We start from the raw sequence: 54847 nt of genomic DNA, 5'->3' as shown, positions 1-54847 counted from the left end.
AATCCAGAGCCGCCAACAGCGCAGATCCCGGCTCGACCTGCGATTCTGGGTTCCGGGCTCCGCTGCGCGGCCCCGGAATGACTGGGTGGTGACGGAACCGCCGCCCGCAGGAACCTGGCGGCGCCGGGTCGCGGCACGCGCTGGGTCGAACACTTGGAAGGGTTCGGGGCGGAGCCTGCTGCCCGGATTCACCCGCCGGACGCATCCGAGCTCCGTCCTGATCACCCGCCGCAGGGCAAGCCCGCGGAAACCCGGCCCCTCAGGGCCGCAGCGCCATCTCGGTGTCGGAGAGGGCGAGGCGGATCAGCTCGGTCATCGTCGCGCGGGCGGCGGCCGGGTCGCCCGACACGATCGCCTCGTAGAGGGCCCGGTGATCGGGCATCGGATCTCGCGGTAGGACCTGGCGCCGATACTTGAAGATCGTCGTCCAGGTGACCGCGGCCGCGATGGAGCTCGACAGGGCCATCAGGGGGCCATTGCGGGCGGCCTCCAGGATCAGGTCGTGAAAGGCTTGGTCGGCGGCCCGCCCGGCTTCGGTGGCGAGGCCGTGGCGACCCATCTCCTCGAGGGCGTGGCCCATCCGGGCGACGTCGAGGCTCGAGCGCCGCTCAGCCGCCAGCGCGGCCGCGGCCGGCTCGACGATCATCCGCAGCTCGAACAGGTCGCGGATGAAAGTCTCGCTCGGCTCCGCCTCAAAGGCCCAGGCCAGGATATCCGGGTCGAGCAGGTTCCACCGGCTCCGCTGGCTGACCCGCGTCCCGGTGCGCGGTCGGCTCTCGACAAGACCTTTGGCGCTCAGGATGCGAATCGCCTCGCGATACGCGGTGCGCGACACGTTCAGCTGTTCCGAGAACTCGATCTCGCCCGGCAGCACGTCGCCGGGCGCGTAGCGGCCGCCCAGGATCGCGACGCCCAGATCCCGGGCGACCGATCCGTGGATGCGACGCGAGCCTGAGGCAAGCGGAAGCTTGATATCCTCCAGACCGCGACCCTGCCTCACCACGTCACCTCCGGTCCGAGCCACCGGTCCGGGGCAGGATCGCCGCGATCGTACTTGGAAGTTGTAGGAGCGCAAGCGGCGACACCCCCTGGGCGGGCAGGTCGTGGCGCTTGCGGCGCAGAGCAAACTGACCTAGTTTAATTGTATGAGTAAACAAGCTGCAGAGACCGGAGCGATCCGGGGCAGCGCCCTGATCGGCGCCGCGGAGGTGACGACCGAGGAGACCTTCCAGGCGTTCGATCCGGCGACCGGGGCGGCACTGGAACCGCGATTCGCGGTGGCCGGAACACGGGAGGTCGAGGCGGCCTGCGCCCTCGCCGACGCGGCGTTCCCCAGCTTCTCGGAGACCGATCCCGAGACGCGCGCACAGGTCCTGGAAGCGGCGGCGGCGGGCATCGCCGATCTCGGCCCGTTCCTCATCGAACGGGCGATGGCCGAGACTGGGCTGCCCCGCGCGCGCCTGGAGGGCGAGCGGGCCCGCACGGTCGGCCAGCTCCGCCTGTTTGCGGATCTCGTCCGGTCGGGCGCATGGGTGCGGGCGACGATCGATCCGGCACTGCCGGTGCGACAGCCGCTGCCGCGGCCGGACCTGCGCCGGCGCCATGTCGCGATCGGGCCGGTGGCGGTGTTCGGAGCGAGCAACTTCCCGCTCGCCTTCTCGGTGGCGGGCGGCGACACCGCCTCGGCCCTGGCGGCCGGCTGCCCGGTCGTGGTGAAGGGTCACCCCGCCCATCCCGGAACCGGGGAGCTGGTGGCGCGGGCCCTGCGCGCGGCTTTGGCCGCCGCGGGCCTGCATGCGGGCGTGTTCTCTTACCTGCCGGGACCATCGGATGCCCTCGGCGCCGCGCTGGTCGCCGACCCCCGGATCAAGGCCGTGGGCTTCACCGGGTCGCGCGGGGGCGGGCTCGCGCTGATGCGGGTGGCGGCCGGCCGTCCCGAGCCGATCCCGGTCTATGCCGAGATGAGCGCGGTCAATCCCGTCCTGCTCCTGCCCGGCGCCCTGCGGGACCGAGGGACCGCCCTCGCGACCGGCTTCGTCCAGTCGCTGACGCTCGGCGCCGGCCAGTTCTGCACCAATCCGGGCCTGCTGATCGGGATCGCGGGTCCCGAACTCGACGCCTTCGCGGAGGCGGCCGGAGCGGCGATCCGGGCGAGCGTGCCGCACACGATGCTGACCGCCGACATCCGCGACCGCTTCCAGCACGCGGTCGCCGCGATGGCGGCCCGCCCGGGCGTGACCGTTGCGGCGCGCGGAGGCTCGGCCGGGCCGGGCGGCGCCCCCGCCGCCCTGCTGCGCACGGACGCGCGCACCTTCCTCGCGGACCCCGCGCTCGCCGACGAGATGTTCGGACCCGCGGCGATCTTGGTCGCGGCCGCCGACATGGCGGAGCTCATCCGGGTCATCGAGGCTCTCGGGGGGCAGCTCACCGCGACGCTGCACCTCGACCGCGCGGACGAGCATCTCGCCGCCGGGCTGGTGCCGCTGCTGGCGCGCAAGGCCGGCCGCATCCTCGCCAATGGCTGGCCCACCGGCGTGGAGGTCGCCCCCGCGATGGTGCATGGCGGCCCGTTCCCGGCGACGTCGGACAGCCGCAGCACCTCGGTCGGCACCCTGGCGATCGAGCGGTTCCTGCGCCCGGTCTGCTACCAGGACCTGCCCGACGCGCTCCTGCCGGCGCCCCTCCGCCCGGATAATACCTGGCGCCTCGCCCGCCGGATCGACGGCGTCGTCAACCCGCCGCCTGGAAGCTGACCAAGCCATCGCGCCCGCAGAAGGCGCGTCTTCGGAGCCGCCCATTGCGGCCGCTCCCGGGAGGAACGCAACATGGGACGATCACTCCTACAATTCCGTCGCGCTGACGGGACGCGGGGCGTCGCGCTGCTGGCCGACGGTCGGGTCCGGCAGGTTCTGGGCGTCGACAGCGTCCTCGCGCTGGCGCGAAAGGCCCTGGCGGCCGGGAATGATCTGGCCGCGACGGCGGTCCGGGCCGGGCTGGGCGAGGCCGTCGATCTCGACGCCGTGCACCTGCTCCCGCCGATCGACCACGCGGATCCCGCGCACCTGCTGCTCAGCGGCACCGGCCTGACGCATCTCGGCTCCGCGGAGGGCCGGGACAAGATGCACCGCGCCGCGGCGGCCGATCCGGCGCCGACCGACTCGATGCGCATGTTCCGGATGGGCGTCGAGGGCGGCAAGCCGGCGCCGGGAGAGACGGGCGTCCAGCCCGAATGGTTCTACAAGGGCGACGGCTCCTGCCTGGTCGCCTCCGGCGAGCCGCTGGTCTCGCCGGCCTTCGCCCTCGACGGCGGCGAGGAGCCGGAGATCGCCGGGATCTACCTGATCGCCGCCGACGGCACGCCGGTGCGCCTCGGCTTCGCCCTCGCCAACGAGTTCTCCGACCACGTCACGGAGCGCGGCAACTACCTGTGGCTCGCGCATTCGAAGCTCCGCCCGGCCGCGCTCGGCCCGGAGCTGTGGCTCGGCGCTCTGCCGCCGGACGTGCGCGGCGTGAGCCGCATCCTGCGCGGCGGCACCGTGCTCTGGGAGAAGCCGTTCCTCTCGGGGGAGGCGAACATGTCCCACACGATCGCGAATTTGGAGCGGCACCACTTTAAATACGCACCGTTCCGCCGGCCCGGCGACGTGCATGTCCACTTCTTCGGGACCGCCACCCTGTCGTTCAGCGACGGCGTCACCGCCCGGCCCGGCGACGTGTTCGAGATCGAAGCCGCCCCGTTCGCGCTGCCCCTGCGCAATGCGCTGGCGGTCGCCCCGGCGGCCGATCCAGCCGTGACGGTGCTGTGAGATGGCGAACCCGATCCGCATCGGGCTGGTGGGCGTCGGCAAGATCGCCCGCGACCAGCACCTGCCGGTGATCGGCGCCTCGCCGGACTACACCCTGGCGGCGGTGGCGAGCCGCCAGGGCACGTATGACGGGGTGCCGAACTACCGGACCCTGCCCGAGATGCTCGCGGGCCGGCACGGTCTCGAGGCGGTGGCCCTGTGCCAGCCGCCGCAGGCGCGGTTCGAGGCCGGCCTGGCGGCGATCGAGGCGGGGCTCCACGTCTTCCTGGAGAAGCCCCCGGGGGCGAGCCTGGCCGAGATCGGGCTTCTCGCGGCGGCGGCGCGGGCGCGGGGCGTGAGCCTCTTCGCGAGCTGGCACTCCCGGTACGCGTCCGGCGTCGAGCCCGCGCGGCGCTGGCTGGCGGGGCGCCGGATCCGCGCGGTGTCGATCGCCTGGATGGAGGATGTCCGCCACTGGCACCCGGGCCAGGACTGGATCTGGGAAACCGGCGGGATGGGCGTGTTCGATCCGGGGATCAACGCCCTGTCGATCGCGACCCACATCCTGCCGCCCTTCTTCCTGACCGGCGCGACGCTGTCGGTGCCGGAGAACCGGCAGGCGCCGATCGCCGCCGACCTGCGCTTCACGGACGCCGCCGGCACCCCGATCCGGGCGGTGTTCGATTGGCGCCAGACCGGCCCGCAGACCTGGGACATCCGGGTCGAGACCGAAGACGGCGTCCTGGTGCTGTCGCGGGGCGGCGCGGTCCTCACGATCGACGGCCGGGACCAGCCGCTGCCGCCCGAGGCCGAGTACCGCGGCCTCTACGACCGTTTCGCCGCCCTGGTCCGCTCCGGCGCCAGCGAGGTCGACCTGAATCCGCTCACCCATGTCGCCGACGCCTTCCTGCGCGGCGAGCGCCGGCTCGTGGAGGCCTTCACGGACTGACCGGCACGGGTCCGAGCGGAACACGAACGCGACAGAGCCGATCAGGGCCGCGCGTCACTGGGGGAGTCAATCATGAGGAAGACCACGCGATGGGCGGCGCTCGCCTTGTGCGCCGCCACGGTCTCGGCGGGCATAGGGCCGGCCGAGGCACAACAGGCGGATCCCGCCCTCGACGGGGCACCGGCTCTGGTGCGGCCGGGCCCGAAGGCGAGCCGCGCGCAGAAGGCCCAGTACCGCGCGAACCGCGCCCGGCGCCGGACCATCCGTGAGGCCCGGAGCTTCGCGGGTGCCAGCAGCGCGGCGGCCTCGAGCATCGCGCAGGGCAGCACCGCGGCCCCGCCCAGCCTGCCGCCCGGCACGCTCGACCTGGGCAACGGGATCACCATGGTCCTGAACTACACGGGCGAGTTCGCCGCCAACCCGAAGGGTGGGATCCGCCAGGGCTCGGATTATGCCGGCCAAGTGTTCTTCGGCCTCGACGCCGATCTCGGCCGCCTCGCCGGGATCGACGGCGGCGCGGTCCACGCCATCGTGACGGAGCGCCACGGGCGCAGCCTGTCGAACGACTTCATCGGCAACACCACCAGCGTGCAGGAGATCTACGGCGGCGGCCAGACCGCGCATCTCTCGTCGCTGTCCTACGAGCAGAAGCTGTTCGACAACCGCCTCGACGTCGAGGTCGGCCGCCTCCTGGCCAACCCGAACTTCCTGGCCTCGCCGTTCTACTGCAACTTCCAGAACAACGGCATCTGCGGCGCTCCGAAGGGGGTGTTCAAGATGACGAACCTGACATGGTGGCCGATCGCCACTTGGGGCGCTCACGGCAAGGCCTGGGTCACCGACAGTGTATTCGTGCATGCCGGCGTCTACGAGGTGAATCCGCGCGATCAGCAGGATGACCAGAACGGCATCGACTGGTCGACCCGGGGCGCCACCGGCGTCGTGGTGCCGGTGGAGGTCGGCTACTCGACCAATTTCGGCAACGACCCGCTGCCGCGCAACTACGGCATCGGCGCCATCATCGACCAGTCGGACTACAAGGATCCGGTGCAGGACGTCCGCCGCGGCTCTTACCTGCTCAGCGGTCTCGACCCGCTGACCCGGTTCGGCCGGTCGGCGATCTACGCCCGGTTCGACCAGATGGTCTGGCGACCGGATTCGACCGCCGTCCAGGGCCTGACCCTGTTCGGCGCGTTCCTCGCCGGAACGGGCGGCCGCCAGTATGAGGATTACTTCCTGAACGGCGGCGCCGTCCTCACCGGCACCTTCCCGGGCCGTCCCTACGACACTCTGGGCGTCGGCTTCGCGCTGGAGCATTTCTCCCCGCTCGGCCTCGCCAATTACCGGGCCGCGCGCGCGTCGCTCGGCCTCGACAACCGCGGCATCGCCGCCACGCAGACCATCCTGGAGCTGAGCTACGGCATCCAGCTCACCCCGGCGGTGCGCCTGATGCCGAACCTGCAATACGTCATCAACCCGCAGCCGCAGGAGAAATTCGCCTTCCGGCCGCGGGCGATCCCAGATGCCGTCGTGGTCGGCGCGAAGCTGTCGGTGGACCTGTTCACCCTGGCAGGCCTCGCAAAGGGGCCGGGCAGCAACTGACGCCGGCTCCCGGCCATCGCGGGCCGGCCCGCGACGCAGAGAGCCGATCGAGACCGGCCGCGCGGATCCTCCGCGCGGCCGCACCGTTTTCAGGGCCACCTTTACGCCCGGATGAGCCGGCGCCGTTGGGCGCCCGGCCGGGGAGGGGCCGATACCCGGGATGGTGCGCCATCCGCCGGAACCTCCGGACCGGCTCCGCATTGACTCCCAGATTATAGTTGTTCTAATTCGCAAGAGAGAACGGCACGACGCCGATCCGATCAGGAGACCCGCGACATGGCCAACGCGCATTGCGAGAGCTGCAAGTTCTTCGACGAGCACAAGGGCAATGGCGCCGCCGCCCTGGGCGATGCCGGCCTGTGCCGGTTCAACCCGCCGGTCAGCCAGCCGGAGCCGGAATCCAAGGGCCTGTGGCCGGTGGTCTCGTCGAGCGACTGGTGCGGCCACTTCACGGCCGAGATGACCGCGGCCGAGTAAGTTCGTCGCCGCGGCGAATGATCGGGGCCAGCCATCGCGGCTGGCCCTTTTTCGTGCGCGACGCCGCGCCGGGCGCGCTCAGCCGGCCCGGCGGCCAAGTCGATCGCGTAGAGATGCGCCTTGGACGTGATGAACAGGCGCGCCTCGCCCGGACCGAAGCAGCAATTCGAGCAGACCTGCGGGGTCGGGATCAGCCCGAGCCGGTGGCCGTCCGCCGAGAGGACCTGAATGCCGGCCTCGGAACTCGTCCAGATCCAGCCGCGGTGGTCGACGCACAGCCCGTCCGGAACGCCCGGCTCGACCTCGGCGACGACGCGCCGCTCGCCCAGCGTCTGATCGGCCGCCACCGGGTAGGCGTAGATCGTGTGCCCGTCGCCCCCCGCCGTGCGGGACGTGTCGGTGACGTAGAGCGTGCGCCCGTCGGGCGCGAAGGCGAGGCCGTTGGGCTGTCCGAGCTCGGCCACGCGCGTCAGGGCGGCGCTGGCCGGATCGAAGCGGTAGACGCTGTGATGGCCGAGATCGGACTCGGCGAGGCGGCCCTGCCGCGGCGTGGTGAGCCCGTAGGCCGGGTCGCTGAACCACAGGGCCCCATCCGCGGCGCAGACCACGTCGTTGGGGGAGTTGAAGCGGTCGCCTCGGTAGGTCTCCACCAGCACCTCGTAGTGCCCGTCCGGTCGCGTGCGGGAGAGGCGGCGGTTGCCGTGCTCGCAATGGACGAGATGGCCGTCGCGGTCGACCGTGTTGCCGTTGATGAACGGCGTCGCGTCGATCACCACCTCGACCCGCCCATCCGGATGCCAGCCGAGAACCCGCCGCCCCTCGATATCCGACCAGGCCAGGATCCCGCGGGCCGGCCACCAGACCGGCCCCTCGCAGAACACCGCCTGATCGTAGAGCGCGACGAGCCGGGCCGCAGGCGGCATCACGGCGGCGAAGCGGGGATCCTGCGCTTGCGGCGGATCGACATGCGGAACCGGATCGGACGGTCCGGCAGGACGCAGCAGGTCTGGCATGGCGGGATCAGGTTCCTTCCCGGGATGGTCCCGCGCCGGGTCGACACCCGGTCGGCACCGTCCTCCGGTTCCGGGCGGCGCCACGGGCGGCATGAGAGCGGGGCCCGGACGGGGCCTTGAGACCGCTCAGCCCGGACAACCGTGCCGGGCAGCCCGGGTTCTCGGCCCTGAGGCAGCCCGTTCGACTCGGCACCGGATGCGCGCGCCGGACCGCACTGCACAAATCATCGCGGATCAGCAGAATGTCCCATCGATGAGCTGCCCGAGAGTGATTTATCCCAGATATGGCTCGCTCAAGAGACTAAAACATCGTCTACGGCTGATTTCAGACAAGCGGGCACGATCGACCGCGCGCAATCCGCGAATCCTGCGGGATAAAACAAGGCTCGAAAACCGGGATCGTGAGGAGAATGTTTTTCTCTCAGGGACGAATTCGGAAAGCCGTTTCATTGACGTCGGTCGCGCCGGCCATCAATTCTGGTGGCTAGTTTGGATGTCCGATCGCGCAGCCTCCGCTCCTCCCGACGGGAGCGATTCGCCATCCCGCTCCACCGCAAGGCATCGAGAATGACACGACCGAGACTCGTCGGGCTGAGCGCGAACCTGCAGCGCCCGTCCAAGACACGCACCCTGGTGGACGCGGTGCTGCGCGAGGCGAGCGCCCAAGCCGCCCTCGACGCCCGCATCCTCGACTTCGCCGATGCCGGTCCGGGTCTCGGTGCCGCCTGGAGCCGCGACCAGCTCGCGCCGGCCGCCCGCAGCGTGCTCGCGGCGATCGAGGAGGCGGACGGGCTCGTGGTCGGCTCGCCGGTTTACAAGGGCGCCTATACCGGCCTGTTCAAGCACCTGTTCGACCTCGCCGATCCGGCAGCGCTGGCCGGCAAGCCCGTGGCCATCGTGGCCACCGGCGGTGGCCCGCGCCACGCCCTCGTGGTCGAGCACGCCTTCCGGCCGCTCTTCGGATTCTTCGGCGCGCTCCAGATCCCGACGGCGGTCTACGCCTCCGATTCCGATTTCAGCGACGGCGTGCTCACCGAGGGCGGCGTGCGCGCCCGCGCCACCGAGGCGGGCGGGCAGCTCGCCGCGCTGCTCCTCCATCGTGCCGCCCCGCTCGCGCTTGCCGCAGCGGAGTAGGGCGGCCGATGCTCGACCGACGCGCCCTGCTGGCCGCCCTCGCGGCCCTTCCCCTTGCACCGGCTCCGGCCCGGCGCGCCGTCGCGGCCGAGTCCGGCTTGGTGCGCATCGGTTACCAGAAGAACGGCATCCTGGTCGTCGCCAAGCAGCAGGGAATCATTGAGAGGCGCCTGGAGCCCCTCGGGCAGTCGGTGCGCTGGGTCGAGTTCTCCTTCGGGCCACCGCTGCTGGAAGCCCTGTCGCTGGATGGCATCGATCTCGGCCAGACCGGCGATGCGCCGCCGATCTTCGCGCAGGCCGCCCGCTCGAACCTCGTTTACGCGGCCGCTCAGGAGGCCGGCGGGTCCGGTGCCGGGATCCTGCTGCCGAAGGATTCCACGATCCGCAGCCTCGCCGCGCTGAAGGGCAAGCGCGTCGCCTTCGCCAAGGCGTCGAGCTCCCACAACCTGACCATCGCGGCGCTGGAGAAGGCCGGCCTGAGCTACGCCGACATTGAGCCGGTGACGCTGGCGCCCGCGGATGCGGCGGCCGCCTTTGCCCGGGGCAGCATCGACGCCTGGACAATCTGGGACCCGTATTTCGCTATCGCCGAGCAGGGGGAGGGGGTGCGCGTGCTGGCCCGCGCCACCGACATCACCCCGCAGAACACCTTCTTCCTGGCGAGCCGGCCCTTCGCGGAGAGCCGCGCCCCGGTGCTCACCGCGGTGATCGACGCGCTCGGCGAGGTGGCGGCCTGGTGCACGCAGCACCGCGGTGCGGTGGCGGAACTCCTGTCACAGGGCACGGGCGTGCCGCTGGCCGCGACGCGGCGGGCGGTGGACCGGACCGACTACGTGATCGGCCCGATGACCGACCGCGTCGCCGCCGAGCAGCAGCGGGTCGCCGATCGCTTCCACGCCCTCAAACTGATCCCGAAGCCGATCCGCATCGCCGACGCGGTCTGGACATCCCCCGCCCGCAACGGCTGACGCCTCTCGAGATCCATGACCGACCGATCGCTCCGCCCCCTGTCCCTGCTGCCCGCCGGACTCGCTCCGAACCGCCGGCTGCTTCTGTCCGCCGGACTCGGCCTCGCGGCGGCCGCGATGCTGCGCCCCGCCCGCGCGGCCGGGAGCATCCGGATCGGCTACCAGAAATACGGCTCCCTCGTGCTGCTGAAGGGTCGCGGCACCCTGGAGAAGGCGCTCCAGCCGTTGGGCACGACGGTGGCCTGGTCGGAATTCCCGTCCGGGCCGCCGCTGCTGGAGGCGCTGAATGCCGGGGCGATCGATTTCGGCTCGGCGGGCGAAGCGCCGCCGATCTTCGCCCAGGCCGCGAGCCCGGAGCTGCGCTACGTCGCCACCGAGCCGCCGGCGCCACGGGGCGAGGCGATCCTCGTGCCCAAGGACAGCCCGATCCGCAGCGTCGCCGAGCTGCGCGGCAAGACCATCGCGCTCAACAAGGGCTCGAACGTCCATTACCTGCTGGTGCGCGCCCTGGAGCAGGCCGGCGTGCCCTACGACGCCGTGAAGCTCGCCTTCCTGGCGCCGGCCGACGCCAACGCCGCCTTCGTGCGCGGCTCCGTCGACGCCTGGGTGATCTGGGATCCGTTCCAGGCCGCCGCCGAGCGCGCCACCGGGGCCCGGGTCCTGGTCGACGGGCAGGGGGTCGACGGGCGAGGGGTCAACGGTCAGGCGCTCGCCCCCAACCGGCAGTTCTACCTGTCCCGGCGCGGCTTCACGGATGCGAGCCCCGAGATCGTCTCGGCCGTGCTCAAGGCGATCGGGGAGGTCGATGCCTGGGCCGAGGGCCATGCCGAGGCGGTGGCGGCGGAACTCGCCCCCTCGGTGGGCATTCCCGCGCCGGTCCTCAGCGTCGCGCTGGGGCGGTTGTCCTACGGCGTCGCTCCCCTCGACGCGACGGCGATCGCCGACCAGCAGAAGGTGGCCGACGCCTTCCACGGTCTCGGCCTCCTGCCAAAACCGATCCGGGTCGCCGACGCCGTGTGGACGCCGCCCGGGCCCACGAACGACATCAAGTCCGAGAAGCGGACGGAGAACCGCTGATGCGCCCCTCCAAGCTCGAGCGTCTGCGCGACACGGCCCTACCCTGGCTGGTGCCAGCGGTGATCCTGCTGGGCTGGCAGGCCGCGGTCTCGGCCGGCCTGGTCTCCAACCGGTTCATGCCGGCGCCCCTCGACGTGGTCCGGGCCGGCTGGGAGGCCGGGCGGACCGGGGAGCTCTGGACCAATCTCGGGGTCAGCACCCTGCGGGCGCTGGCGGGCTTCGTGGTCGGCGGCGGCATCGGCTTCGCGCTCGGCCTCGCCAACGGCCTGTCGCGCCTGTCGGAGCGGCTGACCGACACCTCGGTGCAGATGGTGCGCAACGTGCCCCACCTGTCGCTGATCCCGCTGGTGATCCTGTGGTTCGGCATCGGCGAGGAGGCCAAGCTGTTCCTGGTCGCGCTCGGCGTGTTCTTCCCGATCTACGCCAACACCCTGCACGGCATCCGCTCGGTGGATCCGGGCCTCGTGGAGATGGGCCGGGTCTACGGCATGTCCCGCACGGAGCTGTTCACCCGGGTGGTGCTGCCCGGCGCCCTGCCGTCGATCTTCGTCGGCCTGCGCTACGCACTCGGCATCATGTGGCTGACGCTGATCGTCGCCGAGACGATCTCGGCCTCCTCGGGGCTCGGCTACATGGCCATGCAGGCCCGCGAGTTCATGCTCGCCGACGTCGTCGTGCTGGCGATCCTGATCTACGCCGCCCTCGGCAAGCTCGCCGACGCCCTGACCCGCCAGCTCGAGCGCGCCTGCCTCGCCTGGAACCCCGCCTACAGGAGCGCCTGATGCTGCTCGACGCCGTCCGCCGCGAGGCCCTTCCCGACCTCGGCACCGATCCCCGGCCGGCCGCCGCCGCGCCGGCGCGCACCCTCGCGGAGCCTGCCGGCCGCGGGATCGCCGTCACCGTCCGCGACCTGCACAAGAGCTTCGACGGCAACGCCGTCATCGAGGGCCTGAACCTGTTCCTGCCGGCCGGGGGGTTCACCGCGGTGGTCGGACGCTCCGGCTGCGGCAAGAGCACCCTGCTGCGCCTGATCCTCGGCCTCGAGACGCCGACCGGCGGCCGCATCGACCTCGAGAAGCCGGACAGCAGCAGCCCGCGCCGGTCCGAGCCGCCGAAGCGGATCATGTTCCAGGAGCCGCGCCTGCTGCCCTGGGCGCGGGTCGCCGACAACGTCGCGGTCGGCCTGTCCGGCCACGGCTCCCGGGCCGAGCGCCGGGAGCGGGCGCTCGCCGCGCTGGCCGAGGTCGGCCTCTCCGACAAGGCCGGGCAGTGGCCCGCCACCCTGTCGGGCGGCCAGCGGCAGCGCGTGGCGCTGGCCCGGGCGCTGGTGAGCCGGCCGGGCCTGCTCGCCCTCGACGAGCCGCTCGGCGCCCTCGACGCCCTGACCCGGATCGGCATGCAGGACCTAATCGAGCGGATCTGGCAGGCGCAGGGGTTCACGGCGCTCCTCGTCACGCACGACGTCGCCGAGGCGGTGGCGCTGGCCGACCGCATCCTCGTGGTCGAAGAAGGCCGGATCGCCCTCGACTTGCGGGTCGACGTGCCGCGCCCGCGCCGGCGCGGCGACCCGGATCTCGCCCGCCTCGAGGGCCGCATCCTCGATCACCTGCTCGGCACGCAGCCGAGCGATTGATAGCAGGCCGCCGTTGCCCCGAAGCGGCAGCCTGCCCTAGCTCTTGAAGATCGCCGGATGCGAGACGTCGGATCCGGCTTTTCCGCATCCGGCCCCGGCCGCAATGGAGATTCCGATGACCGCACCGACTGACGGGCGCGCCGACGTCCTCTGGTTCCTGCCGACCCACGGCGACGGGCGCTATCTCGGCGCCCAGGAGGGAGCCCGGGAGGTCTCGCTCAGCTACCTCCGTCAGATCGCGCAAGGCGCGGACGAGCTCGGCTATTACGGCGTGCTGCTGCCCACCGGGCGCTCCTGCGAGGATTCGTGGATCGTGGCCTCGGCGCTGGCGCCGCTGACCAAGCGCCTGCGCTTCCTCGTGGCGGTGCGGCCGGGCCTGATGGAGCCGTCCGCGGCGGCGCGCATGACCGCGACCCTCGACCGGATCTCGGACGGGCGCCTCCTGATCAACGTCGTCACCGGCGGCGACCCGGTGGAGCTCGCCGGCGACGGCGTGTTCCTGTCCCACGACGCGCGCTACGCGGTCACCGACGAGTTCCTGACGATCTGGCGCGGCCTGCTCGCGGGCGAGACCGTGACCTTCCAGGGCGAGCACCTGCGCACCGAGAACGGCCGGGTGATCTTCCCGCCGGTGCAGAAGCCCTATCCGCCGCTCTATTTCGGCGGCTCCTCGCCCGCCGGGATGGAGGTCGCGGCCGAGCATTGCGACGTCTACCTCACCTGGGGCGAGCCCCCGGCCCAGGTCGCCGAGAAGATCGCCGCCGCCCGGCAGGCCGCCGAGGCGAAGGGCAAGACCTTCTCGTACGGCATCCGCCTGCACGTGATCGCCCGGGAGACGGAGGCCGCCGCCTGGGAGGCGGCCGAGCAGCTGATCTCGAAGCTCGACGACGCCACCATCGCCAAGGCGCAGGAGACCCTGAAGCGGCAGGATTCCGTCGGCCAGAGCCGCATGATGGCGCTCCATGGCGGCAGCCGCGACAAGCTCGTGGTGGCGCCGAACCTCTGGGCCGGCGTCGGCCTCGTGCGCGGCGGCGCCGGGACGGCGCTCGTCGGCTCGGCCGATCAGGTCGCCGACCGGATGAAGGAGTACATCGACCTCGGGATCGACCGCTTCATCCTCTCGGGCTACCCGCATCTGGAGGAGGCCTACCGCTTCGCCGAGCTGGTCTTCCCGAAGCTGCCGTTGCGCCCCACCACGGGCCGGCCGGTGGGCAATGCCCGCAACGACGGCCCGTTCGGCGAGATCATCGCCAACGACCTCGTCCCGACCCGCCGCGTCGGCGCGCACTGACCGGCAGATCGGCTTGGCCCACAATATTGGGCATGGCTGATCTGCATTCGTGCCATCCGGGTGTCATGGTGACGCCATCCTTGGCGTCCATCCGCCCCGCCCATTGCCGCGCGACGCGCTCGCGCGGCCTGGACGAGTAAAGGATGTCCATGACTGCGACCAAGACGGCCCTGTTGGCCATCGGTCTGTGCCTCGGCCCGGCCGCGGCCTTCGCGGAGCAATCCCCGGCCCGGGAGGCGCTCAAGCAACACTGCACCGGCGACTACATGGATTACTGCAGCGCCTACGCGCCGGGCGGCCCGGAGGTCGAAGCCTGCTTCAAGGCCAATCTCAAGAAGCTCTCCCCCGGCTGCTCGGCGGCGATCACCGCCTACAAGAAGGAGCAGCGGGCGACCCGGCGCGTCAGCGAGGCGCGCTGAGCGCGCCGTCGCGGCTTCGCCCCATCTCGGGACGCGGCGGCCTCAGCGCAGGATCCGGGGGCGGCTCCGGGCCGCCGCCGGCCTGCACGATAATTTAAGCGCATCGCTGTCATCAGGTTACGACAGAGTCCGGCCAAGCTTGAAGCCCGTGAACCCGCGGCGATCCGCACGCGCGCCAGCACGGGATCTGCCGCGTCGGTCCGATCGGGACTTCGAGCAGCGGAAGATGTGCTGATGACGACAGCCGAGATAGCGCCCGCCGCGGCCGGGCCCCGGTCGGATGCCCGGACGGCGCTGCTGCGCGGGGCCCGCATCGTCGCGGCCGCGGCCGTCACCGTGATGGTGCTGCTGCTCGACCTGATCAGCTACGCGCAGCTGATCTTCTCGGGGCCCCTGGCGGAGAGCCGGGCCGCCGGCCTGTCGGCGCTGCTCGCGGCCTACGTCCTCGGCAGCCTGGTCTTCATCGCGATCCGCCGGACCGCGCGGGTCTCGCTCTCCTTCATCGGTGCGGCCGCGATCGTGCAGGCGGCCATCGCCGCGGCGGTGGCCGGGCAGCTGGAGGAAGCGGGCGTGACCGATCCGGAGACGGTCGGCCAGCTCGTCCTCGTCGCCTGCGGCGTCTCGACCTTCGCGGCCGGCGTGGTCTTCGTGCTGCTCGGCACCCTGCGGGCCTCGCTGCTGGCGCAGCTCCTGCCCTACCCGGTGCTCGCCGGCTTCCTCGGCGGCGTCGGGCTGCTGTTCCTGCGCAGCGGCGTGCAGATCGGCGGCCATGTCGACGATCCGCTCGGGGCGCTCGTCCGCGCCCTCGATCCGGCAACCCTCGATCCGGGCCGGATCGATGCGGGCGCCCTCGCGCGCATCGCCCTGACGCTCGCCATCGGATTCTGCGCCTTCTACCTGCCCCGGATCATCCGGCACTGGGGGACCTATCCCACGGTCATCCTGGCGAGCCTCGTCGTGGTGCATCTCGGCCTCGCCTGGACGGGCACCAGCATCGGCGCCGCGCAAGGGGCGGGCTGGCTGATCGAGCCGCTGCCGGCGGGCTCCCTGCTGCGCCCGCCGGCCATCGGCAGCCTTCTGGCCTTCGATCCACACCTGCTCCTGCCGATCTGGCCCAAGATCGCCACGCTGGTGATCGTCGCGGTGATCATCCAGATCCTCTACGTGGTCAGCGTCGAGCTGGAGATCCGGCGCGAGCTCAACATCGACCGGATCTTCGTCGCCTCCGGCGCCACCAACCTCGTCGGCAGCCTGTTCGGCAGCTCCGCCATGGGCTTCGGCCGGACCTCGACGCTGCTGCTGCACAATATCGGCGGCGGCCACTGGCTCGGCTGGTGGCTGACCCTCGCGGTCATGGCGGCGCTGCTGGTGATCGGCGCGAGCCCCCTCGCGCTGCTGCCCCGCCCGTTGGCCGGCGGCGCCCTGATCGCCATCGGCATCGGCCTGCTGTTCAACCTGTCGCTCGCGTGCCGCACCCTTCCCGGTTGGGAGATCGCCATCGCGCTGGTCGTGTGCGCGGCCACCGCGTTCTTCGGCGCGACCACGGGCTTCCTGGTCGGCGTCGTCCTGGCGATCCTGATCTTCGGCGTCGAGTACGGGCAGATCGGCGCGATCCGCCGGTCGCTGTCCGGGGCGGAGCGGCGCAGCAGCATCATCCGCGGTCCCGACGCAGCCGCCCGGCTGCAGGAGGCCGGCGGCCGCACCCGGATCTACACCCTGCAGGGCTACCTGTTCTTCCTCAACGCGCAGGCGGTCTACCGGCGGGCCGCCGCGGAGGCCGGGCCTCTGCGTGTCCTGATCCTCGATTTCCGCGAGACGGTGGGGCTCGACAGCTCGGCGCTCATCGCGTTCCGCAAGATCGGGCAGCTCGCCGAGCAGCGCGGCTTCGACGTGCTGCTGGTCCATCTCACACCGAGGGCGCTCCGGCAGGTCACGCGCAACGGCCTCGCCGGCGAAGGGCGGATCCAGATCCTCAACACCCTGGACGAGGCCCTGCGGGCCGCGGAGACGACGCTGCTCGCGGAAGCCGGAGGCGCCGGTCCGGGCGAGGTCGCGGTCTTCGCCCGGCACATGGCCGACCGGCTGGGCGGCGCCTCCGGCCCGGGCGACTTCGCCCCCTACATGACCGTGCGCGACCTCTCGGCCGGCGCGGTTCTGATGCGCCAGGGCGAGGCGGCCGAGGCGCTGTACTTCCTCGAGACGGGCGTCGTCTCCATCGAGATGGAGGTGCCCGGCCGCGCCAATCTGCGGCTGCGCACCACCACGGCCGGGACGGTGATCGGCGAGATCGCGCTGGTGCAGGGCGGCCGGCGCACCGCCACGGCCATCGCCGAGACGTCCTGCCGGGTGGTCGGGATCGATCGCGCCGCCCTCGCCCGCATGGAACGGGAGCGGCCCGACCTCGCGCTGTTCTTCCAGCGCTTCCTGATCCTGGAACTCGCCGGCAAGGTCTCCGACACGAACCGGCTGCTCGAGGCCGAGATGCAGTGAGTCGCCCGGAGTCACCGGGCAGCAGGCCGCGGCTCAGCCCGCGGCCAGCACCACGGCGAGCCCGATATGGGTGACCTGATGCAGGAACTGGTCGGCGCCGATCAGCCACCAGAACCGGGCGTCGGTGGGTGGTAGGCGCGTCCGCTGGCCGACCAGGGCCTTGCCGCGGTCGATCGCCGTGTGGATCGCGAAATCCACCAGCGCCAGCCACCACAGGGCCGGCTGGACCATCAGGGCGATCAGCAGGGTGCCGAGGCCGTGCAGGGCGGTGTGGGCGCAGAGCGGGGCGAGCCAGCCCGAGCCGCGCTCCTTGCCCTGCGCCATCCAGGTGCTCTGCAGGAGGAAATCCGCCCCGAGCTGCTTCACCGCGAAGGCGAGGAACAGCAGCGCGAAGGCCCCAACCGGAACAGGCGTGTCGACGGACGGCATCGCGGCCCTGGCTCTCCACCTCCGGCCCCGGGGAACAGGTCCGCGACCCGAATCGGGGAGGGCCAGCATACACGTCCGGTCCCGCCCTGACGCGCAGCGGAGGGTGGATGCCGGGTGCCCGCGGGCGCGTGCCGGCCCCAGCACAGAGAATGAAAAATTCAGAACGCCGGCAGGAGGAAAGTATCTTCCCACGGCCGCAAAGCATAACATCTCGGGATTTATCTATAGATTTGACGTCACTGCGTTTTTAATCGTTCTAATTCATGAAGATAAACATTGTTTGGTAAATGCTGCGCGTGTTAGCCGTCACACCTGCATGGATTGTGCAAGCGTGACAATGTGAGCGCGACAGTGGCGACCTTGAAGCGCGACGTCGGGCACGACGTCATCCACGACGGCCGCGGTGAGACCACGAACGCGGCCGGGTTCGGAGCCCTCGCGGTGTTCGAGCGCCATCGCGTCACCTATCTCGCGAGCGCTCGCCGCATCCTCGACTGCCCGGCACAGGCAGAGGACGTGGTCCAGGATGTCATGCTCCGGCTCATCGCCGATCCGCCCGCGGCCGCGGAGGGCATCCTGGCTGCCTATGTCGGGCGGATGGTGCGCAATCTCGCCCTCGATCGGGCGCGGCGGCGCGGCCTCGAACGGCGCCTGTTCACCGGCCTCGACGACGCCCCGGACCCGGCCGATGCCGGGGCGGGGACGCCCGAGACGGCCGCGGCCTCGCGCGAATCCCTGCGGCAGGTCGAGGCCGCGGTGGCCGAGCTGCCGGAGCCGGTGCGCACCGCGTTCCGGCTGCACCGGGTCGAGGGCGTGTCGCAGACCGAGATCGCGGCCCGGCTCGGCGTCTCACGCGCCCTGGTGTGCGGCCTCGTGCGTCGGGGGCACCTGCACTGCCTCGCGGCCCTCGACCGCCGCTGCGAGGCCTGCCCGGCGCGCCTCCGCGAGCCAGGCGAGCATCAGCACCAAGCCCAGCCCGTCCGCCAGGACCTCCGCGGCGACCCGGCTGGCGAGCACCCCCGTGTAGCCCATGAGCGGCGGCAGGATCAGGAGCGGCGGGATCAGCGCCAGCCCCTGCGCGGCCAGCGACACCGCCGCGGCCCGGCGCGGCGCGCCGATCGCCTGGAACAGGGTCGCGGCGGTGAGCTGTAGGCCCACGGGCACGAAGGCGGCGGCGAAGACCGTGAGGGCGCGGGCGCCCTCGCGGGCTGTGTCGGGATCCTGTGCGAACACCCCGACGAGCGGCCCCGCCAGCGCGAGCATCAGCCCGCCGACCGCGGCCCCGTAGGCGAGGGCAGCGGCCAGCACGAAGAACAGGGCGCGGTGGAGGCGGTCCCGGCGGCCGGCGCCGGCGGCGTGGCCGAGCACCGCCTGGGCGCCCGCCATCATGCCGAGCAGCGGCAGGGCCGCCACCAGGGTCAGGCGCAGGGCGATGCCCTGGGCGGCGACCGCGGCGTCGCCGTAGGGGGCGGCGGCCTCCACGAACAGCGCCATCGCGAAGGCCGCGAGCAGGCTGGAGCCGGTGGCCGGAACGGCGAGCCGGAGCGCCTCCGGCAGCAGACCGGCCGCGCTCCGGCCGCCGGGCCATCGGAACCGGATCCGGCCCGGGCCACGCGCCCGGGCGAAGTGCAGGCCATACGCTCCGGCCCCCGCGAGCTGCGCGCCGATGGCCGCCCAGCCCGCGCCGCCGGTACCGAGGCCGCAGACGCGGATCAGCACCCAGTCGAGCAGGATGTTCAGGCCGAAGCCCGCCATCATGATGGCGCCGCTCAGGCGCGCGTGGCCCTGGGCGCGCACGATGAAGCCGCCGACGATCATCACCAGCATCAGGGCCGTGCCCAGGGTGGACAACGCGGTGTAGGGGGCGGCCGCTTCGGCCAGCGCGGCATCGGCCCCGAGGAGGCGGAGCCAGAACGGCGTGTCGACCAGGATCGCGGCCGTCACCGCCAGCCCGGCCGGCAGGCTCAGCCAGAAGCCCAGGGCGGCGGCCGCGTCGGCCCGGCGGCGGTCGCCCGCACCCAGCGCCCGCGCGACCTGCGAGGCCGCCGCGATCCCGGCGCCGTAGCCGAGCGCCGCGACCAGCAGCGTCACCGGGTACGCGATGGCGATGGTGGCAATGGCCGCCGCGCCGAGATCGGCCACGAACCACGCATGGACCAGCATCTGCAGCGCGTGGGCCGAGATCCCGAGGATGGCGGGCCCCGACAGGCGCAGGACCAGGGCGACGACCCCGTCCTGGTCGAGGTCGACCGGCCGCCTCACGGCGCCGTCGCGGCGGGCCGGATCGCGGCGCGGGCCGAGCGCTCCGCGCAGAGGATCGTCCGCGCAATGGCGCCGGCCCGCACCGGCAGGATCGACAGGAGCGTCTCGGTCAGCCCGTGGGTCGGCTCGCTGAAGCCCTGGAGGTGCAGGCTCACCCGGGGCTCCGCGGAGACGAGCGGCAGGCGGTAGTGCCGGTCCGCGGTCGCGCCATCCATGTACGGGCGCACGGGATCGAGGATCGCCGGCACCGTGGCACGCTGGTAGCCGGTGGCGCAGATCACCGCCGCGTAGGGCTGCCGCTCCTCGGTCCCGGCGACGTCGTCGCGCAGGGTCACGCACATGCCCTCGGGGGCCGGCTCCAGCGCCACGACCCGGGTGCTGCGCCGCAGCCGGTAGCGGGTCACGCCGCTGACCTCCTGCTCGTAGAGCGTCGCGTAGAAATCCTGGATCAGGTCTGCGTCGACCACCGCGTAGTTGGTGGACCGGTGCGCGGCGATCAGCTCGGCCCGCACCGATTCCGGGGCGTCGTGGACGCGGTCGACGGCGGCCGGGTCGAAGATCTCGTTGACGAAGGGGCTGTCGTCCGCGGGCTTCAGGGCCGGCCCGCGGATCGCGAGATCGACCAGGGCGCGCGGGTAGCGCTCGCCGAGATCGGTGGCGATCTCCACGGCGCTCTGGCCCGCGCCCACCACCAGGATGCGCGGCTCCGGCCCGTCGAGGCGCGGCGCACCGAGGGCCTGCGCGATCCCCGGCAGGTACCAGGACGAGTGGATCACCCGCCGGTCCTGGGCGTGCGCCGCGAAGGGGGCGGGAATCGCCGGGTCGCCGCCGGCCGCCACGACCAGGTGGCGGCAGCGGCGCAGGCGGTGCGCCCCGGTCCCGTCCCGGGCCTCGACCACGAAGGCGGCGAGCCGCCCGTCCCGGGTTTCGGGCCGCACGGCCTCCACGGTCTCGCCGTAGGCCACGACGTCGGAGAAGCGATCCGCCGCCCAGGCGAGGTAGTCGTTGTACTCCACCCGCGACGGGTTGAACGTCTTGAGGTTGAGGAAGGTGCTGAGCCGCCCCTTCACGTGCAGGTAGTTGAGGAAGCTGAACGGGCTCGTCGGGTCGCGCAGGGACACGAGGTCCTTCACGAAGCTGATCTGCATGTCGGCTCCGGGCAGCATCATCGCCCGGTGCCAGCCGAACTGCGCCTGCCGCTCGATGAAGCGCATGGCGGGTCGGGGCGGCCCGTCGCGCATGGCGTCCTGCAGGGCGATCGCCAGGGACAGGTTGGCCGGGCCGAAGCCGATGCCGATGATGTCGTCGGTTGCGGGGTGATCCGTCATCGCGCGCGTCTCTGCTCGATCGGAGGAGGGTCTAGACCGGCACGGACGGGGGCCGCGGCGCCGCGTCGGCGGCCGCGGCGCCCGGCACCCAGAGCCGGTCGCGGACGAAGTGCGCCCGCGACAGGGCGACCAGGGCCGCGCGCTTGTGCGGGAAATCGACGGTGGCGATCGTCGCGAAACCGGAGGCGTGGAGGTTCCAGATCTGCTGGGCGTGGTCGGCCCGGGGCTCGCCGACGATGCGCTGCGTGCGCGGCTCGTCCAGGAACAGGTAGTGCATCAGCGAGGGGAGCCAGGCCGAGAGGTACGGCCGCCCGCGCACGGCGTCGTCGCCGATCGCCACGTGCCAGCCGCGATCGTAGGGGCCGGATTCGTAGAGCGGACCGAGCCGGCTCTCCCGCGCCCAGTACAGCTCGAAATAGCCGAACGGCGCCCCGTCGAGGCAGCCCAGCAGCGGCAGGGTCGCGGGGTCGGCCTGGAGCTGGGCGATATAGGCGGCGTGCGCCTCGAGGGTGCCGGTCTCCTGCCAGACAGCGGCGACCCGGGGATCATTCATCCAGGTCGAGAACAGGATGACGTCGCCGGGCTCCGTCAGGGTCCGGAAGCTCAAGCGCCGGCCGAGCCAGGGGATGGTGCGCGCGTAGACCGTGCCGGCCGGCGTCTCGGGCCGCAGCGGGTGTCGGCGGCCCTGCGTGACGGTGAACAGCTCGGGGAAGGGGGCCGGGCGGCCGGGAGCCAGCGGGCGGCGCATTGCCAGAGCAGGCCCGGCAGGATCTCGACGCCGCCGCCGATGCGCCGGGCGGCCCCGAGGGCGAGCAGCCGCCCGGCCGTGTCCGGATCGGCCTCAACGCCGATGCGCAGCACCCGCGTGTCCGCGGCGGTCAGCGCCTCGGCGCGCGCGAGGATCGCCGCCGCGGCCTCCGCCGGATCGCCGGGGCCATTGAGGCGGATCACCGGCGCCTCCCGGGTCCCGTCCAGAGCGAGCGAAACCCGCGCCGCGTCGTCCGTCCCGCCGTCGTGCGTGCCGGGCCTCGAAGCGTCCGTCATCCGTCCTCCGGGTGGCGCCGGCGCATGTCGCCGGCACCTCCCTGACGGTTGGGGCCGCGCGGTGTTCAGGCGACGGGTGCGGATGCCGTTCCGGCCGCCGCGGGTACGCCGCCGTGAACGCCACCCCGCCTCAACCGTCAGTCCGTCGAGGCCCGGAGCGGCGCAGGAGCGAGCGGATGGACAGGCAGGCCGGTCAGGAGGCGAGCGCGGAGACGCGAGCGGATTGGACGCAGGGCCCGGTGGTGGTGGCGTTCGACCGGGCCGGGCACGGCGCGTTCTGGCCGGCTCGGCGCGCGCTGCCCGCCGGCTGGACGCGTGCCTGCGATCCCTGCGGGATCGACGCGGCGCGCGCCTGGATCGCGGATCCGGCGCACGCGCCCGGGCCGGCCCAGGCGACGGAGCCCGCCCCCGACGCCGACCGCGAGACCGTCCCGGCCCGCCTCGCCCGCCTCGCCGCGGCGGCACCGGAGCGGCCGGCCGTGCTGTTCGACGGGGAGATCCTCACCCGCGGCGCCCTGGACGCCCGGGCGGCCGCCCTGGCGGCCGGGCTCGCCGCGCGCGGGATCGGGCGCGGCGACCGGGTCGCGGTGGCGCTGGACCGGTCCCCGGACCTGATCGTGGCGCTGCTCGGGGTGCTGCGCGCCGGCGCCGCCTTCCTGCCCCTTGATCCCGCCTACCCGGCGGCCCGGGTGCGGATGATGCTGGCGGATGCCGCCATTGCGCACTGTCTCACGACCCCCGAGATCGCCGAACGCCTCGCGCTGCCCGCCGGGATCGCGCGGTTCGATCCCGCCGCCTTGGCCGCCTGGCCCGCCGACCCGGCCGCCGCCATGCCGGAGCCCGGGGATCCGGCCTACCTGATCTACACCTCGGGCTCGACGGGCACGCCGAAGGGCGTCCTCGTCGAGCACGGACCGCTCGCCATGCATTGCCGCACCACCGCGGCGGCCTACGCGATGGGCGAGGCCTCGCGCGAGCTCCACGTCCTGTCCTTCGCCTTCGACGGCGCCCACGAGCGCTGGATGACGCCGCTCATCGCCGGCGGCTGCATCGTGCTGCGCGGACCCGAGCTCTGGACCGCGGCCGAGACCCTGGCGCAGATCCGCCGTCACCGGGTGACCCATGCGGGCTTTCCCACCAGCTTCATCGGCCAGCTCGCCGAATGGGCCGAGCGGCTGGGCGCGGCGCCCTCGGTCGAGGTCTACTCCTTCGGCGGCGAGGGCATGGCCCGCGAGACCTTCGCGCGGCTCGGCCGCGCCCTGAAGCCCCGGCTGCTGATCAACGGCTACGGCCCGACCGAGTGCGTGATCTCGCCGCTGATCTGGAAGGTGCCGCCGGAGACGACCTTCGACGAGCCCTACGCGCCGATCGGCGGACCGGTCGGGGCCCGGGCGGCCTACGTGCTGGGGCCCGACCTCGAACCCGTGGGGGAGGGGGAGACCGGCGAGCTCTACATCGGCGGCGGCCTCGCCCGGGGCTACTGGCGGCAACCCGCGCTCACCGCCGAGCGCTTCCTGCCGGACCCGTTCGCGGAAGGCGGCGGCCGGATGTACCGCACCGGCGACCGGGTGTGGCGGCGGCCCGACGGCAGCCTCGCCTTCGCGGGCCGGGCGGACGATCAGGTCAAGATCCGCGGCCACCGGATCGAGATCGGCGAGGTCGAGGCGGCGCTCCGCGGGCTGCCGGGGGTCGCGGAGGCGATCATCCTGCGCCGGGACGGGCCGGCCGGCGCCTATCTGGCGGGCTACGTCGTCCCGGCCCCCGGCCGGCGTCTGGAGGCCGGGCGCCTGCGCGCCGGCCTCGCCCGCACCCTGCCGGAGCCGATGGTGCCGGCGAGCCTGACGCTGCTCGACCGGCTGCCGGTGACCGCCAACGGCAAGCTCGACCGCAACGCCCTGCCGGATCCCGCCGCCGACGACCGGCGCGGGCGGCCGCCGGCCACCGCCTCGGAGCGGCGGCTCGCGGGAATCTGGTCCGAGGTGCTGGGCTTCCCGGTCCGGGTCGCGGATCGGCGCTTCTTCGAACTCGGCGGCGATTCCCTCTCGGCCCTGCGGCTGGTGGCGCGCCTGCGCCTGATCGCGCCCCGGGGCGGGATCGGGGTGGCGGATCTCCTGCGCGATCCGACCATCGCCGAGCTGGCGGCCCGGATCGAGGACGGCGCGGCCTCCGCCGCGGACGGGCCGGCCCCTATGGTCCAGCTGTCCGCCGGACGCCCGGGCAGCGGCCGGCCGCTGCTCGTGCTGTTCCCGGGGCTGCTCGTCAGCACCCGGGAATACGAGCCCCTGGTTGCCCATCTCGGACCGGAGCAGGCGGCGCACGGCTTTCTCTGCGCCTCGCTGGTCGAGGACGTGCGGCCCCTGCCGGCTGTCGCCGACCTCGCCGCCGCCTATGCCGAGCGGGTGCGCGCCCTGATGTGCGACCGGGCGGGCCGGTGCGTGTTCCTGGGCTGGTCCTGGGGCGGCGTTCTCGCCTACGAGACCGCCCGCCGTCTCGGCCCGGACTTCCCCCTGGACTGGGTCGGGATGCTCGACGCCTGCGGGCTGGAGCCCACCTTCGCCCCCGGCGCCGGGCGGCCGCTCGGGCCCGAGGAGCGGGCGGCGCACGCGGCGATGCTGGCGGCCTGGCTCGACCGCGCGCCGATGCGGCCCCATTGGGAGGCCCTGCGCGCCCGCATGGATCCGGAGGCGGAGGCGCAGTTCCTGCGCTTCCTCGCGGCCGAGCCGCAGCCGCTCCCCGCCGACGGACCCGAGGTCGGCAGCCGGGAGCGGATGCTCTGGACGCTGGTCGACCACGCCATCCAGTTCCGCACCCTGCGGCTGGAGCCGGGCGCGGTGCCGATCCGGAGCTTCGTGGCCGCAGACTCCCTGGCTCGGGGCCTGCCGGTGATCGATTGGGCTCCGCTCACCGGCCGGCTCCTCGCGGTGGAGACCGTCCCGGAGACCGACCATCTCGACATCGTGCTGTCGCCGCACCTGCACGCCCGGATCGCCGCGCTGACGGCCGCGTCACCGGTCTGGAGCGCGGCCTGACCATGCGGGATCCCGATTGCGGGTTCGAGACCCTGCGCGACGCCCATGTCGCGGCGCTGACCGGCTCCCTGATCGACGGGGTCGAGCACGGGCCCGGAGGGGCCGGCTATGTCTGGTCGCGCGGCATCCCGGACCCGACCCTGAATTTCGCCTACGGGGTGCGCCGTCCGGACCAGTTCGCCTGGGCGGGGGCGGCGGCCCTCGGGCGCGCCCGCGCGCCGGCCTTCCTGGCCCGCGACCCCGAGGAGGTCGCGGCCCTGGACGCCCTGTTCGAGGCCGCCGCCCGCTATCCGGCGTGCTGGATGGTGGCGCGGCCGTCGGCGGTGCAGGCCGTCTCGGGCGCCTCGGTCGCCGTGCACGCCGCCCCCGCGCCCGGACCGGATTTCGAGGCGGTCTTCGCCAACCTCTCCGACGACCCCGCCGTGCGCACGCATCTGCGCCGCCACTACCTGCCGGCGCTCCGGGCGGCCCGGGGGCGGCCCGGGCTCGCGCCGGTCCACATCGTCCTCAGCGATGCCGGCGGCCCGGCGGCCTGCGCGAGCCTCTATCTGCGCGGCGACACGGCCGGGCTCTACAACGTCAGCACCCGGGCCGACCGGCAGCGCCGGGGACTGGGCACGGCCGTGACCGCCGCGGCCCTGCGCGAGGCGCGGGCGCGCGGGGCCGCCCAGGTCTTCCTGCAATGCCCGGCCGGCGGCGGCGTCGAGGCGCTCTACGCCCGGGCCGGCTTCCGGGCGGTCTGCGCGCCGACCCTGCTGTGCACGAGCCCACCCTAGCGGGGGCGGCCCGTCCCAGGTCGTGCGCCGCATCGGGGTGCGGCCCCCGCGCGTGACAGTCCCCCCGCCCTCAGAAGGCCTCCTCGCCATACCCGTAGGGCGTCACGCTGAAGACGAAGCCGATCGCGGCTTCGGCGTCGCGCAGCGCCAGGGCGCTGACCGGCCCGGTCAGGATCCGGGCCGCGCCCTCCGCGCGGGCCGCGTACCGACCCCGGCGGTCGAGGGCTGCCAGGCTCGCGAGGACGTGGCGCGCGGCCTGGGGGCGCCGGACGCCGTTCTCGTCGAGCCAGAGCGCCTCATCCTCCGGCCAGGCGCGCATGGGCACAGGGTGCCCGGGCCCGTCCGGGCGGGCGCGGAGGCTCATGGGCGGAGGCCCCAGGCCGCGTGCAGGACCCGCAGGGGCGGCGCCGAGGCCGGCGCAACCGCGCGGACCGTCCGCGGCGCGGACAGGGCCGGATCGGTCACCGCCAGGCGGACGATCTCGGCGGCCAGGGCCGTGTAATCGGCGAGATGGACGCCGTCCCGGTACAGGCCCGGCCCGGCAAGGCCCCCGGGACCGTCGCGCAGGGCCGCGAACGGGTCGATGAAGCCGTGGCCCCGCTCCGCGCAGAGCGCCGCGAGGCGGCCGGAGAAGGCGGCGATCGCGGCCGGATCCCGGCCGGTCGCCCAGGCCCCGATCGGCGGGACGGCGGCCACGAGGACCCGCGCCGACCAGCCCTCCAGGATCCGCAGGATGCATCGGGCCTGCGCCTCGAAGCGCTCGACGCTCCGGGCTCGCTCCGGATGCCGCCAGCGCTGGATGTCGTTGGTGCCGATGATCAGCACCGAGGCCGCGCAGCGGACCGGAACGCGCAGAGCCGCCAGATGCCTGGCGCAATCGGCCGCGGTGCTGCCGCCAACGGCGAGGTTGATGCAGGGCCGGCCGCCGAAATCCGGCGTTCCGAGGAACTCCGCGTGGGAATTGCCGGCGAGCAGCACGCTGTCCGGCCCGGCGGCGCGGAGCGCGGCGCCGATGGCGGTGCGCCGCTCGGCGAAGCGGCGGCCGACGATCCGGCCGTGACGCCAGTGCCGGGCGGCTTTCCCGATCCATGAAGCGCGCATGCGTGTCCTGAGCAGACGTGGGGGATCGCACACCCGGAATGGGTGTACGGGCGCTTGACGAAGATCGTCGCTGCCGCTCGACCGATTACCGGCGGCAGAATGTCTAGTGATCGCGCCGAGAGACGCCGGAAACAGATCGAAATACGAACCAATACATCGGATCGCATCACTAACCTTTATGTGGGAAAAAGTCACACGTCAATGGCCAAGCTGACGATCCGGCGCAACGGGCCGGGCGGGGGCGTCTTCCGGCCTGCCCGGTGCCGCGCTACGTCACGTGTCGAGGCCGGGCGGCCGTGCCGCCCGGGACAGGGGGAGCCAGGATGATCAGGGACCGGGTCTTCATCGTCACCGGGGCGGGTTCGGGCCTGGGCGAGGCGGCCGCGCGCGGGCTCGCGGCGGCGGGGGCCCGGGTGGTCGTGGCCGACATCGCCCGGGAGGCCGGCGCCCGGGTGGCGGCGGATCTCGGGGCGCAGGCCCGCTTCGTCGAGACGGACGTCACCCGCGAGGCGGACGGGGCGGGGGCGGTCCGGACGGCGCTGGACGCGTTCGGGCACCTCCACGGGCTGGTGAACTGCGCCGGCATCGCGCCGGGGGAGAAGGTGGTCGGCCGCGACGGGCCGCACCGGCTCGAGACCTTCGCGCGGGCGGTCTCGGTCAACCTCGTCGGCACCTTCAACATGATCCGGCTGGCGGCCGACGCCATCGCCCGGGAGGCGCCGGATGCGGCGGGCGCCCGGGGCGTGATCGTCAACACCGCCTCGATCGCCGCCTTCGACGGCCAGATCGGGCAGGCCGCCTACGCGGCCTCGAAGGGCGGGGTGGTGTCCATGACCTTGCCGATCGCCCGGGAACTCGCCCGGCACGGCATCCGGGTGGTCACCATCGCGCCGGGCATCTTCGAGACGCCGATGATGGCGGGGCTGCCCCAGGACGTGCAGGACACGCTCGGCCAGAGCGTGCCGTTCCCAGCCCGCCTCGGCCGCCCGTCGGAATACGCGGACCTCGTCCGCCACATCTGCGAGAACCCGATGCTGAACGGCGAGACGATCCGGCTCGACGGGGCGCTGCGGATGCCGCCGCGCTGACGGCTCAGCCGATCGACACGCTGGTCAGGACCTCGGCGGCGCGGCGGACCTCGGCGGCGATCATCTCCTCGCTCGGGCCGTCGATCGGCAGGTCCGACAGGATCGCCGCCACGTCGCGCTTCACGTCCTCGCGGATCTCCGGATTCTCCTCGGAGAGCCGCCCGATCAGGACGCCGAGCACGATCTCCAGGGCGGACAGCTTGGCGTGCAGGCGCGTGAAATCGTCCAGCGGCTCGGGCTCGTTCGCGGTCATGGCCTGCTCCATCCGAGGGGAGTCCGCCGTCGCCCAGGGGCACGCCGGATCACCCGCGTCTCATATAGAGGCATCCGCGTCCCGTCTCGCCGGGCGGCCGACCCCGCGCGACGGCGTGCCTCTCCGCGAACGCGGCGCGGGCAGCCGAATTTTTCCCGATTGCGGGCAACCGAATTTCCGAACGCGACGTTTCACGCTCCCGTGAACGAACCCGCAAAGGGACATCCGCCATGATCACCCGTCTCACCGCCGCAGCCGGCCTGCTCGCCCTCTCCGCCAGCCTCGCCGTGGCCCAGACCCCCGCGGCGAAGCCGGCCGAGCCCGCCACGAAGGCCGACAGCAACCTGCAGGAGTGGCAGGTCGCCAAGGCCGCCAAGGTCGGCCTCGCCCAGGCGCTCGCCACCGCCGAGTCGCAGGGCGACGAGAAGGGCGGCCGCGCCATCGACGCCGATTTCGAGAAGGCCGGCAGCAAGGATCCGGCCCATTACGCGATCAAGGTCGTCTACCCGAGCGGCAAGCTCGCCGAGTACGGCATCAACGCCGATACCGGCGCCCTCTACAAGACCGAGAACCAGCCGATCGAGCGCTACTTCACCCGGCTGAAGGCCTCCGACTTCCAGAACGCCAAGACCTCGCTGAAGGACGCGCTCGCCATCGCCGAGCAGAAGGCCGGCGGCGGCAAGGCCTACGAGGCCGAGGTCGAGAAGGACGGCTCCGCGGTCCAGTACGAGATCAAGGTCGCCGGCGCCGACAAGGAGCAGGAGATCAAGGTCGGGCCGGACGGCAAGGTCCTGAACTGAGGGCGCGGGCTGCGACGGGACTCCGTCGCAGCCCCGTCCGTTCTTGCGCGCGGCGCGAAGCCATCCAGGCAGCGCCACGCTGATCCAGGGCGCGTTGCCCTGGGGCGCTTCGCTCCGCTCGCGATGACGCCTGGGTCGGCATGGCCGCTGCATCCTGTCGCCCCACCGCTCGGGGAGCCGTAGAGCCCTCACGGCGCTTCCCCCCTTTGCGATGCGGCCCGACCGGCCGCGGACGGGGAGGGCGGCATGGACGCGCACGGGCGGGAATCCGACAGGCATCTCGGCCAGGCCCATACCCGGGTCGAGGGCCCGGACAAGGTCACCGGCCGGGCTCTCTACAGCTCCGATCTGACCGGGCCGGAGACCGGCGCGGCCCACGCGGCCCTGGTGACCAGCACGATCGCCCGGGGCCGCATCACCGGGTTCGACCTCGCGGCCGCCGCGCGGGTGCCGGGGGTTCTGGGGATCTTCACCCACCGGGATTTCGCGGGCGCGGTGGCGCCGGTGAAGCACCTGATGGCCGGCGGCTATGTCAACAGCTCGCACCGGCCGCTGGATTCCGACGCCGTGGCGTATGCCGGCCAGATCGTGGCGCTGGTGGTCGCCGAGACCCTGGAGGCCGCCGAGGCCGCGGCCGGCGCGGTCACGGTCTCCTACGCGGAGGAGCCCGCCGCCGGCGGCTTCGACGCGCCCGGCGCCGAGACCGTGCGCCTCGCCGACCTCAAGCCGCACCACGAGGACATCGCCCGGGGCGACGCCGAGGCGGGTCTGCGGGAGGCCACCGTCCGGGTCGAAGCGCGCTACGCGACGCCGGTCCAGCACCACAACCCGATCGAGCTGTTCACCACCCGGGCCGCCTGGGACGGCGACCGGCTCACCGTGTACGAGCCGACCCGCTATGTCGGCGCCGTGCAGCACGGGCTCGCGGTGCAGCTGGGGCTCAACCCCGCGAACGTGCGGGTGGTGGCGGGCCTGATCGGCGGCCATTTCGGCTCGAAATTCGCGCTGTCGCAGCACACGGCCCTCGTCGCCCTCGCGGCGCGGCGCCTCGGCCGTCCGGTCTCCCTGGTGCCGAGCCGGCGGCACTGCTTCACCATCGCCAATTACCGGCCGGAATCGCGCCACACGATCCGCCTCGGCGCCGACCGGACGGGCCGGTTCACCGCCCTGGTTCACGAGGCCGAGACCGTGACCTCGCGCTTCGATCCCTTCGTGATGGAGGGCGCGGAGGTGACCGCCAGCCTCTACGCCTGCCCAAACATCCGCACCGAGGAGCGGGCCGTCCGCGTCGACCGCAACACGCCCGGGCCGATGCGGGCGCCCCCGGAGGTACCGTTCCTGTTCGCCCTGGAGAGCGCCGTCGACGAGATGGCGGTGGCCCTCGGCATGGACCCAATCGACCTGCGCCGCCTCAACGACACGGCAATCGATCCGGTCAGCGGAAAACCGTTCTCGACCCGGCCGCTGATGGCCTGCTTCGACGCGGGCGCGCGAGCCTTCGGCTGGTCGCGCCGGGTGCCGCGTCCGGGGGCCATGCGCGACGGTCCCTGGCGGGTGGGTCTGGGCTGCGCGACCTCGGTGCGTCCCGTGAAGATCGCCGCCGCGACCATGCGGGTCCGGCTCGGCCCGGACGGGTCGGCAGAGGTGGCCTGCGCGCATCACGAGATCGGCAACGGCATCACCACGCTGCTCGCCATGGGCGCCGCGGACGGGCTCGGCGTGCCGGTGGAGCGGGTCACGGTCCGGCTCGGCGACACGGACCTGCCGGCCGCCGGCATCTCGGGCGGGTCGAGCACCACGACCAGCCTGATGAGCGCGCTGGCGCTCGGCTGCCGACAGATCCGCGAGGTCCTGGCGCAGGCCGCGACCGGGCAGGGGGGCCGCCTCGCCGGCCGGGATCCGGCGCGCTTACGCCTCGCGGGCGGCCGGCTCATCGCCCCGGATGGGACCGGGATCGCGCTCGCAGAGGCGATCGGCTCAGAGGGCGTCGAGACCGTCGCGGCCTTCGTGCCCGAGGGCGGCGACCGGGACACGGCGCTCAAGGGGCTCCACGGCGGCCATATCGGGCTCGCCTTCGGCGGGGCCGGGAAGGCCGTGGCCTGGGCATTCGGAGCGCAGTTCGCCGAGGTCCACGTCCATGCCGAGACCGGCGAGATCCGGGTGGCGCGGCTCACCGGCGCCTTCGCGGCGGGACGCATCCTCAACCCGCTGACCGCGAAGAGCCAGCTCACGGGCGGGATGATCTGGGGCCTCGGCTCGGCGCTGCTCGAGGAGACGGTGCTCGACGGCGCCGCCTACCGCAACCCGGATCTGGCCGAGTACCTCGTCCCGACGGCAGCCGACGTGCCGGAGGTCGAGGCGCTGCTGGTGCCCGATCCCGACGATCAGGTGGACGCGCTGGGGCTGAAGGGCCTGGGCGAGCTCGGGATCATCGGGGTGAACGCGGCCATCGCCAACGCAATCCACCACGCCACCGGCCGCCGGATCCGCAGCCTGCCGATCCGCCTGGAGGATGTAGCGTAGAGGAGGGCGGCTCTCCTCCCCGGCGATCCCGGGCTTGCCCGGGATCGCCGGGGAGGAGTTGGAGGTGGGGGTGGTGCCGGATGAGGCTCGGTGGCTCCTTCTGAACCACCCCCACCCCTAACCCCTCCCCGCAAGGGGGAGGGGAATAACGCGTGCGCTCCCTACTCCATCGTCGGCGCGAGCTTCTTCACGCTTGCCACGTCCTCGCCGAGCCACGCCGCGTTCTTGGCGGTGCCGTCGAAGGTGGCGCTCGTCTTGAACAGCTCGTACTTGCCCTCCAGCGCATAGGGCTTCGAGCGCGACAGCAGCTCGGCCACCGCCGCCTTGTCCATCGGCTTGAAGGTCTTCACCGCCTCGAAGGCCTGATCGAGGTCGCGCTGGTTCTGGATGCCGGTGATCACCACCGAGACCGGCAGGTTCAGCGAGAAGTGCAGGTACTCGAGCGGCTTGATCGGCGCGTCCGCCTTCAGAATCACCCCGTCGCCGAAGGTCTTCATGGCGAGCGGCGCGATGCCGTTCTGCACGAGATACGGCAGGACGAGGTGGCTGAACGAGCGGAAATGCGCGTCCATCACGTTGACGGGCATCTGCACGGAATCGAAGTGGAAGCCGCGCTCGGCGGCAACCTCCAGCATCTGCAGGTGGATGCGCGGGTCCTTGTGGCCGGTGAAGCCGATGTAGCGCAGCTTGCCCTGCTTCTTCGCCTCCAGGAAGCCCTCCATGGCGCCGCCCTCGGCGAAGACCCGGTCGGGATCGTCGTAGCGCAAAATCTCGTGGTGCTGGACGAGGTCGATCCGGTCCGTGCGCAGGCGCAGGAGCGACTGGTCGATCTGCTTGCGCGCCTCCTCCTTGGTCCGCCCGTCCATCTTGGACATCAGGAAGACCTTGTCGCGGTAGCCGCCCTGGGCCAGGGCCGCGCCCATGCGCAGCTCGGAACGCCCCTCGTTGTAGTCCCAGCAATTGTCCATGAAGGTGATGCCGCGGTCGATCCCGGCATGGATCAGCCGGGTCGCCTCGTCGTCGGTCACCGCGCTCTTGCCGAGGTGGAACCCGCCCATCCCGATCGCCGAGATCTTCTCCGACGTCTTGCCGAAGGTCCGGTAGAGCATCTCGCCCCGGCGCTCGCCGGGATCGGTGACGAAGGGCAGGTCCGCCGGGTCCTGCGGGCGGGTGTTGGGGAGGCCGGGGGCGTTCACGGCCGCACCTGCGCTGCCGGCGCCCGCGAGGCCCGCGCCGAGCACGGCACCCTGAAGGAAGCTGCGGCGTTCCATCGGCTGTCTCCGTTCGAGAATATCCAGGTGAGGGCAGGTAACGGTTCGTGCCGCGTCATCGTTCGCGCTCCTCGGCGAGGCGTCCTGCCGCGTGCAGCAGGCGCAGGGCGGCGCAGGCGGCGCCGTAGCCGTTGTCGATGTTGACCACCGTGATGCCGGGGGCGCAGCTCGCCAGCACGGCGTCGAGGGCGGCGCGGCCGCCCGCGGCGACGCCGTAGCCCACGGAGGTCGGGACCGCGATCACCGCGCCCGCCACGAGGCCGCCGACGACGCTCGGCAAAGCCGCGTCCATGCCGGCGGCGACGTTCACCACCGGGTGCGCGCGGATCTCCTCGATCCGCGAGGTCAGCCGCCACAGGCCGGCGACGCCGACATCGGCGAAGAGCGAGGCCGCCCGTCCGGCATAGGCCAGCACCCGCAGGGCCTCGCGGGCGACGGGCACGTCCGAGGTGCCGGCCGCCACCACGGCGACGCGGGCCGGGCCGCTGACCCGCGGCGGCTCGCCGAACACCGCCGTGCGCGAGACCGGGCAATAGTCGAGCCGGGCCGCCGCATCGAGCCGGTCCCGCTTTTCCGGGTCGAGACGGGTGAGGAGCAGCGAGGCGCCGCGCGCCCGGGCGGCCTCCAGGATCGCGTCGATCTGCTCCGGGCTCTTGCCGGCGCAGAAGATCGCCTCCTCCAGGCCGATCCGCTCGGGCCGGGCGAAATCGAGGGTGAATTCTTCGGCGATGCTCACGGCCGGGCTTCCGTCTGATCGACCAGGAAGGCGCTGCCGACCCGGTAGGGCGCGAACCGGACCGGGCCGGCGAGTCGCGCCGGCGCGATGTCCCGGATGCCCGCCCCGAGCTTTTCGCGATCCGCGGCGTCGAGGGCGGCCAAGCTCCCGGGATCGAGTTCTACCACCACACCCTCGGCGCGCACCCGGCACCGGACCGCGCGCTTGGCGCCGCTCTCCGCATCGAGCGCTCCGCCGACCAGCCGCTCGACGGCGTGGATGAAACCCAGGGTTTCCGGCTCGATCGCGATGCCGGTCTCGACCCGGCTCGACAGGCACGGGGCGGCCGGCAGCTCCGCCACGGCCCCGAGGCCGAGGTCGCGGGCGAGCGCCCGGACGGAGGCCTTGTCGAACCCGGCCTCCACGTAGGGGTGGCGGACGCCGTGCTCCCGGGCGGCGTCGAGGCCGGGGCGGTACTCGCCGAGATCGTCGCGGTTGGCGCCCGACAGGATCTGCCGGTCGGTGACGCGCCGGACCGCGCCGTAGAGGTTGGTCTTGCAGAAGAAGCAGCGGTTGACCGGGTTCGCCCGGTAGGCCGGGTCGGCGAACTCGCCGGCCTCGATCACCCGCAGATCCCAGCCCTCGCGGGCGGCCTCGGCGCGGACCCGCGCGGTCGCCTCCGCGGGCACGGCCGGCGAGACCGCGTGGACCATGAGGGCCGCCCCCGGCGCCAGCCGGTGGGCGAGGGTGGCGAGCGTCAGGCTGTCGACCCCGCCGCTCACCGCCACCGCGACGGGGCCGAGGCCGGCGAGGACCGATTCGAGATGCTGGCGCGTCACCGCTCCTCCTGCTCCTGTTCCAGCGCGAGCCGCTCGGCCTCGCGGCGCAGGGCGGCCCGGACCGCGTGGCCCGCATGGCCGCGGGCGTCGTCGGCCTCGGCCTTGGCGGTGCGCCCGCCCGGCCGCTCCACGACCTTCACGCGAACGGACTGGCCGTCGTGCTCGACCGTGCGGGCGGCGCGCGCGAGCATGGCGCCCTCCACCCTGTGGTAACGCAGGCCGATGGTCGTGGTCTCCCGGAAGCAGGCCGCGATCGCCGCCGCGAGGCTCTCCGGGCTGACCAGGACCTGGATCCGGGCCATCATCCGGCCCTTCTTGCCGATGACCGGCATCTGCACGACGTCCACGATACCGGGCTCGGCCCGCAGACGGTCGAGGCCCATGGCGAGGTCCTCGCCGGACTGGTCGTCGACCTCGAAGGCGATCACCGCGAGATCCCGCCGGCCGGGGCCGGACGCGGCGCCGTCTTCCAGCACCAAAGCGCGCAGGCAGTTGCTCAGGCCCGGCAGGACCTTCGTGCCGAAGCCGATGCCGGTGCGACCGAGGATGCCCCGGGGGCGGCCCCGCCCAGGATCGTCGCCGCAGAGATGGCGCAAGATCGCCGCCCCGGTGGGGGTGACGCGCTCGCCGGGTATGCCGTCGTCGAGGGTGGAGAAGCCCGCGAGCAGCAGCGTCGTGGCGGGAGCCGGGACGGGGAGGGGGCCGTGCTGGGTCCGCACCCGGCCGGAGCCCAGCGGCAGGGCCGAGACGCTCCAGCTCCGCGCCTCCAGCGCGGCGATCAGGTGGGCGGCGGCCACGATGTCGGCGATCGAGTCGAGGGCCCCGACCTCGTGGAACGCCACCGCCTCGACCGCGATGCCGTGGACCCGGGCCTCCGCCGCGGCGAGATGGCCGAAGATGCCCAGGGCGTGCGCCCGCACCGCCGGCGCGAGGTCGGCCGCCTTCAGCGCGGCGCGGATTTCCGACCAGGGCCGGTGGCCATGACGGCCCCCATGAGCGTGACCGTGCCCATCCCCATGACCGCTCGCGGGATCGTGGTGATGCCCGTGATCATGCCCGTGGTCATGCCCATGACCCTGCCCATGAGCATGGCCCTCGTGCGTGTGATGGCCGTGCCCGGCGGGTTCGGGCTCCGCGTCGGGTCCCGAGACGACAAAGCGCGCGCCGGACAGGATGCCGTCGTTGTGCGGGCGGAGCGCGCAGGCGATGCGGGCGTCGACCGCCCGGACGCTCGCGTGCACCCCCTCCTGGTGCTCGGGAAAGGCGTCCAGCAGCGCGGCGGCGAACATGTCGCCGGCCACGCCGCCGAGCGCGTCGAGGTGGATGTGCATCGTCTGCCGGTCGACCTGCCGCGGAACTCGGGAGTCCCGCTCAGATCGGCCCCGCCCGCCGCAAGGCAAGGTTTGCCCGGTGACGCATGCGGCGCCCCAGGCCGCGGCGTATCGACCGCGGCGTTCAGGTGAGCTGCAGATAGGCCGGGTCGAACAGCCCACGCTCCATCAGAGCGCCGAGGTCGCGGATCGCCAGGCGCCGGCTGCGGAGTGTGACGAGGCCGCTGGTGCGCAGCTCCTTGAGGGTGCGGTTGATGTGCACGCTCGTCTGGCCGAGGGCGTCGGCGAGGTCCGGCTGGGTCACCGGCATCGGCAGCGTCGTTCCGTCGGCGAGGCCGACCCGCGCAAGCCGCAGGTGCAGCTCGCAGAACAGGTGCGCCAGACGCTCGATCGCCGAGCGGCGGCCGACGCTGGCGATCCACTCGCGATGGATGGCGACCGTGGAGAGCGTCTCGCGCCACAGGCATTCCTCGATCACCGGCCGGCCTCGGACGGCGTCGCTCATCTGCTCCGGGGTGATGCGCGCGACCGTGACCGGGGTGAGCGCCCCGATGGCGTGGTCCATGCGCGCCCGGCGAAACACGAACGGATCGCACATGTCGCCGGGCAGCAGCAGCGCGACGATCGCCCGCCGCCCGTCCGGAAACTGCTTGTAGCGGCAGGCCCAGCCGTCGAGGATGAGGTGGGTGTGCTGCGCGTCGCCGTGCTGCCCCTCGATGTCCTGGCGGGGCGCGACGTGGCGGATATGCTGGCGCGCGAGGCCGTCGAGGACCGCACGGTCCTCGGGCGCGAGCCGGACATGCTGCTCCAGCTTCCGCACGAACGGGTTATCCACGACCGCCTCCGGTCAGATCGCGGCCGCGCCGAGGGCGCGCGCGCGGGCACGCTGATCCGGGGGCGCCGGCACCCGGGACCGGGCCTGCCGCCGCGTCGCGCGGCCCGGCCCAGAGGCGCCGGATGGTCCGCTGATCCACTGGTCCGCACGCCAGCGTCGCCGAAGGTGTCGATGAAGTATCGAGGCACGGATAATTCTATTCGCAAAAGGCAAGCGGTCTTCCGAACCTCGAAGTCCGGATCTTCTTGAGCGGCTTGTGCCTGGGCCTGAGAAACGCGCGCCAACCTGTGTTAAGGCGCCCCGCCGCATGTTTGTCACGGACGCAGCGGCGCTCCCCATTGCTGCCGCACGGGCCGCGCGAATGAGGGGCGCCGCCTGACCGGGGGACGGGATGGCCTATTCCGCCGCGGCTCCCACCGTGTCGGCCATGCGCGCCCGGCGCGTACCCAGGGGCTGGGGCTCGCCGACGGTCGTGTCCTCGGCGGTCTGATGCTCCATCTCGGCATTCACCTGGGCACCGATCAGCACGATCATGGTCGAGAGCCAGATCCAGGTCATGAAGCCGATGGCCGCGCCGAGCGAGCCGTAAGTCTTGTTGTAGCTGCCGAAATGGGCGACGTACCAGGAGAACAGCAGCGAGGCGACGATCCACAGCACGGCCGCCAAGGCGCCTCCGGGCGTCACCCAGCGCCAGCGCGGCGCGTCCCGGCTGGGTCCGTAGCGGTAGAGCAGGGCGAGCCCGAGCAGGACCGCCACGAGCAGCGTCGGCCAGCGCAGCAGCGTCAGCCACCACGCATCCGTGCCGAGCCCGACATACGACAGCACCACCGGCAGCACCACGATGGCCGACAGCGCCAGGATCAGGAACAGCAGCGCGCCGGCCGTGAAGGCGAGGGAGACGAGGTTGAGCACGATGAAGTTGCGCTTCTCGCGCTCGTTGTAGACGAGGTTGAGCGCGTCGAAGACGTGCTTCACGCCGCCATTGGCGCTCCAGACCGACAGGGCGATGCCGAGGATCAGGCTGAAGCCGAGCGTGGTGTTGCCCTGCTCGTTCAGCCGCTTGACCTGATCGCCGACGATCTCCAGCGCCCCCTGGGGCAGGATGCCCTGCAGGCTGGCGAGCTGGTCGTTGATGGTCGAGGCGTCGGCGATGAGCCCGTAGCAGGACACCAGCGCCGCCACCGCCGGGAAGATCGCCAGCAGCGTGAAGAAGGTGACGCCGGCCGCGATCAGCGACAGGCGGTTCTCGCCGATGTCGTGATAGGTGCGCAGCGCGATGTCCTTCCAGCCCTTGGCGGGGATCTCGGTCGGACCCGAGGCGGTGCGCCCGCGATCGGCCTGGCTCCGGGCGACGGCCTCAGCCTCGCCACCCTCATGCGAGGGCGAGGGCCGCCGGGCACCGTCCTGGCTGCCGCCCCCATGACCCGCGCGATGACCCGTCCGGCCGGAGGATCCGCCGGCCGGCCGCGCCGCCCGGCGCGGGAACGCGACCAGGCCGATCAGCGCGGTGGCGAGCGCCAGCGTCCAGACCGTCGAGGCGTGCCCCTCGGGACCGGCGGCCTCGGCGCGGACTGGATCGGGGGCTGGCATCGGCGGACCTCAGGGGTTGGACATCGGGCAAGCGTCGAACGGCACCCATGAAGGCACGTTCGAATGGCCGCAGCCGCGAAGGGGAACGCCGTCATGCACGCAACGGTTCGCCGTGAAGTTGCAAAGCGGCGTGGAGAACAGGCATGGCGCGGCTCAAGGGCGGGACGGTCGTCATCACGGGCGCCTCGAGCGGCATCGGCCGGGCCGCCGCCGAGGCCTTCGCGGCCCGGGGCGCCCGGGTCGTCCTGGCGGCACGCCGGGCCGCGGTGCTCGGCGAGATCGTCCGGGGCCTGCGCGCGTCGGGCGCCGAGGCCGTGGCAATCCCCACCGACGTCACCGACCCGGATGCCGTGACGGCCCTGGCCCGGGCGTCGATCCGCACCTTCGGCGGCATCGATGTCTGGATCAACAACGCGGGGGTCGGCGTGTTCGGCCCTCTGCTCGACGCGCCGCTCGACCTGCACCGGCAGACGATCGCGGTGAACCTTATGGGCGCGGTCCACGGCGCCTACGCGGTGCTGCCGCACTTCCTCGACCGCGGCCGGGGCACGCTGATCAACACGGTGTCCATGGGCGGCTGGGCGCCGACACCCTTCGCGGCCGCCTACACGGCGAGCAAGTTCGGCCTGCGGGGCTTCTCGGCAAGCCTGCGCCAGGAACTCGCCCGCCACCGGGACATCCATGTCTGCGGCGTGTTCCCCGCCATCGTCGACACGCCGGGCCTGGAGCACGGCGCCAACGTGACGGGCAAGCGGCTCAATCCCGGACACCTGTTCTACGCACCCGAGGCCGTGGCCGAGACCTTCATCCGCCTCGTGCACCACCCGCGCGACGAGGTGGCGGTCGGCTGGCCGGCCCGCCTCGCGCAGGTGGGCTACGCCCTGGCCCCGTATCCGACCGAGCACCTCATGGGCCTCGGCTTCCGCGGCGCCCTCGACCGGGCCGATCCGGGCCCGCGCACCCACGGCGCCCTGCGCGCTCCGTTGCCGCAGGGCACGGGCGCGGACGGGGCTGGCGCGCCCGGAAAGGCGTGCCGTCCGCCGGAGCGCTGAGCGTGGGCTTCGCCGCGGCCGGAGCCTGCGCGGCCCTGCTCGTCGGTGCCGCGGCGGCGCGGCGGTTCAGCCCCCGGGCCTGAGGCCCCGTTCGGGCAAAGGGCTAACCCATGTTGCGGCATGGGGCGCCTCGGCGCGCCACAACCGGTCACACGGGCGCGACCGGCCCGCACGCCGACGACCGGACCTGAATGCCCGTTACCGAAGGCTCATCGCTGCTCGATCCCGTCGAGGATTTCTCCCTCGCGGACGCGGCCGGGGATCCCGTCGAGGAGACCCGGCACGGCCTGCCTGAGGCGGTGCGCGCGCATCTCGGCACCCTGCTCGGCCATGCCTACGACCGGATCGGCCCGGCGCCGGGGGCGACCTCGGATCGCTTCGCCGAGTTGCTAGCGCGCCTCGAGGCCGCGCTGGTGCAGGCCGAGGGCGAACGCGACGGGACGTTCCGCGCGGGTCTGCTGGAGGTGGTGCCGGCGCTGCACCGGTTCGCCGTCTCCCTGACCCGCGACCCGGCTGCGGCCGACGACCTCGTGCAGGACACGCTGCTGCGCGGCTGGCGCGGGCGCGGGGGCTTCACCCCCGGCACCAATCTGGAAGCGTGGCTGTTCACGATCCTGCGCAACGTCTTCTACAGCCAGCACCGCAAGCACGGCCGCGAGGTCTCCGATACCGACGGCAACCACGCCGAGCGGCTGACCAGCGTGCCCGAGCAGGGCGGCCATCTCGACCTTCAGGACGTGCGCGCCGCCCTCGACCGGCTGGCGCCGGTGATGCGCGAGGCGCTGGTCCTCGTCGCGATCGAGAACCTGAGCTACGAGGAAGCCGCCGCCGTGATGAACTGCCGGATCGGCACCGTGAAGAGCCGCGTCTGGCGCGCCCGCGAGCAGCTCGCGCGGATGCTCGGCTACAGCGGCTCCGAGATCGGCAATGACGGGGTGATGCTCTCGGTGACCGGCGCCACGGTCTGATCCGGTCCCCGGGCAGCCTTCCGTCGCGTCTCACGAGCGGCGCGAGGGCGTCGCATGTGGCAGCGCCCTGACGTTCTGCGCTTCGGCCGCAAAGACGGCGGCGCAGCGGTTCCAGACCCGAGACGAGACGCTTTCGGCGCGCCGTCGCCGATTGGCCGCATCGACCGGATCAGACCCAAGCCGGTCCGGCTTTCAATGCCGAATACGAGAATTCGACATTTCTCTCGCGGTATTCAGCGACGAATTTGACTTAGGTGAAAGCGCGCCGGCCCGCTCCTGGGCGACATGAAGCGGGTTGGGTCGATCCGTCGGCTCGGCTCGGCTCCCGTCGGTGCGACATCCCCCCGATCCACCGATGGGAGCCCCCGTCCGGTTCCCGGACCGGGGACGCGCTCACTGAGAGGCCCTCAGGTCGAAGCGCCGCCCGCCCGGTCCGCGTCGAGCTGCTGCAGCAGCTCCGCCAGCCGCGGATCCAGAGCCTCGTCGATCACCGGATCGTAGAGCGCCCGCAATTGCTGGCCGAGCCGCAGGCGCGTCCGCGCGTCGAGGATCGGGCCGCTCGCGACGGGAACCACCCGCAGGGCTCCCGGCGCGCCGCCGGACGCAGCGCGTGCGGGAGGTCTCGGGGCGGCACGCTGGTGTTCGGGTTGGGGCATGCCTCCTACATCGGCCCGGACCGGCGCGACGGCAACCACCCGGCCCGGCGGAGTTTCAGGCATCGTCCTCGGGCGCGAACACCTCGCCCTTCTCCGCCAGGACCGTGTCGGCCTCGTCGCGGGCCAGCGCGTCGCCGGCGGGGACGGCCGCCGCGTCACGCCCGAACAGCCGCGCGAGCGCGCCTTCCCAGCCGGGCGGCAGGGCTTGCCCCTGCCCGGCAAGGATCTGCCCGACGCGCCGGCAGACCCGCTCCCAGGCCGCCGCATCCAGCGCGGTGAAGTCGGTCCCGAGACCGAGCTCGGTCCCGGCGCGCGTCGCGGCCTCGGCCCATCCGGGCGGCGGGAACGGCGTGTCGGTCATGGTGTGCAGCCTCGTGCCGGATCAGGGAGGCGGATAGATAGGGCATCCGCGGCCAGCGGCCCCGGGACGGGCGCCGGGTCTCAGCGCAGCCCGTGGGCGGCGAGCTCCTCCGGCACGAGCGCGGCGGCCTCCTGGCGCGCCAGGATCGCCGCGAGGGTGGCCGGGCGATCATTCCAGGCATCGACGCCGACATCGCAGGAGCGGGTGGTGTCGGGCAGCCAGCCGTGGCTGTGTCCGTAGAGGTGGCGCGTCTCCCGCCACAGGCCCGGCCAGGCCCGGTGCGCGTAATGCGACAGGAACAGGCGGTGCGCGTGTCCCTGCGCGTCCGGGACCGACAGGCGAACGCTGTCCACCGGCGGCTCCGCCCAGGGCAGATCCAGCACCCGGTTCGAATCGTGGTTGCCGCGGACGAGGCGCTTCGTCCCGTTCAGCCGCGCGAAGATCGCCGCGCAATGGTCGCGGCTCGCATGGGCGGCGAAGTCGCCGAGATGCCAGACGGAATCCTCCGGTCCGACGACGGCGTTCCAGCCGGCGACCAGGGCCTCGTCATGGGCCTCGACGCTGCCGAAGCGCGCCCGGCGATGGCGGAGGATGTGCGGATCGCCGAAATGCGTGTCCGCGGTGAAGTAGATCGCCATTCCGTCGAGACCCGCGCCCGAGATCGCATCCACGATACCGTCACGGCGGTCCGTACGGTTCCGGAGCGAGGTGGGCCGGGCTGCGCCCCGAGCAAGGCTGCGCGGCATCCTGCCTCCGGACTGCGCCCGGGCCAGGCGCTATGATCCGCCCGGTGCGGCGCCACGCGGCTGAGGCGATGCTGGATCCCGACATCTATGCCCATCTGCTGGACGCGGCCGGCGCGCATCCGCCGCTGCGTGCGGCCCTCGTGGAGGCCGGGCCGATCGCCATCGCGCCGCCCACGCACCCGAGCGTCGCGGATCGCCTGTTCGTCGAGGTGGTCAACCAGCAGCTCTCCACCCGGGCCGCCGCGGCGATCTGGGCGCGGATCGAGGCCGCAGCCGCTGCGGCGGCCTCGAGCCCGCGCGGCCTGTTCGAGGCCGGTGACGCGGATCTGCTGCGCGGCTGCGGGATCTCGGGCAACAAGGTCCGCGCCCTCCAGGCGATCGTCGCCGCGGAGGCCGCGGGGCTGCTCGGCCCCGACCTCGCCGGGCTTCCGCACCCGGAGCGCGCGGCGATCCTGTGCGGCATCCGCGGCGTCGGCCCCTGGACCGCCGACATGGTCGGCATCTTCCATTTCCACGACCCGGACATCTGGCCCGAAGGCGACGTGGCGGCGGTGGGTTGCCTGCGCCGCCTCACCGGCCGAGACGACACGCGCGACGTGGCAGCGGCCTTCGCGCCGTACCGCTCGATCCTGGCCCGCTACCTGTGGCGCATCAAGGACAATGCCGTGGCGGAGCCCGCCAGCGCGCCGCGCCCGGAGCCTCGGCCCGGCACCGGAAACCGGGTGACGGCCGGCCGGGGATCGGCTATCCGTCGGCGCCGCCCGGGCCCGTAGCTCAATGGTTAGAGCCGGCCGCTCATAACGGTCTGGTTGCAGGTTCGAGTCCTGCCGGGCCCACCATGCGGCCTGTCCGGCGCCCGTCAGGCTGCCCGCGTCGCCGCGGAACCGTTCGACCGCTCGCGGGTCTACCAGGCAGATCTCATGGCGCGACAACCTTCAGCCCGCCCGGCTCGCCGGCGCGGGTTTTTCTCGGGCCGGTGCCGATGCGTCGGCACCATCAATCCATGTTGGAAAACGCACAGAACCGCTGCCCTGACCGTGGGTTACCTCCTGGAAGGTGGCTCACGGAGAGGGCGATGGCCCCGCTCCTTCTTCGCCATTCACGACGGCCAGTTCCAACCCGATACTGAAGGAACGGAGTGCGCGGATTTCGAGGCGGTCCGCCGGGAGGCGATGATCAGCCTGCCGGAAATCGCGCGCTGGATCATCCCGAGCGACGGCGACAATCACGCCTTTACCGTGCTGGTCCGGGACGAGAGCGGGGCTGTCGTCGACACGGCCACCCTGACCTTCGCGGCCCTGAGGCTGGACAGCGGGCCCGACGCCGGGCGCGGCCCGAACGGGTTAGCGGCCGTGCCGCTCGCCCGCGATCGGCCTTGAACAGGATGCGCCCGCTGGCGTTGCCCCTCTGTCGCCCTCCAGAGGCGGCGCGAGGAAACACGCGAGGGCTCCCCATGAAGACGCTGATATCCCTGATCGCCGCCGGTCTCCTGGCAACGGGCTCGGTGGCCCTGGCCGCCGAGGGCACCAACGCGTCCGGCAGCGCCGCTCCGCACGGCAACCGCATGCAGGGCTCGCCGAACGCGGCCGGCTACACCGGGAAGAGCGACACGACCGGCTCGACCGCTGTCGGCGCGCCGGGCTCGGAGATGCCGAAGCAGGACGGCCGGATGCAGGGCTCGCCGAACGCGGCCGGCTTCCAGAAGGATCGCGGCGGCACCGGCAGCTCCGGCGGCCGCTGATCCCGGCGCGCCCCGTCGGACGGACCGGGTTGAACCCGCGCGCCGGCGTTGCGATAGGCCGCCGGCAGCCGCGGCGGCGCTGCGCCACGAGGACGATCCATGAAGCACGGCGCGCGCAACGACATCCCTGCCACGGTGACGGCCATCAAGCGTGGGGATGTCATGGCGCAGGTCGAGGTGGAGCTCGTCGGGACCACCTACCGCATGGCCTCGGTGACGACGGTTGATTCCCTCGAAGAGTTGGGTCTCAAGGAAGGCGACACCGTCCACGTCCAGGCCAAGGCGGTGAACGTGCTGCTCGTGAAGCCGTAGCGGCGGCACGGGGTTCGCATGGGCGAGGCCGCGAGGCCTGCCCACCGCTTCGGCGGATCGGTCATCCAGCCGTCATCGGGCTGGCCTAGGGCGGCGCCTCTCGCCCAAGCCAGCCCCTGCGATGACGGAATGCGTTGACCCGATGGATTGGTTCGATCTGCCTGACGACACCCACCGGCCGGCGGACGCCGATCAGAGCCGGATGCGGCTGTACATCGCCGCCGGCCTGCTCGGCATCGGCGCCCTGGGCATGGTCGGCGGCCTCCTGCACATCCTGCCGGCCTGACGGCGGGACGCGTCAGGCCGCACGGTCCGCCCGCGGCTCCGGGATCGTCGCGCGCCGCCCGGCCGCCGGCTCGGCCCGGCCGAACCGCGCGTAGAGCGCCGGCAGCACCACCAGGGTCAGCAGGGTCGCGCTGATCAGGCCGCCGATCACCACGGTGGCCAGCGGCCGCTGCACCTCCGCCCCCGTCCCGGTGGCGAGCGCCATCGGCACGAAGCCCAGGGAGGCGACCAGCGCGGTCATCGCCACGGGCCGCAGCCGGGTGAGGGCGCCCTCGCGGATCGCCGCCCGCAGCGGCCGGCCCTCGGCGACGCGCTGCTTGATGAAGGTCAGCATCACCAGGCCGTTCAGCACCGCCACCCCCGAGAGCGCGATGAACCCGACCGCGGCCGGCACCGACAGCGGCATCCCGCGCAGCCACAGGGCCGCGATGCCGCCGGTGAGCGCCAGCGGCACGGCGCTGAACACCAGAAGCGCATCCCGCGCGCCACCGAGCGCCGAGGTGAGCAGCAGGAAGATCAGGAAGAAGCAGACCGGCACCACCACGGTGAGCCGGGCCTGAGCCGAGGCGAGGTTCTCGAACTGGCCGCCCCAGGTCACGTACGAGCCTGCCGGCAGGGTCACCTGTGCGGTGACTTTCCCTTGCGCCTCTGCCACCAGCGAGCCGATGTCGCGCCCGCGGACATTGGCGGTGACGACGACGCGCCGCCGCCCGTTCTCCCGGCTGATCTGGTTCGGCCCCTCGCTGACCGAGAACTGCGCCACCTGCCGCAGCAGCACGGAGGCAGCCTTGCCGTTCGGCCCCGGGGGCAGGGGGACCGGCAGGTTCTCCAGGGCCTCCCGGTCCTCGCGGACCTGATCGGTCAGGCGCACGACGATCGGCACGCGCCGGTCGCCCTCGAACACGAATCCGGCATCCCGGCCGCCCATGGCGGCGCCGATCACGTCCTGGATCGCCCCGGTGCTGAGACCCAGCCGCGCCGCCTCGGTCCGGTCGATCTTGATCTCGAAGACCGGCAGGCCGGTGATCTGCTCGACCTTGACGTCGTCGGCGCCCGGGATCCCGCGCAGGATCGCGGCGATCCGGTTGGCGGTCTCCAGCATCGGCTCGAAGGCGTCGCCGAACACCTTCACGGCGAGGTCGCCCCGGGTCCCGGCGAGCAGCTCGTTGAAGCGCAGCTGGATCGGCTGGGAGAACTCGTAGACGTTGCCGGCGAGCGCGCTCAAGGACGCCTCGATCCGCTCCTGCAGTTCGGCCTTCGAAAGGCTCGGGTCGGGCCAGTCCGCCTGCGGCTTGAGCATCACGAACGTGTCGGAGGAGTTCGGCGGCATCGGGTCGGTGGCGACCTCGGCGGTGCCGGTCTTCGAGAACACGGTGGCGACCTGCGGGAATTGCGCGATGGCCCGCTCGACCTTGAGCTGCATCGCCTGCGACTGGGTCAGCGAGGTGGAGGGGATCCGGGTGGCGTTCAGCGCGATGCTCTTCTCGTCGAGGAGCGGGATGAACTCGGTCCCGAGCCTTGCAGCGAGCAGGCCGGCCCCCGCGAGGAGCAGCAGCGCCGCCCCGACGAACGGGGCGGGCGCGCGGATCGCGGCGCCGAGGATCGGCCGGTAGAGGGCCTTCAGGCCGCGGAGGAGGGGGCTCTCGGTCTCGGTGATCCGGCCGGTCAGCGCGACGGCGATCAGGGCCGGCACGAAGGTCAGCGACAGCACGAAGGCCGAGGCCAGGGCGAGGATGACGGTCAGCGCCATCGGCTGGAACATCTTGCCCTCGACGCCCGTGAAGGTCAGGAGCGGGACGTAGACCAGGATGATGATCGCCTGCCCGTAGAGGGACGGCTTGATCATCTCCTCGGCCGAATCCCGCACCGTCTCCAGGCGCTCCTCCAGCGCGAGGGGCCGCCCGATCGCGTGCTGCCGCTCGGCGAGGTGGCGCAGCGCGTTCTCGGTGATGATCACCGCCCCGTCGGCGATGAGCCCGAAATCCAGCGCGCCGAGGCTCATCAGGTTGGCCGAGATCTTCCCCTCGACCATGCCGGTCACGGTCATCAGCATGGCGACCGGGATGACCAAAGCCGCGATCAGCGCCGCCCGGATGTTGCCGAGGAGCAGGAACAGCACGACGATCACGAGGGCCGCGCCCTCCGCGAGGTTCCGGCCCACCGTGCGGATCGTGGCCTCGGCGAGCTGCGTCCGGTCGAGGACCGTCTGGACCACGATGCCGGGGGGCAGGGCGCGCCGGATCTGCGCCATGCGGGCGTCGACGGCGGCCGCCACCGTGCGGCTGTTCTCGCCGATCCGCATCAGGGCGGTGCCGATGACGGTCTCACGACCGTTCTCGCTGGCCGAGCCGGTGCGCAGGTCGCGCCCGATCCGCACCGTGGCGACGTCGCGGATCCGCACCGGCACGCCGCCGCGGCTCGCCACGACCACGTCGGCGATCGCCTCCGGGCCCTCCAGGCGGCCGGCGGCGCGGACCACGTAGCTCTCGCCGTTATCTTCGAGGTAGCGGGCGCCCTGGTTGGCGTTGTTGGCCTGGAGCGCCCGGGCGACGTCCGCGAAGGAGAGGTCGAGGGCGGTCAGCGTCGTGGGGTCCGGCTGGACGTGGTACTGCTTCTCGAAGCCGCCGATCCCGTCGACGCCGGCGACGCCCGGGACGGACTTGATCTGCGGCCGGATGATCCAGTCCTGGACCGTGCGCAGGTAGGCGACCTGCTCCAGCTCCGTCCTGAGCGCCTGCCCCTCCGGAGTCCGGTAGCTCCCGTCCGGCTGCCAGCCCGGCCGGCCCGCCGGCACGGTCGCGCGCTCAGGCAGCGGCGCGTACTGGACCGACCACATGGTGATCTCGCCGAGACCCGTGGAGATCGGGCCCATCCGCGGCTCGACCCCGGAGGGCAGGTCCTCCCGCACCTGGGCGATGCGCTCGGCGACCTGCTGGCGGGCGAAGTAGATGTCGAGGGATTCGGCGAAGACCGCGGTGATCTGCGAGAAGCCGTTGCGCGAGAGCGAGCGGGTGTACTCGAGGCCCTTGATGCCGGCGAGCGCGGTCTCCACCGGGTAGGTGACCTGCCGCTCGACGTCGGCCGGCGACAGGGACGGGGCCAGGGTGTTGATCTGCACCTGGTTGTTGGTGATGTCGGGCACCGCGTCGATGGGCAGTTTCGTGAGCGCGACGGCGCCGAAGCCCGATGCCAGCAGCACGAGGAGCAGCACCAGCCAGCGCTGGCGGACCGAGACGGCGAGGATGCGGCTGATCATGGCGCGATCCTCAATGGTCGTGGTCGGCGTCGGCCTTGCCGAGCTCGGCCTTCAGCAGGAAGGAATTGCCGACCGCAATCTCGGCTCCGGGCTCGAGTCCGGCGGTGACCTCGTAGGCCTCGTCGTCGGACCGGCCGAGGGTGACCGGCCGCTTCTCGAACCCGTCCGGACTGCGCACGAAGACGATGCTCCGGCCCGCGATCGTCTGGACGGCCGCCTTGGGGATCCGGACCGGGACCTTGTCCTGCGCGATCTCGACCTCGGCGGTGACGAAGGTGCCGGGCCGCCACGCGAGGTCGGGATTCGGGAGGGCGACGATCACCCGGGCCGAGCGCGTGTCGGCATTGAGGAACGGGCTGACGAAGATCACCCGGCCCTCCGCGCGGCGCTCCGTCTCGCCCGTCCGTCCGGGCGTGACCGTGACCCGGGCGCCCTCCCGCACCTGGGCGAGATCGAGGGTCGGCACCGACAGCTCGATCCAGACCGTGGCGAGGTCCGCCACCGTGTAGAGGTCCGCCGGATCCCCCTCCTTGCCGACCGCCGTGCCGACATCGACCCGCCGCTCGACGATGCGGCCGGCGAAGGGCGCCCGCAGGGGATAGCGGCGCAGGCTCGACTGGTTCGGCGTCGCCTCGTCGCGCTTCTGGGCGGCCGCCACCTCGGCGGCGTCGAGGCCGAGCGCCGACAGCTTCTGACGGGCGAGGTCGACCCGGAGCTGGTTCTCCAGATAGGTGGCCCGGGCGGTCTCGAAGGCCGCCTCCGAGGCGGTGCGCGAGGCGAGCAGCTTCTGCTGGCGCTCGAAGTTGATCTTCTGCAGCTCGGCCTGGACCAGGGCGGTGAGATACTCGCTCTTGGCGTCGGCGACCTCGCGGCTGTCGAGGATGGCGACGACCTCGTTCGCCTGCACGGCGTCGCCGAGGCGCTTGCGCATCTCGGCCACGGTGCCGACCACCCGGGCCGGGACGCGGGCGATCCGGTCGGTGTCGGGAGTGATGGTGCCGGGCACGAGGAGATGGCGCGCCAGCGTGCCGCCCGCCACCGTCCGGGTGACGATGTCCTGGGCGGCGACTTGGTCGGGCCGCATCCGGATCGCATCCTCCTCCGCGTGGGCCTCCTCCGGCTCGTGCGCGTCGTGGGCGTGGCCCGCGACCGCCGGCCGGTCCAAAGGCTCGGAGCGGTCCGGATCGCGGCTCTCGGCGGCGGCCGGGGGGCGCAGCAGGCCGGCGGCGGCCAGCGCCTGGCGCAGGCTGTCGGGCAGGGGGGACAGGGCAGCGCCGACGGCGATGCCGGCGGCCAGGAAGGCCGCGGACGGGAGAATGCGCATGGGGATGCCGTGGGACTGGCTCGGCCGGGACGGCCGGGCGCCGCGCGCGGCGTCCCGGAGGGTCCCGTTCAGGTGTCGCGGAGGGATGGGCCCAGGGCCGAGGCTGGCCTTCGGGCGGGACGCGCGCCGGTCGGCGGCGTCAGCTCACGCGCGCGGAGGCCGGGGCAGCCGGTCGGGTACGAAGGAGGGGAGCGCCCGCGCGAGCTCCGCAGGGAGTGGCCGGCCCGGAACCGTCGGGGGGCGACGTCGGCCGCGTCCAGGCGGGCGGCCTGATGGCAGCCGCAATGGAGGTGCTCGCCGAGGCCGGGATCGACATTCGGCGACGCCGCCGCCGTGTCGAGAACCGGGCCCTCGCTCCGGCTGTGATGACCGCCCGCGTGGAAGGCCATATCCGCCGAGAGACCGATGCCCGGCGCGGCGAGGGACAGGGCCAGGACGAGCGCCAGCATGCGGGCGGCGATCGCCCACACACCCTGCGCCCGTGCGGCGCGCCTGCCCCGAACCTGGAAGGTCATCGCGACCCTTATGGGCGATCCGGGGCAGGGCGCACAAGGGTCCACATACAGGGGTCGACATACAAGGATCGACGTGCCCCGGCGTTCAGGCGGCCAGTTTGAGAACCCAGTCGTAGAAATCCGTCCAGGTCTCCGCCCGGGCCGGATCGCCGGACGCCTCGGCCGCGTCGGCCTGGTGGGCGCGGAGGTCGCGGGGGGCGCAGCCGAACGCGGCCTTGAAGGCCTGGGCGAAATGCGCGGGGCTCTCGAACCGCCAGCGATAGGCGACCTCCGAGATCCGGGCGGAGCGCCCGTCGGCGGCGAGATCCCGGTACGCGCGGGCGAGCCGGCGCTGCCGGATATAGCCTGACACGCCTCCGAGGGGCACGAACAGGCGGTACAGGGCGCTGCGCGACAGGCCGAACTGCCGGCCGAGGGTCTCGGCGCTCAGGTCCGCGGAGGCCAGTTCGGCCTCGATGAAGCGCCGGATGGCGAGAAGGAGCGGCGTCCCCACCGGGGCCTGGGCGAGGCGGTCCTCCTCCGGCAAGCCGAAGGCCGCCGCGCCGAGCAGCGCGGCCGTCGCCTGCGCGGCCGCGACAGCCTCCCGCTCCGAGAATCCGGTGGCGTGCGCGCTCAGGGCGCGCAGATGGTCGTTGACCATCCGGCCGAACGGGGTCGCCCCCCGGATCACCGACCCGTGGAGGCCGTCGAGCGCAGCCTGGTGCGCGCCGAACAGCGCCCGCGGCAGCACCACGGTGACGGCTTGGTAATCCGTGGACTCGGCGGACAGGGGGCGCGACAGGTCGAGCAGGCAGATATCGCCCGGCGCGCAGTCGCGCTCGCGGCCGCCGATCGCGATCCTGGACCGACCGGTGAGGCGCACATGCGCCAGGATGTGGTCGACGCCCATGCGGGCCACGAGGGCGGGCTCGCGCTCGAACCGGAGGCCCGAGGCGCTGGCCCGGCACAGGATCGCCGTGCCGAGGTGCCGGACCTGCGACTGGCCCTGGAACGCGGCGAGGTCCTCCTTCCGGATCGCGAAGTCCCAGAACGGTGCCACGGCATCGCGCCACGCGGCGGCCTGATCGATTCCGGGGCGCTCACCCAAGAGCTGCAGGACAGAATTCGACCGCATCGCTCGCGTTACGTGGCCCTGCCCTCGAGTTCTCACCCGCCGGCTTCTCTTACGACGAGTCCGGATCCACAGAAAAGGCCCTGTAACCCGACGGGGGTTGCCCACGCCTATACGGGACGGCCTGCCATCCGGACATCGCCGGCTCGGCCCGCAACGGAAGACCTGACGCGGATGATCGGCCTCATCCTTGGCCGCAGACCGGGCGCCCGGCCCGAAAACAGAACGTCCCGCGTGCCGGGTGGCCGCGGGACGGGAAGTTGCACGGTTGTGAGGACCGGTGAATTCGGCCCCGAAGGTTAACGTTGCGTTACTTCCCGCTCGGCGCCGCGCCGCTGCCGGTGGCGCCGTTGCCGCTGCTGCCGCTGCCGGCGGGGGCGCCCGATGTCGAGGTGTTGCCGCCGGGCGTGCTCTGCGCGGCCGCCAAGGAGGCGCTTCCGGCCACGAGCGCGAGGGCGAGCAGAGCGGATTGGACGGTTCGGCTGGTCATGGCTCTCCTGAATCCCGATCGGGGTCTCGACGTGCTGGCCCGTGCCGGCATGGTCGGGGTAACGGTCGCCCGCTTGAGCGTGTTCCATTTCAAGTCAAATCTGAAATCGGCTGGCTCGAGGGACGCGCACAACTTCGGCGTCGTGCGTGGCGCGGCCGGATCTGTTCGCCGCGTTCCCTTCAACCGGGAACATCGCCGCGGCCCCCAAGCTTGTCCGAGCATCGAGCACGGGAGCGTGGCGTGCGGATGTTTCGGATCATGCAGGCGGCGACGGGCGCCATCCTCTGGATCGGCTCGGCGCTGGATCCCCAGAAAGCCCTGGACGCGATGGCGCGGACATCCGGCTACCGCGACCGAAACGGCATTCCCGCCCACCTGTATGCCGGCGGCCTCCATGTCGAGGAGGTGGAGGCCTGAGCCGCCCGACGGAAGCCGGAGACGCATCATGACCAAGCTGTTCATCGCGCAGATGCGCGACCCGGGCGGGGAGAAGCCCCTCGTGACCGTCAGGGCCGAGGCCGAGGGCGAGGCGCGCCTGTTCCTGAACGCCGCGTACCCGGACGCGGAGATCGCCAGCATCAGCGAGCCCAGCGACTGGACGAGTGACGCCGATACCGGAACCCGGGCCGGCGACATCCGCGAGCATCCCGGCGTGATCTGGCAGCCGCCGTCGAGCCTGGCCGGTTGAGGCCGGGCCGGCCCGGTAAGCCGGGAGGCCGCTCGCGGCTGGACGTCCCGGAGGCCGATGACGACAAATGTCGCGATCCGATTCACGGGTCATCAGCGCGGATCGCCGAGGCTGCGGCATGATTTCCGGTGATCCGACACCGCGCCTGTTCGCGGCCGGGGCCGCCCTGACCGGCACCGGCATCCTGATGTGCCGCTCGGAGCCGTCCTGGGACGGGATCCTGGTCGGCCTGCTCTGCCTCGGGCTCTGGGCCCTCGGGACGCTCGCGGCGCGGCCGGCACGCCCCTCGAGACGCGCACGACCGACGCGGCCGATGATCCTGGAGGCGGTCGTCGCCGAGACACCTCGGGCCGCGCCGCTCCTGCTGCCGCCCCCCCGGATGACGGCCGGTGTCCCGACCGCCGCCTCGCGGCTGCCCGAGGTGCTGACCCACCGGCAGCGGGTCGTCGAGCGGCACACCCGTCGCCGCCGGTAAGGCCGGCCGGCGCCATTCAGGTCAAGCGCGACGCGCCCGTCCGGCGGGAGCGAGCATCCGGAACCGGTTGCGGAGCGGTGATCGCCCGCCGCGCAGGCCGGTGTGGAGCGGTCGCGGGATTCTGCCGCAGCACCGATCCGGTGCGTCCGGAGTTGGCCGAGAGCCAACCCAGGAGACAGCATGGCGGACAAGGCTGACGTGACGACCTACACGGTGAAGCAGGCGCTGGCCGCCAAGGTCGACGACCACATCGAGATCGCGGTCGAGACGCAGGACGGCACCACGCTGAAGCTCAAGGCGACCGCCGACCAGCTGGATGCCCTGGTGGGCGATCTGGAGACGATCCTGGACGCCGAGGAGGCCGAGGGCGAGGCCGCCTGAGCGGCCCCGAAGCGGAAGCGGGCCGGGCGCGCGAGCGCCCGGCTTCGGCACCAGCGCGGCGCCCGATCGCAGCCCGATCGGGCGCCGTTGCCTTTGGGGCGTCCAGCTGAAGCCGGTGGGCGAATGGTTCGGTTCAAAACCAAACCGGCCCCCGTGCAGTTGTGCCCTTGAGCGCGGGCCGTCCGCGCGACCGTACCGGAGTCCCCATGGCCGCCGAGCCGAGTGCCGCCCCGCGTCAGCCCGCGCAGGTGCCGCCGCCCCTCGTTCCGGGCCTGCGCGGTCTCCTGACCCTCGCGGTCAGCGTGGTCCTGATCGCCGCCCTCTACCTCGGACGCGAGGTGTTCATCCCCCTCGTGCTGGCCGTTCTGCTCAGCTTCGTCCTGGCGCCGGTGGTCAACCTGCTGCGCCGGTTGCACCTCGGGCGCGTCCCCTCGGTCATCGTCGCCGTGCTGCTCGCCCTTGGGGTCATCGGCGGCATCGGGACGGTCATCGGCACCCAGGTGGCAGGGCTCGCCGGCAACCTGCCGCAGTATCAGACCACCGTGCAGAGGAAGGTGGCGGGCCTGCAGCAGGGCTGGCTCGGCGAGGCCAACCGGCTGCTGCAGAAGTTCAACCACCAGGTTCATGATGCCACCCAGAAGGCCGACGCCGCCGGCACGACAGCCGAGACGGGACCGGCCGGGGATACGCCCAAGGCGCAGCTCGTGCGCGTCGAGCAGCCCGAGCCCTCGCCACTGGCACTGGCCCAGAAGGTGCTCGGACCCATCGTCTCGCCGCTGACCGACGTCGGCATCGTGCTGGTGGTGGTGGTGTTCCTGCTCATGCAGCGCGAGGACCTGCGCAACCGCATGATCCGCCTGTTCGGGTCGAGCGACCTGCATCGCACGACCGTGGCGATGGACGACGCGGCCGGCCGCCTCGGCACCTACTTCCTGGCCCAGCTCGGCATGAACGCCGCCTTCGGGGTGCTGATCGGCATCAGCCTCTGGTTCATCGGCGTGCCCAACCCGATCCTGTGGGGCGTGTTCTCGGCGATCATGCGCTTCGTCCCCTATATCGGCGCCTTCGCCTCCGGCCTGCTTCCCGTAGCCCTCGCCGCCGCCGTCGACCCGGGCTGGTCGATGGTGATCGCGACCGCAGCGCTGTTCCTGATCGCCGAGCCGATCTTCGGGCAGGTGATCGAGCCGCTGCTCTACGGCCATTCCACCGGCCTCTCGCCCTTCGCGGTGATCGTCTCGACCCTGTTCTGGGGCTTCCTGTGGGGCCCGATCGGCCTGATCCTGGCCACCCCGTTCACCGTCTGCCTCGTGGTGCTCGGCCGCCACGTCGACAGCCTGGAATTCCTCGACGTCCTGCTCGGCGACCGGCCGCCGCTGACGCCGGTCGAGAACTTCTACCAGCGCATGCTGGCGGGCGATCCGGACGAGGCGCGCGACCTCGGCGAGGTCATGCTGAAGGAGCGCTCCCTGTCCTCGTACTACGACGAGGTGGCGCTCAAGGGGCTGCAGCTCGCCGCGAACGATTTCGCGCGCGGGGTCGTGACGCCGGCGCAGCTGGAGAACATCCGCAACTCCGCCCGGGCGCTGGTCGAGGATTTCGAGGACCACCCCGATGCCGAGCCGGCCGGGGACGACACGACGGTCAACCCGAGCGCGACCCCGACCTTGGCCGAGCGGACCCACACCCGGACCGAGGCGGTGCCCGGCCAGGCGCCGCCGCGCGAGGCCCTCCCGGAGGCGTGGCGCGGGGAGGCGCCCGTCCTGTGCGTGGCGGGGCGCGGCCCCCTCGACGAGGCCTCCTCGGCGATGCTGGCCCAGTTGCTGCGCAAGCACGGGCTCGGTGCCCGGGTCATCGGCTACGAGGCCGTCTCGCGCGACCGCATCCGCGACCTGGACCTCACGGGCGTGGCGATGGTGTGCATCTCCTATCTCGACATCAGCGGCAGCCCCGCGCATCTGCGCTACCTGCTGGAGCGCCTGAAGCGGCGCGCCCCGCAGCTGCCCGTGCTGGTGGGCCTCTGGCCTGTGGGCGAGAAGGTGCTCACCGATGCCGCGCTCGGCCGGGCGATCGGGGCCGACGTCTACGTGTCCTCGCTGCGCGACGGGGTCGAGGCCTGCCTGCGGACCGCGCAGGCCTCCTCGGACAGAGGCGCAGAGGCCGCCTGAGGCCCCCTGTCGTGTCGGCGTGCCGCGCCCAGGCCGGGCCTGTCGGAGCTGGGCTGCGCCGCGCCGCTAAACCCGGCCGGACACCATCCGGGGCGTCGATACTTCTGCTATGGATCGCCGTCGGAGCTTCGCGTTGAGGAGGCGTTGGGTGTCGCGCTGCGTCGTCGCCATCCGGGATGGTGAAGGGTCGGCTGAGACGGATCCGGTTCGCCGCGCGTGCCGGTGCGCCCCGTGCGCGGCGCTGCGCCGCGGCCCGACCGTCGCCTGGG

At 72.8% G+C, this 54847-nt stretch carries 53 protein-coding genes, 1 tRNA gene and 3 pseudogenes (1 of these 57 only partly in view); 33 read left to right on the top strand and 24 right to left on the bottom strand.

Annotation, left to right across the window (positions count from 1 at the left end):
• Nucleotides 1-259: 259 nt before the first annotated feature.
• The gene (locus M6G65_RS09110) at nucleotides 260-1000 is read right to left on the bottom strand and encodes a FadR/GntR family transcriptional regulator (RefSeq protein WP_238195756.1); all 741 of its coding nucleotides are present in this window, start codon (nucleotides 998-1000) and stop codon (nucleotides 260-262) included.
• A gap of 145 nt (nucleotides 1001-1145) precedes the next feature.
• Here M6G65_RS09110 and M6G65_RS09105 point away from each other — a divergent pair, with 145 nt between their 5' ends.
• The 5 genes from M6G65_RS09105 (at nucleotide 1146) to M6G65_RS09085 (ending at nucleotide 6813) form a co-directional block, all read left to right on the top strand.
• Nucleotides 1146-2753, top strand: coding sequence for an aldehyde dehydrogenase (NADP(+)) (locus tag M6G65_RS09105; protein WP_238195757.1), 1608 nt, complete (start codon nucleotides 1146-1148; stop codon nucleotides 2751-2753).
• A 72-nt stretch (nucleotides 2754-2825) separates the two neighbouring features.
• Nucleotides 2826-3806 carry an AraD1 family protein gene (gene araD1 / locus M6G65_RS09100; protein ID WP_238195758.1) on the top strand — a complete coding sequence of 327 codons (981 nt, stop codon included), beginning with the start codon at nucleotides 2826-2828 and terminating at the stop codon, nucleotides 3804-3806.
• 1 nt (nucleotide 3807) lies between these two features.
• Nucleotides 3808-4734 carry a Gfo/Idh/MocA family protein gene (locus M6G65_RS09095; protein WP_238195759.1) on the top strand — a complete coding sequence of 309 codons (927 nt, stop codon included), beginning with the start codon at nucleotides 3808-3810 and terminating at the stop codon, nucleotides 4732-4734.
• 72 nt (nucleotides 4735-4806) lie between these two features.
• Nucleotides 4807-6336 carry a carbohydrate porin gene (locus M6G65_RS09090; protein WP_238195760.1) on the top strand — a complete coding sequence of 510 codons (1530 nt, stop codon included), beginning with the start codon at nucleotides 4807-4809 and terminating at the stop codon, nucleotides 6334-6336.
• Between the two features lie 276 nt (nucleotides 6337-6612).
• The gene (locus tag M6G65_RS09085; protein ID WP_192709222.1) at nucleotides 6613-6813 is read left to right on the top strand and encodes a hypothetical protein; all 201 of its coding nucleotides are present in this window, start codon (nucleotides 6613-6615) and stop codon (nucleotides 6811-6813) included.
• Between the two features lie 179 nt (nucleotides 6814-6992).
• Here the strand turns inward: M6G65_RS09085 and M6G65_RS09080 are convergent.
• Nucleotides 6993-7736: pseudogene (locus M6G65_RS09080) on the bottom strand (SMP-30/gluconolactonase/LRE family protein); the annotation flags it as partial.
• Between the two features lie 657 nt (nucleotides 7737-8393).
• Here M6G65_RS09080 and msuE point away from each other — a divergent pair.
• The 8 genes from msuE to M6G65_RS09040 all read left to right on the top strand — a co-directional run bounded on the left by msuE (nucleotide 8394) and on the right by M6G65_RS09040 (nucleotide 16838).
• Complete coding sequence (gene msuE / locus M6G65_RS09075) at nucleotides 8394-8960, top strand: FMN reductase (protein WP_250103842.1); 567 nt, start codon at nucleotides 8394-8396, stop codon at nucleotides 8958-8960.
• A gap of 8 nt (nucleotides 8961-8968) precedes the next feature.
• Nucleotides 8969-9928 (top strand): aliphatic sulfonate ABC transporter substrate-binding protein, encoded by a 960-nt coding sequence (locus tag M6G65_RS09070; RefSeq protein ID WP_238195763.1) that lies wholly within the window; start codon nucleotides 8969-8971, stop codon nucleotides 9926-9928.
• A gap of 15 nt (nucleotides 9929-9943) precedes the next feature.
• Nucleotides 9944-11005, top strand: coding sequence for a sulfonate ABC transporter substrate-binding protein (locus tag M6G65_RS09065; RefSeq protein ID WP_238195764.1), 1062 nt, complete (start codon nucleotides 9944-9946; stop codon nucleotides 11003-11005).
• Complete coding sequence (ssuC, locus tag M6G65_RS09060) at nucleotides 11005-11787, top strand: aliphatic sulfonate ABC transporter permease SsuC (RefSeq protein ID WP_250103841.1); 783 nt, start codon at nucleotides 11005-11007, stop codon at nucleotides 11785-11787. Before M6G65_RS09065 ends, ssuC begins: the two co-directional genes overlap by 1 nt.
• A complete protein-coding gene (locus M6G65_RS09055) occupies nucleotides 11787-12638 on the top strand; it encodes an ABC transporter ATP-binding protein (protein WP_250103840.1) in 852 nt (283 codons plus the stop codon). Before ssuC ends, M6G65_RS09055 begins: the two co-directional genes overlap by 1 nt.
• Nucleotides 12639-12753: 115 nt before the next feature.
• Entirely contained in the window at nucleotides 12754-13929 is a 1176-nt protein-coding gene (gene ssuD, locus M6G65_RS09050; protein WP_238195766.1) for an FMNH2-dependent alkanesulfonate monooxygenase, read from the top strand.
• A gap of 149 nt (nucleotides 13930-14078) precedes the next feature.
• Nucleotides 14079-14348 (top strand): hypothetical protein, encoded by a 270-nt coding sequence (locus M6G65_RS09045; protein WP_238195847.1) that lies wholly within the window; start codon nucleotides 14079-14081, stop codon nucleotides 14346-14348.
• 234 nt (nucleotides 14349-14582) lie between these two features.
• Nucleotides 14583-16838, top strand: a complete 2256-nt coding sequence (locus M6G65_RS09040; RefSeq protein ID WP_238195767.1) for an SLC26A/SulP transporter family protein — start codon at nucleotides 14583-14585, stop codon at nucleotides 16836-16838.
• Between the two features lie 33 nt (nucleotides 16839-16871).
• On the opposite strand, the gene M6G65_RS09035 is transcribed toward M6G65_RS09040, so the two are convergent.
• A complete protein-coding gene (locus M6G65_RS09035; protein WP_192709232.1) occupies nucleotides 16872-17267 on the bottom strand; it encodes a DUF3307 domain-containing protein in 396 nt (131 codons plus the stop codon).
• Between the two features lie 339 nt (nucleotides 17268-17606).
• Between M6G65_RS09035 and M6G65_RS09030 the strand changes: the two are divergent.
• Nucleotides 17607-18092 (top strand): annotated as a pseudogene (locus tag M6G65_RS09030) (sigma-70 family RNA polymerase sigma factor); the annotation flags it as partial.
• Between the two features lie 24 nt (nucleotides 18093-18116).
• Here the strand turns inward: M6G65_RS09030 and M6G65_RS09025 are convergent.
• Genes M6G65_RS09025 through M6G65_RS09010 form a run of 4 tightly spaced genes read right to left on the bottom strand, consistent with a single transcriptional unit; the run spans nucleotide 18117 to nucleotide 21901 of the window.
• Complete coding sequence (locus tag M6G65_RS09025) at nucleotides 18117-19529, bottom strand: MATE family efflux transporter (protein ID WP_238195768.1); 1413 nt, start codon at nucleotides 19527-19529, stop codon at nucleotides 18117-18119.
• Nucleotides 19526-20857: a lysine N(6)-hydroxylase/L-ornithine N(5)-oxygenase family protein gene (locus tag M6G65_RS09020; RefSeq protein ID WP_238195769.1), complete on the bottom strand. Its 1332-nt coding sequence runs from the start codon at nucleotides 20855-20857 to the stop codon at nucleotides 19526-19528. Before M6G65_RS09020 ends, M6G65_RS09025 begins: the two co-directional genes overlap by 4 nt.
• 31 nt (nucleotides 20858-20888) lie before the next feature.
• Nucleotides 20889-21464: a GNAT family N-acetyltransferase gene (locus M6G65_RS09015; RefSeq protein WP_250103839.1), complete on the bottom strand. Its 576-nt coding sequence runs from the start codon at nucleotides 21462-21464 to the stop codon at nucleotides 20889-20891.
• On the bottom strand, nucleotides 21461-21901 hold the full coding sequence (locus M6G65_RS09010) for a hypothetical protein (RefSeq protein WP_250103838.1): 441 nt from the start codon (nucleotides 21899-21901) through the stop codon (nucleotides 21461-21463). The genes M6G65_RS09015 and M6G65_RS09010 overlap by 4 nt, the downstream gene beginning before the upstream one ends.
• A gap of 176 nt (nucleotides 21902-22077) precedes the next feature.
• Here M6G65_RS09010 and M6G65_RS09005 point away from each other — a divergent pair, with 176 nt between their 5' ends.
• The gene (locus tag M6G65_RS09005) at nucleotides 22078-24930 is read left to right on the top strand and encodes an amino acid adenylation domain-containing protein (RefSeq protein WP_238195771.1); all 2853 of its coding nucleotides are present in this window, start codon (nucleotides 22078-22080) and stop codon (nucleotides 24928-24930) included.
• Nucleotides 24931-24932: 2 nt separating this feature from the next.
• The gene (locus M6G65_RS09000; protein WP_238195772.1) at nucleotides 24933-25706 is read left to right on the top strand and encodes a GNAT family N-acetyltransferase; all 774 of its coding nucleotides are present in this window, start codon (nucleotides 24933-24935) and stop codon (nucleotides 25704-25706) included.
• Between the two features lie 70 nt (nucleotides 25707-25776).
• Here the strand turns inward: M6G65_RS09000 and M6G65_RS08995 are convergent, their stop codons facing one another.
• Entirely contained in the window at nucleotides 25777-26070 is a 294-nt protein-coding gene (locus M6G65_RS08995; RefSeq protein WP_238195773.1) for a hypothetical protein, read from the bottom strand.
• A complete protein-coding gene (locus tag M6G65_RS08990) occupies nucleotides 26067-26807 on the bottom strand; it encodes an SGNH/GDSL hydrolase family protein (protein ID WP_238195774.1) in 741 nt (246 codons plus the stop codon). The genes M6G65_RS08995 and M6G65_RS08990 overlap by 4 nt, the downstream gene beginning before the upstream one ends.
• A gap of 323 nt (nucleotides 26808-27130) precedes the next feature.
• Between M6G65_RS08990 and M6G65_RS08985 the strand changes: the two genes are divergently transcribed.
• Nucleotides 27131-27895 carry an SDR family NAD(P)-dependent oxidoreductase gene (locus M6G65_RS08985; RefSeq protein ID WP_238195775.1) on the top strand — a complete coding sequence of 255 codons (765 nt, stop codon included), beginning with the start codon at nucleotides 27131-27133 and terminating at the stop codon, nucleotides 27893-27895.
• A 4-nt stretch (nucleotides 27896-27899) separates the two neighbouring features.
• Here M6G65_RS08985 and M6G65_RS08980 read toward each other — a convergent pair whose 3' ends face one another.
• Nucleotides 27900-28148 (bottom strand): hypothetical protein, encoded by a 249-nt coding sequence (locus M6G65_RS08980; RefSeq protein WP_238195776.1) that lies wholly within the window; start codon nucleotides 28146-28148, stop codon nucleotides 27900-27902.
• 230 nt (nucleotides 28149-28378) lie between these two features.
• On the opposite strand from M6G65_RS08980, the gene M6G65_RS08975 reads away from it, so the two are divergent.
• Together M6G65_RS08975 and M6G65_RS08970 are read left to right on the top strand one after the other, a co-directional pair.
• Nucleotides 28379-28948, top strand: a complete 570-nt coding sequence (locus M6G65_RS08975; protein ID WP_250103837.1) for a PepSY domain-containing protein — start codon at nucleotides 28379-28381, stop codon at nucleotides 28946-28948.
• 246 nt (nucleotides 28949-29194) lie between these two features.
• Nucleotides 29195-31471, top strand: a complete 2277-nt coding sequence (locus M6G65_RS08970) for a xanthine dehydrogenase family protein molybdopterin-binding subunit (protein WP_238195778.1) — start codon at nucleotides 29195-29197, stop codon at nucleotides 31469-31471.
• A gap of 161 nt (nucleotides 31472-31632) precedes the next feature.
• Here the strand turns inward: M6G65_RS08970 and M6G65_RS08965 are convergent, their stop codons facing one another.
• The 6 genes from M6G65_RS08965 to M6G65_RS08940 all read right to left on the bottom strand — a co-directional run bounded on the left by M6G65_RS08965 (nucleotide 31633) and on the right by M6G65_RS08940 (nucleotide 38052).
• A complete protein-coding gene (locus M6G65_RS08965; RefSeq protein WP_238195779.1) occupies nucleotides 31633-32742 on the bottom strand; it encodes an aldo/keto reductase in 1110 nt (369 codons plus the stop codon).
• Between the two features lie 55 nt (nucleotides 32743-32797).
• Complete coding sequence (larB, locus tag M6G65_RS08960) at nucleotides 32798-33478, bottom strand: nickel pincer cofactor biosynthesis protein LarB (protein ID WP_250103836.1); 681 nt, start codon at nucleotides 33476-33478, stop codon at nucleotides 32798-32800.
• A complete protein-coding gene (larE, locus tag M6G65_RS08955; RefSeq protein ID WP_238195781.1) occupies nucleotides 33475-34296 on the bottom strand; it encodes an ATP-dependent sacrificial sulfur transferase LarE in 822 nt (273 codons plus the stop codon). Before larE ends, larB begins: the two co-directional genes overlap by 4 nt.
• Nucleotides 34293-35627, bottom strand: coding sequence for a nickel pincer cofactor biosynthesis protein LarC (gene larC, locus M6G65_RS08950; protein ID WP_238195782.1), 1335 nt, complete (start codon nucleotides 35625-35627; stop codon nucleotides 34293-34295). The genes larE and larC overlap by 4 nt, the downstream gene beginning before the upstream one ends.
• A 124-nt stretch (nucleotides 35628-35751) precedes the next feature.
• On the bottom strand, nucleotides 35752-36462 hold the full coding sequence (locus M6G65_RS08945) for a Crp/Fnr family transcriptional regulator (protein ID WP_238195783.1): 711 nt from the start codon (nucleotides 36460-36462) through the stop codon (nucleotides 35752-35754).
• A 396-nt stretch (nucleotides 36463-36858) separates the two neighbouring features.
• Nucleotides 36859-38052 (bottom strand): YihY/virulence factor BrkB family protein, encoded by a 1194-nt coding sequence (locus M6G65_RS08940; protein WP_238195784.1) that lies wholly within the window; start codon nucleotides 38050-38052, stop codon nucleotides 36859-36861.
• A gap of 143 nt (nucleotides 38053-38195) precedes the next feature.
• Here M6G65_RS08940 and M6G65_RS08935 point away from each other — a divergent pair.
• Nucleotides 38196-39187 (top strand): annotated as a pseudogene (locus M6G65_RS08935) (SDR family oxidoreductase).
• A gap of 108 nt (nucleotides 39188-39295) precedes the next feature.
• A complete protein-coding gene (locus M6G65_RS08930) occupies nucleotides 39296-40072 on the top strand; it encodes a sigma-70 family RNA polymerase sigma factor (RefSeq protein ID WP_238195786.1) in 777 nt (258 codons plus the stop codon).
• A gap of 407 nt (nucleotides 40073-40479) precedes the next feature.
• Here the strand turns inward: M6G65_RS08930 and M6G65_RS08925 are convergent, their stop codons facing one another.
• The 3 genes from M6G65_RS08925 to M6G65_RS08915 all read right to left on the bottom strand — a co-directional run bounded on the left by M6G65_RS08925 (nucleotide 40480) and on the right by M6G65_RS08915 (nucleotide 41727).
• Nucleotides 40480-40728: a hypothetical protein gene (locus tag M6G65_RS08925; RefSeq protein ID WP_238195787.1), complete on the bottom strand. Its 249-nt coding sequence runs from the start codon at nucleotides 40726-40728 to the stop codon at nucleotides 40480-40482.
• Nucleotides 40729-40783: 55 nt separating this feature from the next.
• Nucleotides 40784-41089: a hypothetical protein gene (locus M6G65_RS08920; RefSeq protein ID WP_238195788.1), complete on the bottom strand. Its 306-nt coding sequence runs from the start codon at nucleotides 41087-41089 to the stop codon at nucleotides 40784-40786.
• Between the two features lie 80 nt (nucleotides 41090-41169).
• Nucleotides 41170-41727, bottom strand: coding sequence for a metallophosphoesterase (locus M6G65_RS08915; RefSeq protein WP_238195848.1), 558 nt, complete (start codon nucleotides 41725-41727; stop codon nucleotides 41170-41172).
• 152 nt (nucleotides 41728-41879) lie between these two features.
• On the opposite strand from M6G65_RS08915, the gene M6G65_RS08910 reads away from it, so the two are divergent.
• The 6 genes from M6G65_RS08910 (at nucleotide 41880) to M6G65_RS08885 (ending at nucleotide 44174) form a co-directional block, all read left to right on the top strand.
• Nucleotides 41880-42608, top strand: a complete 729-nt coding sequence (locus M6G65_RS08910) for a DNA-3-methyladenine glycosylase family protein (RefSeq protein WP_238195789.1) — start codon at nucleotides 41880-41882, stop codon at nucleotides 42606-42608.
• Nucleotides 42599-42674, top strand: a tRNA-Ile gene (locus tag M6G65_RS08905). Before M6G65_RS08910 ends, M6G65_RS08905 begins: the two co-directional genes overlap by 10 nt.
• An 81-nt stretch (nucleotides 42675-42755) precedes the next feature.
• Complete coding sequence (locus M6G65_RS08900) at nucleotides 42756-43214, top strand: DUF6894 family protein (RefSeq protein WP_430929556.1); 459 nt, start codon at nucleotides 42756-42758, stop codon at nucleotides 43212-43214.
• A gap of 74 nt (nucleotides 43215-43288) precedes the next feature.
• Nucleotides 43289-43576 carry a hypothetical protein gene (locus M6G65_RS08895; protein ID WP_238195790.1) on the top strand — a complete coding sequence of 96 codons (288 nt, stop codon included), beginning with the start codon at nucleotides 43289-43291 and terminating at the stop codon, nucleotides 43574-43576.
• 99 nt (nucleotides 43577-43675) lie between these two features.
• Entirely contained in the window at nucleotides 43676-43888 is a 213-nt protein-coding gene (locus M6G65_RS08890; protein ID WP_238195791.1) for a TOBE domain-containing protein, read from the top strand.
• Between the two features lie 142 nt (nucleotides 43889-44030).
• Nucleotides 44031-44174 (top strand): hypothetical protein, encoded by a 144-nt coding sequence (locus M6G65_RS08885; RefSeq protein WP_192709256.1) that lies wholly within the window; start codon nucleotides 44031-44033, stop codon nucleotides 44172-44174.
• Nucleotides 44175-44186: 12 nt separating this feature from the next.
• On the opposite strand, the gene M6G65_RS08880 is transcribed toward M6G65_RS08885, so the two are convergent.
• The 5 genes from M6G65_RS08880 to M6G65_RS08860 form a co-directional block, all read right to left on the bottom strand.
• Nucleotides 44187-47429, bottom strand: coding sequence for an efflux RND transporter permease subunit (locus tag M6G65_RS08880; protein WP_250103835.1), 3243 nt, complete (start codon nucleotides 47427-47429; stop codon nucleotides 44187-44189).
• 10 nt (nucleotides 47430-47439) lie between these two features.
• The gene (locus M6G65_RS08875) at nucleotides 47440-48753 is read right to left on the bottom strand and encodes an efflux RND transporter periplasmic adaptor subunit (protein WP_238195793.1); all 1314 of its coding nucleotides are present in this window, start codon (nucleotides 48751-48753) and stop codon (nucleotides 47440-47442) included.
• Between the two features lie 68 nt (nucleotides 48754-48821).
• The gene (locus tag M6G65_RS08870; RefSeq protein WP_250103834.1) at nucleotides 48822-49268 is read right to left on the bottom strand and encodes a hypothetical protein; all 447 of its coding nucleotides are present in this window, start codon (nucleotides 49266-49268) and stop codon (nucleotides 48822-48824) included.
• 85 nt (nucleotides 49269-49353) lie between these two features.
• On the bottom strand, nucleotides 49354-50382 hold the full coding sequence (locus M6G65_RS08865; protein WP_238195795.1) for a helix-turn-helix domain-containing protein: 1029 nt from the start codon (nucleotides 50380-50382) through the stop codon (nucleotides 49354-49356).
• Between the two features lie 307 nt (nucleotides 50383-50689).
• The gene (locus M6G65_RS08860) at nucleotides 50690-50869 is read right to left on the bottom strand and encodes a hypothetical protein (protein ID WP_238195796.1); all 180 of its coding nucleotides are present in this window, start codon (nucleotides 50867-50869) and stop codon (nucleotides 50690-50692) included.
• A 240-nt stretch (nucleotides 50870-51109) separates the two neighbouring features.
• Between M6G65_RS08860 and M6G65_RS08855 the strand changes: the two genes are divergently transcribed.
• From M6G65_RS08855 to M6G65_RS08830, 6 genes are all read left to right on the top strand, one after another.
• Entirely contained in the window at nucleotides 51110-51286 is a 177-nt protein-coding gene (locus M6G65_RS08855) for a hypothetical protein (protein WP_238195797.1), read from the top strand.
• A 28-nt stretch (nucleotides 51287-51314) separates the two neighbouring features.
• Nucleotides 51315-51557: a hypothetical protein gene (locus M6G65_RS08850; RefSeq protein WP_238195798.1), complete on the top strand. Its 243-nt coding sequence runs from the start codon at nucleotides 51315-51317 to the stop codon at nucleotides 51555-51557.
• A 118-nt stretch (nucleotides 51558-51675) separates the two neighbouring features.
• A complete protein-coding gene (locus tag M6G65_RS08845) occupies nucleotides 51676-52032 on the top strand; it encodes an energy transducer TonB (RefSeq protein WP_250103833.1) in 357 nt (118 codons plus the stop codon).
• A gap of 180 nt (nucleotides 52033-52212) precedes the next feature.
• On the top strand, nucleotides 52213-52413 hold the full coding sequence (locus M6G65_RS08840; protein WP_238195800.1) for a hypothetical protein: 201 nt from the start codon (nucleotides 52213-52215) through the stop codon (nucleotides 52411-52413).
• A 206-nt stretch (nucleotides 52414-52619) separates the two neighbouring features.
• Nucleotides 52620-54578 (top strand): AI-2E family transporter, encoded by a 1959-nt coding sequence (locus tag M6G65_RS08835; protein WP_238195801.1) that lies wholly within the window; start codon nucleotides 52620-52622, stop codon nucleotides 54576-54578.
• A 231-nt stretch (nucleotides 54579-54809) separates the two neighbouring features.
• Nucleotides 54810-54847: the 5' portion of a hypothetical protein gene (locus tag M6G65_RS08830; protein ID WP_250103832.1), read on the top strand. It continues 283 nt past the right edge of the window; only the first 38 of its 321 coding nucleotides appear in the window; the start codon lies at nucleotides 54810-54812; its stop codon lies off the right edge, out of view.

Source organism: Methylobacterium tardum (genome assembly GCF_023546765.1).
Taxonomy (GTDB): domain Bacteria; phylum Pseudomonadota; class Alphaproteobacteria; order Rhizobiales; family Beijerinckiaceae; genus Methylobacterium; species Methylobacterium tardum.
Note: the sequence above shows the minus strand (reverse complement) of the source record. Positions and strands in the feature narration are given on the sequence as shown.

What these genes read in the sequence shown, in the direction of transcription:
- msuE (WP_250103842.1), top strand. Translation starts at nt 8,394, where the DNA reads ATGACACGACCGAGACTCGTCGGGCTGAGCGCGAACCTGCAGCGCCCG.
- M6G65_RS09090 (WP_238195760.1), top strand. Translation starts at nt 4,807, where the DNA reads ATGAGGAAGACCACGCGATGGGCGGCGCTCGCCTTGTGCGCCGCCACG.
- M6G65_RS08895 (WP_238195790.1), top strand. Translation starts at nt 43,289, where the DNA reads ATGAAGACGCTGATATCCCTGATCGCCGCCGGTCTCCTGGCAACGGGC.
- M6G65_RS09000 (WP_238195772.1), top strand. Translation starts at nt 24,933, where the DNA reads ATGCGGGATCCCGATTGCGGGTTCGAGACCCTGCGCGACGCCCATGTC.
- M6G65_RS08920 (WP_238195788.1), bottom strand. Translation starts at nt 41,089, where the DNA reads ATGACCGACACGCCGTTCCCGCCGCCCGGATGGGCCGAGGCCGCGACG.
- M6G65_RS08930 (WP_238195786.1), top strand. Translation starts at nt 39,296, where the DNA reads ATGCCCGTTACCGAAGGCTCATCGCTGCTCGATCCCGTCGAGGATTTC.
- M6G65_RS09055 (WP_250103840.1), top strand. Translation starts at nt 11,787, where the DNA reads ATGCTGCTCGACGCCGTCCGCCGCGAGGCCCTTCCCGACCTCGGCACC.
- M6G65_RS09095 (WP_238195759.1), top strand. Translation starts at nt 3,808, where the DNA reads ATGGCGAACCCGATCCGCATCGGGCTGGTGGGCGTCGGCAAGATCGCC.
- M6G65_RS08925 (WP_238195787.1), bottom strand. Translation starts at nt 40,728, where the DNA reads ATGCCCCAACCCGAACACCAGCGTGCCGCCCCGAGACCTCCCGCACGC.
- M6G65_RS08915 (WP_238195848.1), bottom strand. Translation starts at nt 41,727, where the DNA reads ATGGCGATCTACTTCACCGCGGACACGCATTTCGGCGATCCGCACATC.
- ssuD (WP_238195766.1), top strand. Translation starts at nt 12,754, where the DNA reads ATGACCGCACCGACTGACGGGCGCGCCGACGTCCTCTGGTTCCTGCCG.
- M6G65_RS08990 (WP_238195774.1), bottom strand. Translation starts at nt 26,807, where the DNA reads ATGCGCGCTTCATGGATCGGGAAAGCCGCCCGGCACTGGCGTCACGGC.
- M6G65_RS08900 (WP_430929556.1), top strand. Translation starts at nt 42,756, where the DNA reads ATGGCGCGACAACCTTCAGCCCGCCCGGCTCGCCGGCGCGGGTTTTTC.
- ssuC (WP_250103841.1), top strand. Translation starts at nt 11,005, where the DNA reads ATGCGCCCCTCCAAGCTCGAGCGTCTGCGCGACACGGCCCTACCCTGG.
- M6G65_RS08885 (WP_192709256.1), top strand. Translation starts at nt 44,031, where the DNA reads ATGGATTGGTTCGATCTGCCTGACGACACCCACCGGCCGGCGGACGCC.
- M6G65_RS09045 (WP_238195847.1), top strand. Translation starts at nt 14,079, where the DNA reads ATGACTGCGACCAAGACGGCCCTGTTGGCCATCGGTCTGTGCCTCGGC.
- M6G65_RS09065 (WP_238195764.1), top strand. Translation starts at nt 9,944, where the DNA reads ATGACCGACCGATCGCTCCGCCCCCTGTCCCTGCTGCCCGCCGGACTC.
- M6G65_RS08965 (WP_238195779.1), bottom strand. Translation starts at nt 32,742, where the DNA reads ATGGAACGCCGCAGCTTCCTTCAGGGTGCCGTGCTCGGCGCGGGCCTC.
- M6G65_RS08970 (WP_238195778.1), top strand. Translation starts at nt 29,195, where the DNA reads ATGGACGCGCACGGGCGGGAATCCGACAGGCATCTCGGCCAGGCCCAT.
- M6G65_RS09020 (WP_238195769.1), bottom strand. Translation starts at nt 20,857, where the DNA reads ATGACGGATCACCCCGCAACCGACGACATCATCGGCATCGGCTTCGGC.
- M6G65_RS08870 (WP_250103834.1), bottom strand. Translation starts at nt 49,268, where the DNA reads ATGACCTTCCAGGTTCGGGGCAGGCGCGCCGCACGGGCGCAGGGTGTG.
- M6G65_RS08890 (WP_238195791.1), top strand. Translation starts at nt 43,676, where the DNA reads ATGAAGCACGGCGCGCGCAACGACATCCCTGCCACGGTGACGGCCATC.
- M6G65_RS09010 (WP_250103838.1), bottom strand. Translation starts at nt 21,901, where the DNA reads ATGACGGACGCTTCGAGGCCCGGCACGCACGACGGCGGGACGGACGAC.
- M6G65_RS09070 (WP_238195763.1), top strand. Translation starts at nt 8,969, where the DNA reads ATGCTCGACCGACGCGCCCTGCTGGCCGCCCTCGCGGCCCTTCCCCTT.
- M6G65_RS08860 (WP_238195796.1), bottom strand. Translation starts at nt 50,869, where the DNA reads ATGACCAGCCGAACCGTCCAATCCGCTCTGCTCGCCCTCGCGCTCGTG.
- M6G65_RS09035 (WP_192709232.1), bottom strand. Translation starts at nt 17,267, where the DNA reads ATGCCGTCCGTCGACACGCCTGTTCCGGTTGGGGCCTTCGCGCTGCTG.
- M6G65_RS08880 (WP_250103835.1), bottom strand. Translation starts at nt 47,429, where the DNA reads ATGATCAGCCGCATCCTCGCCGTCTCGGTCCGCCAGCGCTGGCTGGTG.
- larC (WP_238195782.1), bottom strand. Translation starts at nt 35,627, where the DNA reads ATGCACATCCACCTCGACGCGCTCGGCGGCGTGGCCGGCGACATGTTC.
- M6G65_RS08980 (WP_238195776.1), bottom strand. Translation starts at nt 28,148, where the DNA reads ATGACCGCGAACGAGCCCGAGCCGCTGGACGATTTCACGCGCCTGCAC.
- M6G65_RS09040 (WP_238195767.1), top strand. Translation starts at nt 14,583, where the DNA reads ATGACGACAGCCGAGATAGCGCCCGCCGCGGCCGGGCCCCGGTCGGAT.
- M6G65_RS09085 (WP_192709222.1), top strand. Translation starts at nt 6,613, where the DNA reads ATGGCCAACGCGCATTGCGAGAGCTGCAAGTTCTTCGACGAGCACAAG.
- M6G65_RS08840 (WP_238195800.1), top strand. Translation starts at nt 52,213, where the DNA reads ATGGCGGACAAGGCTGACGTGACGACCTACACGGTGAAGCAGGCGCTG.
- M6G65_RS08875 (WP_238195793.1), bottom strand. Translation starts at nt 48,753, where the DNA reads ATGCGCATTCTCCCGTCCGCGGCCTTCCTGGCCGCCGGCATCGCCGTC.
- M6G65_RS08940 (WP_238195784.1), bottom strand. Translation starts at nt 38,052, where the DNA reads ATGCCAGCCCCCGATCCAGTCCGCGCCGAGGCCGCCGGTCCCGAGGGG.
- M6G65_RS09005 (WP_238195771.1), top strand. Translation starts at nt 22,078, where the DNA reads ATGGACAGGCAGGCCGGTCAGGAGGCGAGCGCGGAGACGCGAGCGGAT.
- M6G65_RS08865 (WP_238195795.1), bottom strand. Translation starts at nt 50,382, where the DNA reads ATGCGGTCGAATTCTGTCCTGCAGCTCTTGGGTGAGCGCCCCGGAATC.
- M6G65_RS08985 (WP_238195775.1), top strand. Translation starts at nt 27,131, where the DNA reads ATGATCAGGGACCGGGTCTTCATCGTCACCGGGGCGGGTTCGGGCCTG.
- M6G65_RS08850 (WP_238195798.1), top strand. Translation starts at nt 51,315, where the DNA reads ATGACCAAGCTGTTCATCGCGCAGATGCGCGACCCGGGCGGGGAGAAG.
- M6G65_RS08995 (WP_238195773.1), bottom strand. Translation starts at nt 26,070, where the DNA reads ATGAGCCTCCGCGCCCGCCCGGACGGGCCCGGGCACCCTGTGCCCATG.
- M6G65_RS09105 (WP_238195757.1), top strand. Translation starts at nt 1,146, where the DNA reads ATGAGTAAACAAGCTGCAGAGACCGGAGCGATCCGGGGCAGCGCCCTG.
- M6G65_RS08835 (WP_238195801.1), top strand. Translation starts at nt 52,620, where the DNA reads ATGGCCGCCGAGCCGAGTGCCGCCCCGCGTCAGCCCGCGCAGGTGCCG.
- M6G65_RS08845 (WP_250103833.1), top strand. Translation starts at nt 51,676, where the DNA reads ATGATTTCCGGTGATCCGACACCGCGCCTGTTCGCGGCCGGGGCCGCC.
- M6G65_RS08975 (WP_250103837.1), top strand. Translation starts at nt 28,379, where the DNA reads ATGATCACCCGTCTCACCGCCGCAGCCGGCCTGCTCGCCCTCTCCGCC.
- araD1 (WP_238195758.1), top strand. Translation starts at nt 2,826, where the DNA reads ATGGGACGATCACTCCTACAATTCCGTCGCGCTGACGGGACGCGGGGC.